Below are 53,886 nucleotides of genomic sequence, written 5' to 3' on the forward strand. Positions count from 1 at the left end.
TTCGGCCCGTCCGGGACCATGTTCTTCGCCAGGTTCGGGAAGATCGGCAGTTCGTGATCGCTATCGGTGGTGGCGACATAGCGCCGGCGCCGACGTGGCTGAAGACCATGCTCGCGCATCAGGCGTCGGATCTTCTTATGATTCACGACAAAGCCGCGGTGCCGCAGCGCTGCCTGCATCCGGCGGTAGCCATAGGCCTCGAAGCTGTCGGAGATCGTCGCCATCGTCTCGACCAGCGCCGTGTCGTCGATGCTGATGGTCGGGCTGTCGTAATAGGTCGAGCGCGCGATCCCCATCAGCCGGCATCCTTCTGCGACGGAGATGCCGCGGGGCCGGTGACGACGGATGTAGGCGCGTTTCTCGGCCGCAGTCCGTGCTTCAGAGCCCCCTTTAGGAAGTCGATCTCCAAGGCCTGCCGGCCGACCAGCCGCTCCAGCGCGGCGATGCGCGCCTCGTAGGCTTCGATCGTATCGGCGGCTGCTGCCTCGTCGTCGAAGGCGCCGGCTTCGAACTTCTGAAGCCAGATGCGGATCAGGTTGCGCGACAGATCATGTCGGCGGGCGAGACTGTGAAGCGTCTCGCCCGCCAGGTAGTCCTGTGCCACCTGGCGTTTGAACTCGATGCTGTGGGTGCGGTGTCGGGCCATGGGCTTCCATCCTTCGAAAGCCCGGCTCCCCGGTCAATTGCTCGCCGTCACGCTGTCTGCCTCAGGGGGCGCACTCCAGATCCCCCGCCTCACGGGGTCAAACTTGCACGCCGAAACACAGAAGCTCGGCGCTTCATCATATGTCGATGACGGGCTGGTGCTGGGAGGATTTTACGAATCCAACGAGGGGGCAGCGCTATACAACCCCAGCTTTCGACCGTTCAGATCACCAGTGCCGTTCATATTGGTGAGACGCGCGGTCGTTAGCGACTGGAAGTTCTTCTTGGATAAGGAGGAATGGATCAGCCATTGGGCGCGTCGCTACGGAGAGACCGCCGTCCTGGCTCTTGCCGAGGAATTGCGCCGCCTGCCATGGCGCGCGGCGGGATTAAGACGAAGGACGCGAATCGACAAGGAGGCTGGGATCTGTCTGAAAGCGGACGACGCCCGTAGAAGGCGGCCATAGGCACGCGGCTCAGCCCGGCTCGCGCCAGGTCCGGACATTGGGAGGTTGTCCAGAAGCGGACCTCCGCCGATCAAACGGTTCATTTGGATGCGAATAGGCAATTTGACTTGCGCGTGGTGATCGAACCTCGGGACGGCTCGACCATTGCGGTGCCGGAATACCGAGAAGCGATATATGCCTAAAAACTATAATAGTAGCTAGATTCCATATTTTTCATGACATCCGCCCGCTGCCAATCTCCCGCCAACAAAAATGCCTCGGGAGGACAGCATGGGAGCCATCGGCGAAGTCCGGCATGTCGGGATGTGGCTCGAAGCGAGCTCCGTATGAGCGGGATCGTCCATCTCGTCGGGGCGTTTCCCGACATAAGCGTTTCGGAGGCGCTTTGCCTCCAGGCCGAAATGCTCGGCTCGCGCCTGACCGCGTTCTCAGACGGTCGCGTGCACGCCTCCCTTGACTGGCAGGGCTGGCTGACATCCACGCCGACTGGCGGGCATGAGAATTCCGCAGCCTTGCCTTATGCCGAAGCAGCGCGGGCCGCCCGCGATGGCTTTCAAGCGCTGATTGCCACCGGCAAAATGCCCGCGGGCGCCAAACTGCAGAGCAGCCTTCCCATCGCAATCGCCAAGCGGTGGCCTGAGTCATTCGAGCGATCGGATGAGATCGACGCGAACTTCAACGCGTGCGTCGTTGCGCAGATTGAAAGCATTGTTGCGGCGAACTCAGCTTGCGATACGGCGATTCAGCTCGAATTGCCCTTCGCTGATCTAAGCGAGGCGACCAATCGGCTTGCAAGCGGCGATGCCGGCGGGAGGCGCGAGCATTTCGTCGCCACCGCGCTTGGCGTTATCGATGCGGTCCCCAAGAGTGCCGACCTCGCCCTCCATTTCGATTGCCGCGATGGCGCGGGCTTCACCATGGCGCCGGCCGATGCAGAGGCAATGGCCGAGATCGCACAAGACATCGTCGCTCGCGCTTCCCGGCCGATCCATCTCGTCCACCTACCGGTGCCCTTGCGCCATGAGGACGATGTGTTCTTCCGCGGGCTGGACGGCCTGCGCCTGCCATCCGCGACGCGGCTTTGTCTCGGGCTCGTCCATTTCTCGGACGGGCTGGACGGCGCCCGCAGGCGGATCGCGCTCGCACGAGCTCATCTCGACGATTTCACGATCGCCGCCCGCAGCGGCTTTGCGGCGCGCGCCGCGGACGCGATCCGGCCCTTCCTCGCACTCCACGCCGAGGTTGCCGACGACATGATACGGACCGCACGAAACCACGGAGCGAACGCGTGACCGAGAAGGTGAAGGTCAAGGCCTACAACTGGGACGAGATCCCGTCGCGCGAGCTGAAGCCCGGCATCATCCAGCGCGGCTTTCGCAGCGACGGCGTGCTCGTCACCTACAACTACCTCGAACCCGGCTGCAAAGGCTCCCCTCACAGCCACCCCTTCGATCAGATCTTCATGATCATCCAGGGGCGAGTGAAGCTGCATGTCGAGGATCAGGTCTTCGACTGCCGCCCCGGCACCGTCATCCGCATCCCGGCGCATCATGTACACCACGTCGAACCGCCCACGCCGGAGGACGGGACGGCCATCAACGTCGATATCTTCGGCCCCGTCCGCGAAGACTACCTGCCGATCGTCGCCTATCAGGGCGACGAGTTCTCGCGCTGAGCCCGACGGGAGGGTGTCGCGATGAGAACGACGATACAGGCGGTCCGAAGCCTCGAGCTGGAGCTGGCCGATCCCGAACGGGCCGCGCGCTTCTACGTCGACGTCTGGAAGCTCGCGGAAGTTGCCCGCGCAGGCGACGGCATCTATTTGCGCGGCACGGCGGGCTTCCATCATATCCTCGCGCTCTATCCCAGCCGCGGCCCGGCACGGGTGCGCCGCGTAGTCTACGAGGTCGCGACGACCGATCTTGTCGACGCGATCTATGGCCGCCTCGCCGACCTTGGTACGGAAGCGGACACGCCTGGCCTTCTCGACCGGATCGACGGAGGATACGGCTTTGGCTTCGCTGACCCGAGCGGACGCTGCCTCGCCGTAGTCGCCGGGGCGGCCCGGCACGGCGACGACGCGCGCGTGCCAGACCGGCCTTACAAGATCGCCCATGTCAACTTCAATGAAGCCCATGCCGAGCGGCTGACCGAGTTCTACGAGCAGGGCCTCGGCATGAAGGTCGTCGATCGGGCCGGCCGCCAGGCGTTCCTGAACGCCGACTCGCCCGATCACAGCTCGATCGTGATCTGCCAGGCCGAAGGAACGACCCTGAACCATCTCTCCTTCGAGATGGCGGATCTTGAATCGGTCATGCGCGGCGCCGGCCGGATGAGCGACGCCGGCTATCCGATTGAATGGGGCGTCGGACGGCACGGCTGTGCCGACAACGTCTTTGCCTATTTCGCCGGCCCCGAGGAACTCCCGCTCGAATACACCTCGGACGTCCTGCAGATCGACGACAGCTATCCCTACAACGGCCCGGAACACTGGGCCTGGCCACCGGGGCGTCTCGACCAGTGGGGGGTGACGCCGCCCCACACCAAGCGCTGGAAGCGCATCCAGCACCTCTTCGATTTCCGGAAGGACGGTCACCGACTGCGAAGCTGACCTGCAGGCGGACGTCAAATCTCAAGCAAGAACAAGAACTTCGAGGGAACCTCATGAGCAACCCAATATCCGTTTCAATTGACGCGATCCTCGACATCCCCAGGATCGGGACCTACCGGATCGCGGTTTTCGCGCTCGCGATCTTTCTGGCGATGCTGGACGGCATCGACAACGTCACGCTGGGACTTGCTGCGCCGGCGCTATCGGCCGAGCTCGGCATCGCGCGTTCTCAGCTTGCCTCGGTTTTCACCGCGACGCTGGTCGGGCTGACGTTGGGCGCCTTTGCCTTGGGCTATGCCGGCGACAAATGGGGCCGACGCCCGTGCACGATCGCATGCGTCGCGCTGTTCGGCGGCTTCACCCTGGCCATCCCCTTCGCCCGCGACCTCGAGCATCTCATCGTCTTCAGAGCGCTGGCGGGCATCGGCATCGGCGGACTGCTGCCGAATATCTGTGCGCTCGTTGCCGAATTCGCGCCGAGCCGCCACCGGCAGACCGCCGTCCTCGTCGTCAGCGGAGGTATCGCCGCGGGTGCGATGCTCGGCGGCTTCCTCAGCGCTGCGCTGGAGCCGGCCTTCGGCTGGCGCGCACTGTTCCTGGTTGCCGGCGGTGCGACGCTGGTCGCGTTGGCCGCCGCCTGGATCAGTCTCCCGGAATCCGCGCGCTTCTTGCTCATGCGGCGCGGTGACGAGGCACGTGTTGCCGGTCTCCTGCAGCGGGTCGCGCCCGAGGCGACATTGCCGGCGGGAGCCCGCTTCTTAATGGCGGATCAGGGCGATCGCGTATCCATGGCCCGGCTATTCAGCGATGGTCTCGCAGCGACGACTGTCCTGCTGTGGCTGACCTATGCGATCGTGCTCACGATCATGTATCTGCTGTTCCAGTGGTTGCCGACGCTCGCCCGTGACTTCGGCTTTTCGCAGCAGCAGGCGGTCTTTGCCGCGACCGTCTTCAATCTCGGCGGCATGCTCGGCTCGCTCGCGCTCGGTCCGATGGCGACGCGCTGGGGCACCTACCGAGTCGCCACCATCAATTTCGTCCTGATCGCGCCCTTCGTCTTTGCGATCGCGCATTCCCTCGGCAGCCCGGCGCTGTTGCTGGCAAGCGCCTTCGCTGCCGGCTGGACGGTGATGGGCGGGCTGGGGATGGTCAATGCGCTCGCCGCCGACAACTATCCAACTGCGGTTCGGGCAACAGGCATCGGCTGGGCGAGTGGCGTCGGCCGTCTCGGCTCAGCGCTGAGCCCCTCCATTATCGGCTGGCTGCTTGCGGCGGGCTGGGGCGCTCGCGACGTGCTCGAACTGCCAATCGTGCCGGCCGTCGTCATGGCACTCGCCGTCGTCGCGATCGGCTCCATCCGTCGCAGGCGGCTCCGTGCGCAGGCCACCGGCCTGGCGGCAACCTGACGGGGCGAGGCACGCCATGCGCCATATCGTCTCCACCTCTTGCTCTTCCGCCGAATCTGGACAGATGTCCCGACACGTCCTCGCCGGCGAAAAGCTCGGCATCGACAGCTGTGAGATCGCCCTGCTCCATTTAGGAGAGCGGGCCGCGGAGGAAGACAAACCGAGGCTGTCCGTGGAACGGCTCGTTTTCGTCCTGTCCGGCGCGGTCGAAGTCCTGTCGGACGCAGAGGCGGAAACGGTCGAAGCCGGCGGCTTCATCTTTCTGCCTAGGGGCCGGCCATACCGCCTCGGCAGCTTCGGCAGCGCCGGTGCGACTCTTCTCGACATTCGCGCGCCCGTGCCGGACGCAAGCCGGGATGCGCCGGCGCAGGGCAAGGCGTTGGCGCAGCTCGCCGGCCGGGTCGCGCCAGAGGCCTTTGCGGCGCACCGTGCCCATCTCGCGGAAGGCCTTGCCTTCGATACGCAAGCCCTGATCGACCGCAGGCTCGGAGCCGAAAGGCTCAAGGTCTTCGCGGCGGTGGTTCCGCCCGGCAGCGGCATGGGGCTGCACATCCACCCCTTCGACCAGTCCTATTTCATGATCGAGGGCACGCTAGACGTTCAGGTGGGCCTCGAGAGTGGCCGCGTCGCTGCGGGACAGCTCGTCGCGTTCCCCGCCGGCACCGTCCACCGCAACCGCAATGGCGGCGCGACTCCGGCATTGCAGATCACCATCAACGCGCCGGAGCCGGCGCAGGGCCAGGTCAGCGCCTTCGACGTGGCTCTTTCCGAGATCAAGCGCTGAGGCAGACCTATGGCATCCAACGACCTATCGAGCCTCACGGGGGCGTCACAGAACGACTATCAGGTCGTCGTCGTCGGCTTCGGCCCGTCCGGCGCACTTGCGGCCAACCTGCTAGGTCAGGCCGGCATACAGACTCTGTGCGTCGACCGCTCCACGACCGTCTACGACAAGCCACGTGCGATCGCGCTGGATCATGAAATTCTACGCATTCTCGACAATATCGGTCTGGCCGAGACGGTCGCACCCTTCATCGCGCCATTCGACCTGTCCGAGCATTTCGGCGCCGACGGCCGCCTGCTGCGCCGCATCGGCATGGTCGGCCAGCCTTATCCGCTCGGCTATACGCCCACGATGGTGTTCACTCAGCCGCCACTAGAAGCCGCCCTGCGGCAGCACGCGCGGAGCTGGCCGGGCGTCGAAACCTTGCTCGGCACCGAGGCCACCGGTCTTTCCGAGAGCGCCGACGGCGTTTCCCTCGACCTGCTGGACGCGGATGGCCGCGCGTACAGCGTCACGGCGGATTACGTGATCGCCTGCGATGGCGCGTCGAGCCGCCTGCGCGGCCTGCTCGGCCTTGAACTCGAGGATCTCGATTTCGACGAGCCATGGGTAGTTGTCGACCTGCAGCTCGATCCGGACAAGCTCGACCGGCTTCCGGCGAACTCGGCGCATTTCTGCGAGCCCGCGCGGCCGTCCGTCTACATTGTCGGTCCAGGCACCCATCGCCGCTGGGAGATCATGCTGATGGAGGGCGAGGACCCGCGCGAGATGGAGAAGCCGGAGCGTGTCTGGGAGCTTCTGCGGCGCTGGGTCGAGCCGGAGGACGCTACGCTTTGGCGGGCGGCGAGCTATCGCTTCCATGCGCTCGTGCTGCGCGACTGGAATCGCGGCCGTGTCTACTTCGCCGGCGATGCCGCCCACCAGCAGCCGCCCATCCTCGGCCAGGGCATGTGCCAAGGCATGCGCGACGTGACGAACCTGGCCTGGAAGCTTCAGGCGGTCCTGACGGGTGCGGCCGATCCGGCCCTGCTCGCGAGCTACGGCGAGGAGCGCCGGCGCCATGTCCGCGAGCTGATCGAGCAGATCAAGCTGATCGGCGGGGTTCTGTGCGAGCGCGATGCCGAGGCGGCGGCGCAGCGGGACGCGCGCGTCCTGTCCCAAAGCGGCGGCACGCCCGCGACGATCACGCGGCAATCGGTGATCCCGCCGCTGCGCTGCGGCCTGCTCTCCTCGCAACACTGCAGCGGCACTGGCACGCTCTTTCCACAACCGCAGGTCGAGACGGCGCTAGGCGACGGATTGCTGGACCGGATTTGCGGCACGGGCTGGCGGCTCGTCGTCGACGGGCGGTCGGGAAGCGGGGCGGACCCCGCCCTGGTAGCCGCTGCCGCAGCGCTCGGCATCCGCATGCTCGTCCTGTCGAGCGATGCGAGTCGAAAAGGCGGCGCGTCGGCTCCCGAGACATTCTCGGAACGGGATGGCGTGCTCGCGTCCTGGTTCGCGGAGAACCACGCCGCCGCCGCCCTGGTCAGGCCCGACCATTACGTCTTCGGCACGGCCGAGACGCTCGCCGCGTCCGTCGATCTCGTCGAGGAGCTGGCGCGATCACTGCGCGGGAACGAGCGCGTGGCCGGGCAGTCCGGCGAACGGAACGCAGCAGCCTGAGGCGCGACCGCCGACACCCGATCTTCCATTCCCACTTAAAAAAGAGACGAAAACCATGAGACTCGCTTCCTTCACCATCAATGGCCGGCCGAGCTGGGGCCTCGTCGAGGGCGCCGCCGTCGCCGATGTCGGTGCCGTCCTGCGCGACCGCTTTGCCGATCTGAAGGCACTGATCGCCGCGGATGCGCTGGGCGAGGCGGCGGCCGCCGCGGCAAAGGCCGAACGCCTCCCGATCGGCGAGATCGCCTGGCTGCCGGTGATCCCGAATCCGGACAAGATCCTCTGCGTCGGTCTCAACTACGAGATGCACCGGCAGGAGACCAGTCGTTCCGAGGTCGAGAATCCCACGATCTTCGGCCGTTTCGCCAACAGCCAGACCGGCCATCTCGCCGACATCCTTCGCCCGACGGTCTCGACCGACCTCGACTACGAGGGCGAGCTCGCGCTCGTCATCGGCAAACCTGGCCGCTACATCGACAAGGCCGACGCCTGGAGCCATATCGCCGGCTACGCCTGCTACAATGACGGCAGTCTGCGCGACTTTCAGCGCCATACCCATCAGTTCACGCCGGGCAAGAACTTCCCCGGCACCGGCGCCTTCGGCCCTTGGATGATGACGCCCGACGAATTCGGCGAGCTCTCGGAGCTGCGGCTGCAGACTCGCGTGAACGGCGAGATCGTGCAGGACGCGCTGCTCGGCCAGATGATCTTCGATATCCCGACCCAGATCGCCTACTGCTCGCGCTTTACCCGGCTGGAGCCAGGCGACGTGATGGTCACCGGCACGCCGGGGGGCGTCGGCGCCAAGCGCAATCCCCCACTCTGGCTGAAGCCGGGTGACATCGTCGAAGTCGAGATCGATCGCCTCGGCACGCTCCGCAACGGCGTGCGCGACGAGGTCTGACGGAAAGACCAATCCGGGACCGCCTGCGCCAGAACCAGGCGGCCCACCTTCAGGGAGGACAGCATGATGACCTTGAACAGGCGTTGCATCTTGGCGGCGCTGGCTGGAAGCATTGCCGCCATCCGGCCGGCGCGCGCACAATCCTGGCCGCAGCGGCCCGTCACCATCGTCGTGCCGCAAGCGGCCGGCAGCAGCCCGGATATCCTTTGCCGCATGGTGGGGGAACGGCTTTCGCGCCTTCTGGGTCAACAATTCGTGGTCGAGAACAAGCCCGGCGCCGCCAATGTGGTTGGCACGCAGACGGTCGTGCGCGCGGCGCCCGATGGCTATACGCTGCTGTTCACGACATCTGCCGGCCTGGTCACCAACCCGTTCACTTTCAAGAATCTCGCCTACGACCCGCTGCGCGACTTGGCCCCGGTTGCCTTCATCGCGCGTAGCAATCACGTCATCGTCGCCACGCCTTCGGTAAAGGCCGAGACCCTGGCGCAGTTGATCGCGCTCGAAAAGAAAAACCCGGGTTCGCTATCGATGGCCGTCGACGGCCCGCGCAACTTGTCCGGCATCCTGGCGCAGGCGATCAATAAGGCCGCCGGCACGAATTTCGTGCTCGTGCCTTACAACTCGATCACGAGCGCAATCCAGGACACCGTCACCGGGCGGACCGAGATCGCGATTCTGTCGACCTCGGTCGCCGAGGCTCATATCGAGCAGCGTACATTGCGACCCTTGGCGGTCGCCGGCAATCGGAGGATTTCCCTGCTGCCGGATATCCCGCCGATCTCGGAGACGCTTCCGGCCACCGATCTGCAGGGTTGGTTCATGCTGCTGGGGCCGGCCGGACTTCCGCAATCCGTTGGGGAAGCGCTTGGGGCTGCGGCATCGCGAGCGTTGGCCGACCCGGAAATAGGCCGCAGCGCGGCCAAGCTCGGCTTCGAGATCAACGGCGACCGGCCAACCTCGCCCAGCACCGCCGCAGCCTTCCTGAAGAAGGAATACGAGAGCTCGGGCAGGATCATCCGGGAGCTCGGGATCGAGCCGCAATAAACTTCCGCATGTCAGCTCGCTCAGGCGTGGTCGTATCGGGACGCCTTCTCGCGAGCGATCTGCATGAACCGCCGGGCGAGCGGGCCCTGCGAGCGTGCTTTGAGCGTGCGCAGGCCGAAGACGCGCCGCGCCGGCTGCTGCCGAAGCGGGATCGCGACGAGCGAACCATCCTCCAGCTCGCTGCGTACGATCTGATGGGAGAGGATGGTGATGCCCTCGGTCCGGCGCACGATCTCCTTGAGCACGCCAAAGGGTGCCGCCTGGATGGTGTTCGACGGAAACGATAGCCCGCAGACCGTAAAGAGGGCTTCGATCAGCGCGCGAAAGGTGCTGCCCTTAGGGGGCATCACCCAAAGCGCATTCGTCAGTTCGGGTAGCGAGAGCTCGGCTTCGCTCGAGAGCGCATGTCCCTTTCGAACGACGGTTGCAACGCCGGCGTTGAACAGCGGCTCGTTCACGACGTCGTCCCGCTCTCTGCCGCTAGAGCCATGACCGCTGATCGTGCTGATCACAACGTCGATCCGATGGGACAAAAGCCCGGCGAGAAGCTCATCGTCTGACGTTTCGACCACCTCGCAGGCCAGCGAGGGATAGTCCAGGCACAGGGTCGAGAGGACGTCCGGTATGATGCTGCTGGCGGAGAGCGGCGTTCCTCCGATCACCAGGGGGCCCTCGACCCCGACGCGGACATTCTGCATCTCCTGCGCGGCCGCTCCGAGAATGGCCTCGAGGCTTTCGCAATGCCGCAGAAGCGCAAGACCTGCCGAAGTCAACCGTGCCCCGTGCCGGCCGCGCTCGACGAGCGACTGGCCGGTTATGTCCTCCAGACGCGCAATACTGACCGACAGGGACGGCTGCGCGACATTCAACGCTTCAGCCGCGCGAAGCAGAGAGCCAGCTCGATGGATTGCGAGCAAATGCGTCAGATGGCGGGGTGAAATATCCATCGGCCGCAGCTTTAGTTGATGCGCGAGCGTTGAGCCAGCGCATCTCGCCAAACTTGATGGCCGGGTACCAATTCTTGCCGGTCGCTTTGGCAGTTGATGGGTTCTCGCAAGCGCCAGAAGCGGAACTCGGGCCGCTGCCCGGAAGCGGACATCCGAAAACGCCAGCGCTGCTGAGCCATTAGCCCGCTATCGTGAGGCCGAGCTTGGCGATCACGGCGTTCCATCGCCCGGCCTCGCTCGCTTGCAGCGCCGCCAATTCGGCAGGCGGCGTGCCGAGCATCTCGTTGCCCGCCTTGTCGAGACCGCCGCGCGCTGCAGGCTCGGCGCGAAGGACTTCGCGCATCACTTCGGACAGGCGCATCGCCGCATCATCGGGGAACCCTGCCGGCGCAACCATGCCGGCCCAGCCGAAGAAGGAAGCGTCGTGGATGCCGGCCTCGGCCAGGGTGGGAACGTCCGGCAGGCTCGCAAGGCGGCGGGCCCCCGTCTGGACGAGCGCCGCGAGCCGGCCGTCCACGATGAACTCCAGCGCCGTGCTGGGAACATTGAACATCGCCTGGACCCGTCCCGCCACCAAGTCGAGCGTTGCCGGGGGAAAGCCGCGATAGGGCACATGCACCAGGTCAATCCCGAGCCGCGCCTTCAGCTCCTCCATGGCAAGATGGGTGACCGTGCCAGGCCCGATCGAGGCATAGTTCAGCTTGCCCGGTTGCGCGCGGACGTGATCGAGCCAGGCCGCGAAGCCGGCGGCGGGCAAGGAGCCCGGATTGACCGTCAACACGAAGGGGACGCGCGTCAGTAGGCTGACGGCTTTGAAGTCGCGCTCGGGATCGTAGGAGATCATCGGGTTCAGCGTCTTTGCGGTCGTCGTCGGGCCGCCCTGGACGATCCCGAGCGTATGGCCGTCCCTGGCATGGGCCACGGCCGCTGCGGCGACGTTGCCGCCGGCCCCCGTCAGGTTCTCGACGATGAAGGGTTGGCCGAAGGCCGCCGCGAGATGCGGGGCCATGCCGCGCGCCAGCAGGTCGGTGCCGCCGCCGGCCGGCAGGCCGACGACGATCTTCACCGGCTGGCGCGGCCAGCGGGTCTCGGCGAAGGCCCTGGTTGCCAGCGCCGGCGCCGTGCAGATGGCTGCGATCGCGCTGCGCCGGGAGAGGTGGTGGCTCATCGTCGAAGCTGTGGTGTTCGGCGTCATGGTGTCAGGCTCCCGTGATGATCGTTGAAATCTGCCGGGCGGCAAGGGTGAAGAGGAGGACGGCGACGGCGAGGCGGATGGCCTGACCGACCGGCGCCGCGATGCGGCAATGCCGCGCCTGTGCGGCAAGGCCCGCGATCACGAGGGCGATGCAGAGCGAAACCAGGCCCGCGCCGATCGCCATCGCGGCCGGAAGCCAGGGTGTGACCGGCCCCTTCGCCAAGGCGAGTGTCGCCGCGAAGTAACCGAGCGTCATCGGGTTGAGCAGCGCGATCTGCAGCCCTGTGGCAAAACGCGGCTGTCGGCTCCGGCCGGCGCCGCTGACCGGAGCAGGGTTCGAAGCGAAACGCCAGGCGCAGCGCAGCATCAAAGCGGCCGAGCCGATGATGATGAGATGATGGCCGAGCGAACCCGGTTCCGGCATGCCGACCCCACGCGCGACGAGATAGGTCAGCGCGACGACGCCGGTGGCGGTTCCCAGGCAATGCGGGATGACGGAGCGAAAGCCCGACAGGGTCGAGAAGCTGGCGACGACCAGCATGTTGGGTCCGGGCACCGCCGCGATCATGGCATAGCCCATCAGGGCCGTGCCGACCATCGCGACCGGAGAGGAGTTGAAATCCGAGGCGACATGCCCGGCGACGATCCAGGGGGGCATCGAAAGAAGCACGACCGACCTCGCTCGTTGCAGACCGGTGGAGATCGGCCTGCGGCGACCATCGGCGATCGTGCCGCCCGGCGTCCTGACAGCGTGCTGAAGCTGTGTTGAAATAGCGCCGGAACGAAGCGAGCGGCCGTCGATGCGATCGGACAGGAACGAGACGCCGTCGGCGTACTACTTCGAGGGCTTCGCGCTCGATCTGGCCAAGGGGCGGTTGCTCGGGCCGGAGGGGAACGAGGTGCCGTTGCGGCCCAAGGCCTTCGACCTGCTCGGCATCCTCGCCGGAAATCCCGGCCGTACGCTGGCCAAGAGCGAGCTGCTCGATCTGGTCTGGGGCGAGATTCACGTCACCGAGGATAGTCTCTTCCAGGCCGTCAGGGAGGCGCGTCGCGCGTTGGATGACAAGGCGGGGCAACTGCTGCGCAGCGTGCCGCGCCGCGGCTACATCCTTGACTGCGCGGTTCAGATCGCCGGCGAGCCGGCGGCAGCGCAGCCGGGCCCGAGCGAAGCGCTGCAGCCGGCTTCGGACAGGACCTCCGTGGCGGTCCTGCCCTTCAGGACGCTGGGGGACGGGCAGGCGCGCGGCTACTTCACCGACGGCCTCGTCGAGGAGATCACCACGGCCTTGTCGCGCTTTCGCTGGCTCTTCGTCTCGGCCAGCCGCTCGGCCTTGCAGCTGCGCCATGCCGAGGGCGGCCTTGCCGAAACCGGGCGCCTGCTCGGCGTGCGCTATCTCGTCGACGGCAGCATCACCTACGCGGCCGAGCGGTTGCGGATCAACTGCCGGCTGATCGAGGTCGCGGGCGAGCGGACGGTCTGGAGCGATCGGTTTGCCGGGAACACCGCCGATATCTTCAGGCTCCAGGATGAAATCACCTCGGCCATCGCCGCCGCGCTGGAGCCGCGCATTCTGAGGGCCGAAATCGAGCGCGTGCTGCGGCAGGCGACCACCAGCCTCGATGCGTTCGACTGCTATCTGCGGGCCTTGCCGGGCTATCATTCCCGCACGCCGCGCGGGAACTCCGATGCCATGGCTTTGCTCGAAGCGGCACTCGCGCTCGACCCGCACTTCCAGCTGGCGCGCGCCCTGCTCGCGCGCTGCGCTGCGACCGCCATCTGGCTTGGCGCCGAGCCCGACCACGAAGCCGGCTCGCGGCGCGCCCTCCAGCTGGCGCGCGAGGCTTTGGCCGCTGACCGGACCGACGCGCATGTCCTCGCGCTGTGCGGCCACCTTCTCGCCGTCGTCGGTGGCGCGCACGACGAAGCCAGCGCACTGCTCGACCTTTCCCTGCGCATGAATCCGAACGGCGCCGAGGCATGGCGGCTCGGCGCCTGGGTGTCGGTCTGGTGCGGCGCTCTCGACCAGGCCTTGTCCCGCCTCGACGAGGCAGAGCACCTCGATCCGTTATCGCCATTGCAGGCGGATCTGCACGCGGTTCGCGCCGCGGCGCTCTTCTATTCCGGCCGCTACGGCGAAGCTGCCGCCGTGGCGCGGCGCTCACTCGCCAGCGTGCCGGAGGCGACGACGCCGAGGCGCTACCTCACTGCGGCGCTCGTCCAGATGGGCGCGCTATCCGAAGCGCGAGCCGAATTGGCGGAGTTGCTCAGGCGTCAGCCGAACAGCTCGATTCGCCGGACCCGAGCCATGCATCCGCTACGGGATGCGGCCATGCTAGAACTGTATCTCGATGCGTTGCGGCAGGCCGGCATGCCGGAGTAAGCCGCGCCTCGGCTTCTCCCTTTCGATGGCTACGTCCATCGCTAGGATGAGAAATCACTGCTGCTTCTCATCCTAGTGGATTGGCCGCGGGCCACAGCCTCGCTTCCACTCGCCGGTCTGGGTCGTGGCAGGAGCGGAAGTTGGCGGCTTACCAGGAACCAGACATTCCCGGCGGAACGAATAGCGTCAGGCGTCGGCCCGTTGCGGACGTCAGTTTTCGATGGAAATGGAGGGCCTGCTGGAAATCCTCAAAGCTCGGTGGCACGGACTCCGGCGCACAATCTTGCGGTCGCTGGGCTGATCGGTTCCCCCAGTTCATGCTGTCGACACACGCTGAGATTGCCCACACTTGCTCACGAAATGCCGCCGCCAACCGCTGCCCCATAGGATTGACGATCACGGCACACGCGCATGACCGTTGCATCCTCCGCTTTGATACCCGCCAGTCGTGACAGCTCTCAGTAGGCTTCTTCGTAAATCGCGAGAGCGTCTGCTTCGCTGATCTCGCGGGGGTTGTTGACGAGCAGGCGGGTCTGCTTCATCGCCTCGCGAGCCATCATCGGCAGTGCGTCACGCGGGATCTGGAGTTCATTCAGGCCTTGCGGGACCTTTAGGTCGCGGCCGAGCTCGACGAGCTTGTCCACGAAGACCGCGCCGCGAATGCTGAAGTCGACCGTCGCGAGTTCTGGAAACACGTCAGCGGCGATTTGCGCATAAATGTGCCCGGCTTTCGGAAGATTGAAGCGGAGAACCGGTGCCAGCACCAGCGCGTTGGACAATCCATGAGGTACGTGGAAATGCCCGCCGATCGGATAGGCGAGCGCGTGTACCGCCGCTACGGGTGAATTGCCGAAGGCCTGTCCGGCGAAGAGAGAACCGAGCAGCATCGCGGCGCGCGCGCTGCGATTGGTGCCGTTGAAGGTAGCCTCCCGGATATTGGCACCCAGCAGCCGCAGGGACTGGCGCGCAAGGCCTTGCGAAATCGGGTTGTTGTTCGGCGAGGTTGAGGCATAGGACTCGATGGCGTGGACCATGGCATCGATGCCGGTCGCGGCCGTTACCGCCGGCGGCAGGCCGATCGTGAGCTCGGCGTCCAGCACGGCGATGTCGGGCAGCAGCAGCGGTGAGACCACGCCGGCCTTCATCGCTTCGCCCGTGGTGATGATCGCGACCGGCGTCACCTCGGAGCCCGTGCCGGCGGTGGTCGGCACCAGGGCCAGCGGGAGGCGGGGACCGCGAGCCTTGTTGACGCCGTAGACCTCGGCGAGCTGTTCGCCGCCGCCGGCGATCAATGCGGCCACCTTGGCCACGTCCATGGGCGATCCGCCACCGATGGCGAGGACCCCGGTCGCCTTGTGTTCACGGAGGACGCTGACAAGCGCGAGCACGTTGGCCTCGGGGGGGTCGGCCACGACCTCGTCGAAAATCTCGACCGAGGCGCCCGCTTTCCCGAGCGATGCGAGAGCGGGCTCGAGCAGGCCCGCACGTCGCAGGCCGGCATCCGTGACAAGGACGATGCGCGATCCGAGAGCCGGGGTCACGATCTCCGCGATCCGTGCCGCGGCTCCGAGCTGCGAGATGATGGTCTTGGTCGTGTTGAAGATGAAGTCGTTCATGGCGATATCTGCGAATGCTGCCGGATCAGGATGTGTGCCTTGGCGTCGTCTCGGCGGCCAACCCGCGTTTGCCCAGAAGTGCGATGAGTTCGCCGACGATACCCCGGCGGAAGAGCAGCACGCAGAGCATGAACACGATGCCGATCACGATCGGGGCCTTGGTCGAGAAGTCGATGCTGAGGACGCCGAGACGGATCACGCCCAAGCTGGCGAGCTGGTTCTCCAGCAACACGACGACGATCGCGCCGACGATCGGACCCAGCGCGGTTCCCATGCCGCCGAGCAAGCACATCAGGATCACGTTGCCGGACTGCGTCCAGTGGACGTCCGGAAGCGTCGCCACGCCGAGGGCGAAGGCTTTGAGGGAGCCGGCCAGCCCGGCGATCGCCGCAGAAATCGTGAAGGCGACAAGCTTGTAGGAGCGCACATCGTAGCCGAGCGATATGGCGCGAGGCTCGTTGTCGCGGATGGCCTGAAGGGTCTCGCCGAAGGGCTTGGCGATGATGGCCTGGATGAAGAGATAGGCGAGGACGGTCAGGGCCAGCACGAAGTAGTAGAAGACGAGATCGCTGCCGAGTGGCAGCCCGAAAACCGTGCCGCGCGGGATGTTCTGCAGTCCGTCCTCGGCGCCCGTGAACGGCGCCTGACTGCAGAAGAAGTACACCATCTGCGCGAGGGCCAGTGTGATCATTGCGAAATAGATGCCGCGCCGACGGATCGCGATCGCGCCGAAGGCGGCTCCGAGAGCCGTCGCGACCGCGATGCCAGCCAGGAGGGCGACGGGAGTGGGCATGCCCCAGGCCTTCGCCGCGTAGCCCGCGATGTAGGCCCCCATGCCGAAGAAGGACGCGTGACCGATCGAGAGCAGGCCGACATAGCCGGTGAACAGGTTGAAGGCCATCGCGAACAGCGCGAAGGTCAGGCACTTCGTCAGGAACAGCGGATAGACGCCGACGAGCGGAAGGATGGCGGCAAGAGCCAGCAGAGCGAGCGGAGCGAGGCGGTTCATCGTCAGGCTTCCTTCCCGAAGAGGCCGGCGGGGCGCAGCAGCAGGACGATCACCATGATCATGAAGACGACCGTGGAGGAGGCCTGCGGGTAGAACACTTTGGCAAGCCCTTCGATAACGCCCAGCGCCAGGCCTGTCAGGATCGTGCCCATGGTCGAACCGAGACCGCCGATGACGACCACCGCGAAGATGATGATTAGCATGCTGGATCCCATCTGCGGCTGGACCTGGTAGATCGGGGCCGCAAGCACGCCGGCGAGGCCCGCCAGAGCGACGCCGAAGCCGTAGGTCAGCGTGACGAGCAGCGGCACGTTGATGCCGAGAGCCTGCACCAGCCGCGCATTTTCGGTGCCGGCGCGCAGGTAGGAGCCGATCCGCGTCTTCTCGATCAAAGCCCAGGTGCCGAAGCAGACGACGAGCGCCACCACCACGACCCAGATGCGGTAGGCCGGCAGGCGCATGAAGCCGAGGTCGACTGGTCCTCGCAGCGCGGCGGGCACCGGATAGGCGAGGCCCGATGTCCCGTAGATGTCGCGCACCGTACCTTCGATCGCCAGCGCGAGTCCGAAGGTAAACAGCAGGCTGTACAGGTGATCCAGGCCCTGCAATCGGCGCAGCAGCAGGCGCTCGACGATGATCCCGAAGAGGCCGGTGGCGAGCGGGGCGAGGACAAGCGCCCACCAGTAGTTCACCCCTCCGACGGTCAAGGCGAGCCACGCCGCCAGGGCGCCGAGCATGAAGAAGGCGCCGTGGGCGAAATTGATGACGTTGAGCAGGCCGAAAATGATCGCCAGGCCGAGGCTGAGCAGCGCGTAGAAGCTGCCGTTGATGAGCCCGATGGTGAGCTGTCCGAACAGAACCTGGATCGGCAGGCCTAGAATGGTCATGTCGTTCTCCCTCAGACGCCGAGCAGGCGGTCGATGGCCGCCGTGCTGGCCTCGAGATCCCTGGCCTCGACTTCGAGGGCGACCTTGCCGCGCTCGATGACGATGAAGCGGTCGGCCAGTGGCGCGGTGAAGTGGAGGTTCTGCTCGACGAGGAGGATGGTGAAGCCCAGCTCGCGCAACTTCAGGATCATGTCGAAGAGTGCGTCGACAATGACCGGCGCCAGCCCCTCCGATATCTCGTCGAGCAGAAGGGTTCGGGCACCGGTCCTCAGGATGCGAGCGATTGCAAGCATCTGCTGTTCACCGCCGGAGAGCTTCGTACCGGGGGCATCGCGCCGCCGACGAAGATTGGGGAACAGGGCGTAGATCTCGTCGTCCTGCATGGCCTCCTCGCGGATCCGCGGGGGCAGCAGCAGGTTCTCCTCACAGCTCAGGCTCGCGAAAATGCCACGTTCCTCCGGGCAATAGCCGATGCCGAGACGCGAGATGTGATGGGGTTGCAGTCTTGCCGTCTCTCGGCCCGCGACCAGAATCGATCCCTCCCGCCGCCCGACGAGGTTCATGATCGCTCGCAGGGTCGTCGTCCGGCCGCTGCCGTTACGGCCGAGCAGGGCCACGACCTCTCCGGGCGCCACGTCGAAGGAAATGCCGTGCAGGATATGGGAATGGCCGTACCAGGCGTGGAGATCACGAATGCTCAGGGCAGGGATCGTGGTCGGGACCATCGGCAGAGGTTGAGCGATCATGTCACTGCCTCGCCCTGCGTCGGCCGGAGCCGAGATAGGCCTCGACGACCTGGGGATCGCGCGACACGGTCGCATAGTCGCCATCGGCGATGATCGCTCCCGAACGCAGGACGGTGATGCGATCGGCGATGCGCGAGACCAGGCTCATGTTGTGCTCGACCATCAGCACTGTCCGGCTGGTCCCTATCGCTTTGATCAGATCAGCGACGCGTTCGACATCCTCGAAGCCGAGACCCTGCGTCGGCTCGTCGAGCAGCATGACCTGCGGATCGGTTGCCATGGTCGCCGCCAGTTCGAGCGCACGCTTGCGGCCATAGGGCAGATCGCCGGCACGCCAGCTCGCATAGGTCGTCAGGTCGAAACTCGTCAGTAGTTCGTCAATCCGGGCGTCGGTCTTGCCGCGAGCGGCGCCGTTACCGAAGAAGCGCCAGGCATCGACATGCGGCCGCTGCAGGGCGATCCGGATGTTCTGCGAGACCGTCAGCTTCTCGAAGGTCGCCGAGATCTGGAAGGAGCGAACCAGCCCTCGGCGGGCGACGAACTCCGGCGCGAGCATGGTGATGTCCTCGCCCATCAGCTTGATCTGACCAGCGGTCGGCTGAATGAAGCGCGTCAGGAGGTTGAAGACCGTCGTCTTGCCCGCGCCATTGGGACCGATCAGGGCATGCACGCCGCCGCGGTCGACCTCAAGGTTGAGATCTTGCACCGCGACAAAGCCGCCAAACGACTTGATGATGCCGCGGGCCTGAAGGACCGGCCCATTGCCGCTTGGAGAACTGACTCGCCGATCGTCCCGAGAGACGGAACTCGGCGTTGCTCCCCGATTTTCGACATGCGTCATCAAGCTCGCGACAGCAGGCATTTGATCCTCTCCCAAAGCGGCGGGCGTTGTCTCGCTCGCATCTGCGTCGGCTCGTTCTCGATCCGTCTTGACTGATCTCGGAATAGTTAGTCTAGTTATGAAAGTCAATCGGGCTCGCTAAACCCGCAAGACTGAAATCGCCCGAACGGGCGCTGCCGGACGCGACGATGCGGTTCCGGCGAGGAACTTCGAGGGAGGGAAGAAGCATGTTGAAAAATCATTTGGCCGCGCTGGCGGTAACAGCTGCGATTTCGGGTTTGGCGGTGTCGGCCGCGTGGTCGCAATCGTCGGGGATTTCCGATGAAGCCGTCCGCATCGGCGTTCTGACGGACATGTCCGGCCAGTTTTCAGATCAGGCCGGCCCCGGCGCAGTGGCGGCGGTCCGCATGGCGGTCGAGGACTTCGGCGGCAAGGTTCTCGGCAAGCCGGTAGAGGTCGTCGTCGCCGACCACCAGAACCGCAACGAGGTCGCCGTCGCCAAGGCGCGCGAGTGGTTCGACGTCCAAAAGGTCGACATGGTCGCCAACCTGATCAACTCGTCGATCGCGCTGTCCGTCGTCTCTATCGCCAAGGAAAAGGACAGGATCGCGATCGTAAATGGCTCTGGCACGTCCCGGCTGACGATGGACGCCTGCACGCCCAACAGCATCCACTATGCCTACGACACCTACGCGCTCGCCAAGGGCACCGGCCAGACCTTGATCGAGAAGGGCGGCACGAGCTGGTTCTTCCTGACCGCCGACTACGCTTTTGGCCATGCGCTGGAAGCCGATACCTCCGCGGCGGTGAAGGCTGCCAAGGGCAACATCGTCGGTTCGGTGCGCTATCCTATCGACACGATGGACCATTCCTCCTTCCTGCTGCAGGCGCAGGCTTCAAAGGCCAAGGTCGTCGCCATCGCGGGCTCCGGAACCGTTTTCGTGAACGCGGTGAAATCCGCCAAGGACTACGGCATCTCGGATGGGGGACAGACCATCGCCGGCCTCCTCGTCTGGCTGCCGGATACCCATGCCCTGGGACTGGAAACGGCGCAGGGCATGATCCTCACCGACGCCTTCTACTGGGATCGGGACGAGGCCACGCGCGCCTGGTCGAAGCGCTTTTATGACAGGATGGGACGGATGCCGCATATGGGCGACGCCGGAGACTACTCGTCCACGATGCACTATCTGAAAGCCGTCGAAGCCGCCGGGACCGACAATGCGAAGGCGGTCATGGCCAAGATGAAGTCGACGCCGGTCAACGATTTCTTCGCCAAGGACGGCATCATCCGCGAGGACGGCCGCTTCATCCACGACATGTATGTCTACCAGGTTAAGACCCCCAAGGAGTCGAAGGCGCCCTGGGACTACTACAAGCTGGTCAAGACCATCCCGCGGGACGAGGCTTTCCGCCCGCTTTCCGAGAGCACGTGTCCACTCGTCAAGAAGTGAGCGGGCATCCGGATCAGGGATCGTATTCCCTGATCCGGATTTCGCCGTCGTCGGTGACGTCGTAGTTGCGCTCGTAGGCCATTTCCCAGGCGTGGATGGGTTGCCTGCATTTGTCGCAGATGACCTGTGGGGTGAAATCCTGGCCACAGGTCTTGTGAGTCAGGATCATCGGCGGCGCGCCGTGTGCGAGCCAACGATCACCCCAGGCGAGGATGGCCACGAACGGCCCATAGAGATCCAGCCCCATAGGTGTGAGGCGATACTCGAACCTGTCGGGAAGGCGCTGATAAAGATGCCGCTCGAAGATGCCCTTCTCGACCAGACGGTTGAGCCGGTCGGTCAGGATGTTGGGCGCGATGTTCAGCCGCTCCTCGAACTCGTCGAAGCGGCGCGCTCCCAGAAACGCTTCCCGCGTGACCTTGAAGGTCCAGCGGTCGCCGATGATCTGCAAGGTACGGGAGACCGACGAGGGCCGGCCACGGTTGTAATGCTCGCTGTCGGAGGAGCGGCGGGATCGCCTGAACTCGATCGGCGCGCTTCGCCCTGCGCCTGGACCATCGCGATAGCTGACCTCCCGCGCCTTGAGTTCCTCACCGCAGGCCGAGCAGGCCACGATCGGTTCGCTGTGGCAGCCGCAGTTCTTGTGAATCAAGCGCAGCGGGATCCTGGGCACCCCGTCGAGCCATTTGTCGCCGAAGCGCAGCATCGCGATCATGCTGGGGTAAAGGTCGATCCCCATCTCGGTCAGGCGGTACTCATAGCGCAGAGGCCGCTCGAGATAGGCCAAGCGTTTGAGGATGCCTTGATCAGTCAAGCGCCTGAGGCGCTCCGTCAACGTCTGGCGCGGCACTTTCAGACGCGCTTGAAAATCGTCGAAGCGTCGCGCGCCGAACAGGCATTCGCGGATGACGAGGAACGCCCATGCGTCTGACAGGATCGCGATAGCCCGCCCGACCGAGCAATTGCGCTCAAGCGCAGGAGATGCGGTTCCAGCCTCATCATCATCCGCGGCGTGCACGGAATCCTTTCCCGCACTTTTTGTCGCTGCGGCATTTCTCACGCGGGCGCCTTTCGAGTGTCAGGCTTCATTGCGATACCGTTCTAGCCACATAGGGGCCGGTACGAAACCAAGCTGCTGCGGCCGCCCGCTCCGCCAGTGGCAAAGCCGCCTCAGCGCTCCGACAGCAGCTCTTTCAGTTTGAAGCGTTGCACCTTGCCGGACCCGGTTCTCGGGATCGCCGTGACGACGTGGACGGCCTGGGGTGTCTTGTAGCTCGACAGTCGCGTCCGGCAATGAGCCAGGATGGACTCCTCATCAAGCTGATGCCCCTCCCGCGGGATCACGAAGGCGACCGGGACCTCGCCAAGAAATTCATGGGGAATGCCGACGACTGCGCAGTCGAGGACGCTCTCATGGGCGAAAATAGCCTGCTCCACCTCGACCGGAGCGATATTTTGCCCACCGCGGATGATGATCTCCTTTAGACGCCCTGTGATCGAGAGGAAGCCGAAGCGGTCCGCGCGGGCAAGATCACCCGTACGGTACCAGCCGTCGCGCAGCGCTGCGGCTGTGGCCTCTGAATTGTTGTGGTAGCCGAGCATCACGTTCGGACCGCGCACGATCAGCTCGCCTTCTGCTCCAGGCGCAACGTCGCGATCGTCGAGATCGACGATGCGGGTGGCGAGCCCGGGCAACGGCAGGCCGCAGGAACCCATGAAGCGACCGCCGTGCGGTGTATTGATCGTCACCATCGTCGATGTCTCGGTGATTCCGTAGCCATCAAGTAGCTTGACGCCGAACCAGCTCTCGAATTCCTGGTTGAGAGGGCCGGGAAGGACGGCTCCGGCCGACAGGCAGATCCGTACCTTCGACAGGGTCCGGCGACCTTCCTCCTTTGCGCGTTCGAGCATGTAGTGGAAGACGGTCGGGACACCGGGCAGCAGCGTAATCGGCTCCTGCGCGAGCACTTCGGCCAGGCGCGTGGTGGAGAAGCTCTCCATCAGGTACTCGCTAGCGCCCGTGGCGACGATGCTCACAACGGCGAGATTCAGCGCATAGCTGTGATAGAGCGGTAGCGCGTTCAGCACGTAGTCGTCGGCATTCAACCCGGCTACCGGCGCCCAGCAGGCGGCGGTCACCCACAGCATGCTCTGCAGCGAGAGCACCACTCCCTTCGCTCGCCCGGTCGTGCCAGAGGTGTAAACGATGAAGGCCGGTCGTTCGATGTCGAGCGGGTCGAGCGGGGTGGGGCCGGCTGCGTCTTCCGCCACGGCCGCTCCCTTTCCGTTCTCCAAGGCCATGATCGCGACTGTGCCCGAAGCCTGACCTAGGACGTCGCGCTTCTGCTCGCGGGCGAAGGCCGCAACGCATTGCGCGTCGTCGATGCGATAGGCGATCTCGTCGACGGTCGCGTCGAAGCTGATCGGAACGGCTACCGCGCCCGCCCGGACGATGCCGAGGCAGGCCTCGACCCAGTCGACCGAATTCGGCAGATGAATCGCGACGCGATCGCCAGGGGCGACACCATTGGCCTGGAGATGGCTTGCAATCCGGGCTGTCCGCTCCGCCAGCCCACCATAGCTCACGGAACGATCCTTGTCCCGGAATGCCAGGGCCTGCGGGCGCGTCGACGCCTGCCGGCCCAACAGCTCGCCGATCGGGGCGATGAGGTCGGTGATGATCATGCGCGTCCTCCCCAGGACGTGTTTTCTGGCCAGGCGATGCGTCAGAGCATCGCGAAGCCGCCGTTGACGCTGATAGTCTGGCCGGTGATCCAGGCGGCATCGGCCGAAGCGAGGAACGCCACCATCGGCGCTACATCGGCTGGCTGGCCGATGCGCTTCAGCGGGTAGTTCTTGACCATCTTGGGCAGATTCTCGGCCAGCCAGGCCGGGTCCGAATGGGCGGACTGGATCATGCCCAGCGTCACTGCGTTGCAGGTCACGTCGTAGCGACCGAATTCGCGCGCGAGCGACTTGATCAGCGCGATCGTGCCGGCGCGCGAAGCTGCGGCCATCGAGAGGTTGGCCTCGCCGACACGGGAGGAGTCGCCGCCGAGCGAGATGATGCGACCGCCCTTGCCGGCCTGGACCATATGGGGCAAGGCGGCCTGCGAGGTGTTGACCGTGCCGAGCAAGCCGACATCGATATGGCGTTTCCACTGCTCCGGTGTGGTCTCGAGGAAGCGGGCGCGCTGGGCGATGCCGGCGTTGTTGACGACGATGTCGATGCTGCCGAAGTCGGTTACGACCCTATCGACCATCGCCTTGGTGTCGGCGAAGTCGGCGATATCGGCCTTGCAGGCGATCGCCTTGCCGCCGGCCGCGTTGATCTCGGCAGCGACCTTCTCGGCGGCCTCCGCGCTTGATTGGTAGTTGATGGCGACGGCGGCACCCTGCGCCGCGAGCTCGAGCGCGATCGCTTTGCCGACGTCTCGGCCAGCGCCGGTCACGAGCGCGGCCTTGCCGGCGAGAGAGAGGTTCATGTCGTGGTCCTTTCCTTGGAGTTCTTCGCCCGTGCAGCCTCGACCAGCCGGAAGATCCGGTCGGGCGTGACGGGCAGCGTGTCGATTTCGATACCGAGCGGGGACAAGGCATCGGAGACGGCGTTGGCGATGGCGGCTGGCGCACCGATGGTTCCGCCTTCGCCCATGCCGCGGAAACCGCCGATCGTGCCGGGCAGTTCGGCCTCGACATGGACGATGCCGATCGGCGGAATGACGGATGCGATGGGGACGAGGTAGTCGGCGAGGCTTGCGCTGATGCACTGCCCGTCGTCGTCATGGACGACCTCTTCGAGCAGCGCCGCGCCGATGCCCTGTGCGACGGCGCCTTGCACCTGCCCGTCGACGATCATCGGGTTGATGATCCGGCCGCAATCCTCGGCGACGACGAAGCGCTTGACCGTGACGCCGTAGGTCTCCGGGTCGACCTCGACCATGGCGAGGTGGGTCGAGGAGCAGGCGGTGCCGAAATAGGGGTCGTAGCTCTCCGTCGCGACGAGATCCTCGCGCTGATCATGCGGAATGCGGCCCATCTGGGCGTAAACAGCATGGGCGATCTCCTTGAAGGTAAGCGATCGGTTAGAAGAGCGGGACCTCACAATGCCCTGCGATGCCTCGAGGTCCTCGACGGAAACCTCCATCAGGTGCGCGGCTGCCTTGAGCACCTTCGCCTTGACGACATGCGAGGATTTCGTCGCGGCGCCGCCGGCGAGCACGGCCGAGCGGCTGGCATAGGTTCCCGTGCCCATCGGAACGAGTGCGGAATCGCCGTGGCGGACTTCGATATCCTCCATGCGGCAGCCGAGTTCGTCGGCAATGACCTGGGCCAGCGTCGTTTCGAGCCCTTGACCGTGGGAGGAGATGCCGAAATCGGCGGTGATTGCGCCTGTGGCGTCGATCGTGATCTTCGCCGTCTCGACACCGGTGTTGATCGGCATGCCGGGGGCGACGGCGATACGCGAGCCGATGCCGGTCAATTCCGCGTAGCTCGCGAGGCCGATGCCGACCCACCGTCCCTGATCGCGGGCCGCGTCGCGCTCGCGCAGCAATGCCTGGTAGTCGACGTGGTCGCAGGCCGCCTGCAGGCATTCCTGAAAGGCCGAGCGGTCCCAGATGATCCCGGAACCCGTGCGGTAGGGGAACTCCTCGGCATTGACGAGATTGCGCCGTCGTATCTCGGCCGGGTCGAGCCCCAGCTTGCGCGCAGCCATGTCGACCAGCCGCTCCATCGCAAAGGTCGAGGCCGGGCGGCCGACACCACGATAGGGTCCGGTCGGAGGCTTCGGGGTCAAGACGCCTCGGATACGCCCGCGATAGGCCGCCATGCGATAAGGCCCAGGCAGGAAGCTGACGACCTGGACCGGTTCGAGCGCGCCCGTCCACGGGTAGATCGAATAGGCGCCGATATCGCCGATCACGTCGGCTCGCAGCCCCAGCAGGCGACCTTCCTCGTCGACGGCGAGTTCGGCATCCATCAATTCGTCGAAGGCCTGGCTCGTCGCCGTCAGGTCTTCCAGCCGGTCGCTAACGAACTTGACCGGTCTGTCGAGCTTGCGCGCCAGAACGCAGACCAGAAGCTCCTCGTGATAGAGCGAGCCCTTGCCGCCGAAGCTGCCGCCGACGTCCGGAGCGACGACGCGCATGCGGTTGCCCGGCAGATCGAGGCAGCCTGACAGAACGTCCCGGATGATGCCCGGGATGTTGGTCGAAGAGTGCAGGGTCAGCGCGCTTTTGCGACGATCCCATTCGGCGAGATAGGAGCGCGTCTCCATCGCCATCGCGGTCTTTCGCGTCATCCGGAAGCGTGCGCGGACCGTGATGGGCGCCTGCGCAAAGACCTCGTCGACCTCGCCGCGCTGGAACTCGCGGGAGATGATGACGTTGGTCCCTGCTTCCTCGTGGAGCAGGGGCGCACCCGGCGCGACGGCGTCGACCTGCCGGATCGCGAAAGGCAAGGGATCGTAGTTGATCGCAATGCGTTCGAGAGCATCCTCCGCCGCATAACGGCTCTCCGCCACGACGGCGACGACAGGCTCCCCGACATAGCGAACCTTTCCACGCGCTAACGGCCAGATCGGCGTCGCGTAGTAGTTCTTCATCTTGGAGGCGGGGATCGCCGGCAACAGGTCGGCTTCAAGGTCAGTCGCGTCATAGACCGCGACGATGCCGGGGACGTCGAACACGGCGCTAAGATCGATCGACCGGATGGCGGCGTGGGGCTGGTCGCTGCGTCGCAGTGCAACATGCAGCGTGCCCTTGGGCGCGATGTCATCGACATAACGCCCGTTTCCGGACAGCAAGCGCGGGTCCTCGGTCCGCTTGACGCGTGCGCCTACGAGCTTGGGCCGCAGCTCGGAGGCGTCGACCTGGCTCATTCGTAGAAGTCCCCGCCTTTGCGCAGTGAAGCCCACTGTGCGTCGTCGTGACCGAAGATCACGGTGGCGCCTTCAGCTTCCAGACGCTTGATTTCGGCGATGGAGGCGGCCGCGAGCTCCTGGTTCCAATTGTTCCTCGGCAGGATCCCGTCGAGAGACGAGCGCATTGGCGCCGCATCCGCGGCCAAAAGGAAACGGCCGTCCCGGTCGAGCTGAACGAGGGCGCCCGTCATTCCCGGCGTGTGTCCGGGAAGAGGGATAAGGACGATCCGGCCGTCGCCAAACAGGTCATGCTGCTGATCGAAGGTGGTGTAGCCGTTCGGCTGATCCCATTCCCTCGGGAGATAGCCTTGGTTTGTCGCTCCCTCGGCTTTGGCCGTCTCAAGTTCGACGGCGTGGCACATAATCTTCGCGTGACGGAAGGCTTCGTTGCAGCCGCAGTGATCAGGGTGAAGGTGGGAGCACACGACGATGTCGATGTCGGCTGGCTGGAGCCCCAGGCCGGCGAGGTGCGGCACCACGGTGTCGTGCTGGCCGAAGATCGGGGTCATGACGCGGGCCAACCCGCCCCAGCGCCCGTCAGGGTCGGTCGCCGCATCTGGACTGCAGCCTGTGTCGAACAGCACGTTGCCCTTCGGATGACGGATCAGCGCACAGGACACCGGCAGTTCGATCGTCTCCTCCTTGGCGGCTCCCGGCTGATAGATCGAGCGGCGCATGCGCAGCCGCCCGCCTGAGAGAAAGTGCAGCTTCATGGCCTGGCCCTCTGTTCTCGGACGAGTTCGCGCACGGCATCGACGATGTGCTCGTAGCCGGTGCACCGGCAGATGTTTCCGGACAGCGCCTCACGGATCTCGTCGTCGCCGGACAGCTCGTGATTCCGCAGGATGTCAGTGATGGTCATGATGAAGCCCGGCGTGCAGAAGCCGCATTGCAGGCCATGATGATCGCGGAACGCCTGCTGGATCCGTCCGAGGGTCTCGGCCGTGCCTTGGCCCTCCACCGTCTCGATCTCGGCGCCGTCTGCCTGGATGGCGAGCGTCAGGCAGGAGCGCGCGCTGCGCCCGTTCAGCAGGACCGTGCAGGCACCGCAGACGCCATGCTCGCAGCCGACATGGGTTCCCGTCAGCCCGAGTTCGTGGCGAAGCATGTCGCTCAGAAGCAGGCGTGGCTCGACCGATACGGCATGCTGCAACCCGTTGACGGTAAGGGTGATCTCGCGCTTGGCGGTCGTCATGCGGGCACCGCCTCCCTGGCGCGCGACCAGGCATCTCGGATCGCGCGCGCGGCGAGGGCACCGGCCAGATGGCGTCGGTATTCGCCGGAAGCGTTTAGATCTGAGTTCGGTGATATCGAAGCACGCAAGCTCTCGACGGTGCGGGAAAGCGCGTGGTCGGAGAGTTCGTTGCCCTCCAGGACTTCTTCAGCAGCCGGAATGCGGCTTGGCATCTCGCCCACGCCCATCACCGCAATGCGGACGTCGCAGGCCTTTCCCGCTTCTCGCCTCATCAAGACAGACACGGCTGCCAGCGCATAATCGCCATGGCGCCTGGCGAATTCGTGGAATCCGTACCCCATGTCCCGAGGCGTGGTCGCAAGATCGATCGCTACAACGACCTCATCGGGTTCCAGTGACGTCACAAGCGAGCCGGCGAGGAACTCGTCAATCGGGATGATCCGCGTTCCTCGAGCCGAGACGGCATGGATTTGCCCGTCGAGCAGTACGGTCATCATCGGCATCTCGGCGGCCGGATCGGCATGGCAGACGCTGCCGCAGAACGTGCCTCGATTGCGGACCGTTAGATGCGCGACATGCTTCATCGCTTCCGTGACGATGGGGGCATGGTGCGCGATGACGGTGTCGCGCGCCGTCATGAAATGCCGGACAAGTGCTCCGATGCGAAGGCGGGCGCCATCCAGTTGCACCTGGTCGAGCCCGGCAATCGCGTTGATGTCCACGAGCACCGACGGCTTGACGAGCCGGAAGTTCATCATCGGCATCAGGCTCTGCCCACCGGCGATCACCTTGCCGTCACCGCCTGCGCCAGCAAGGACTTCGGCCGCATGCGCGACACTTTCGGCCCTGACATAGTCGAATGCGGCAGGCTTCATGTCAGCGCCCCTGGAAGCGCGGCGCGCGCTTCTGCGCAAAGGCCGCGCGCCCTTCCGCATAGTCGGCACTGTTCAGGGCCCTCAGGATGTGTGCGTCGGCGCCCCCAGCGTCGAACGACTGATCCGTCATGGCGAGGCCGTTCAGAATCGCCTTGGCGCCGGCGATCGAGAGAGGAGCCAAATCCGAGAAGCCATCGAGAAGCGTCTTTGCGCCTGCAAGCGGGTCCTCGGCGATACCTTGCGCAAAGCCGACCCGCAGGGCGTGCGCGGCGTTGAAGGGTTGCGCCGAGAAGAAGATGCGCTTTGCTTCCGCTAGACCGACCAACGCTAGCAGTCGACCCGTGCCCTTCACGCCATAGACGATCGAGAGCTTGGCGGCAGGGATCGCCATCCGAGCGTCGGCGGAAATGATGCGGAAATCGCACGCCATGGCGAGATTGCAGGCACCGCCATAGCAGTGGCCTTGAATGGAGGCGACGACCGGACGCCCGAGGGCGGCGATGGCGTCACAAGCTGCATCGACCGCGACTTCATAGGCAATTCCTTGCTCTGTCGAGGCCCGGGTCTGCTCGAAGTCGCCGATGTCGGCGCCGGCCGAGAAGGTCGAGCCTGCGCCGGTGAGGACAACGCCCCGCAGGGTCTCGTCTCGCCCGAACGCGGCGAAGAGGTCGGCGAGCGCCTGCCACATCGCGAAGGTGACGGCGTTCTTCCGAGCAGGGCGATTGAGTGTGACCGTCGCAATTGCGCCGTCACGGGTCACATCGATGCCGTCGATATCGGTCATGCGCGTTCAGTCCGGAGGGTTTCGAGGAAGCCGCGGAGCGACACGGGCAGTGCGGTCGGGCGTCGGGTTCGGCTGTCGACATAGACATGGACGAAATGCCCCTCGGCCGCGGCGAGATCCTCGTCTTGCCCAAAGAGTCCCACCTCGTAACGGACGCTGGAGCGGCCGAGATGGGCCACACGCAGCATCGCGGTGACCTCTTCCGGGAATGAGAGGGAGGCGTGATAGCGACATCCGGTCTCGACCACGAGGCCGATCACATCGCTCGAAGCGGGGTCCAGCAGGCCGCGCTCGATCAGCGCCGCGTTCACGGCGGTATCGAAGAACGCGTAGTAAACGACGTTGTTCACGTGACCATAGACGTCATTATCCATCCACCGTGTGGGGATAGGGCGCGACAGCAGATAGTCCTGGCGGCGCCCGCGGATGGGGCGATCGGCCGCCGGGCCGGGGGCAGTGGTTTCTTGGTCCACCATTGTTTCCTCCTAGTGACTTGCATTATTAGACTGTGTTAAGGCGTGTCAAGGCATCCGACGCTGAGGCGGCCAGAAAGCCAGGCTGAACGCAGCGCGACAGGAGGACGTACAATGAAGGTGACGCTAAGCAGAAATCTGCGGGAAACCCTCTCGGATCCCGGCCTATTCCTCGAGGCGAACCTCGTGGGTGGGGAATGGATCGGAACGGTAGGCCGAGACGTGATCGCGGTGACCAATCCCGCGACAGGGCAGGTCATCGGTTATGTACCGTCGCTCCGCCGGGTGGAGATCGCGAAGGCGATTGCGGCCGCGCACAAGGCCCAACCGGCCTGGCGCGCCAAGACCGGCAAGGAAAGAGCTGCGATCTTGCGCCGGCTGTTCGATCTCATGATGGAGAACCAGGACGATCTGGCGCGCATCATGACTGCGGAGCAGGGCAAGCCGTTCGCCGAGGCAAAAGGCGAAATCGCCTATGCCGCTTCATTCATCGAATGGTTCGGCGAGGAAGCGAAGCGGGTTTACGGCGATACGATACCCGCGCCCGTCAATGGGCGTCGCATCATCGTTCAAAAGGAGCCGATCGGCGTTTTCGCGGCGATCACGCCGTGGAATTTTCCGGCGGCAATGATCACCCGCAAAGCTGGCCCCGGGTGGGCTGCGGGTTGCGCTGGCGTCATCCGTCCGGCGAGCGAGACTCCTTTCTCGGCACTGGCTCTCGGTGTGCTGGCAGAGCGCGCCGGCCTGCCTCCCGGAGTCTGCAACATCGTGACCGGCCCGTCTTCCGAGTGTGGCAAGGAGCTCTGCGAGAACCCGCTCGTCCGGAAGCTCTCCTTTACCGGATCGACGCGGGTGGGCTCGCTCCTGCTGTCGCAATGCGCTCCGACGGTAAAGAAGACGAGCATGGAGCTGGGCGGCAATGCCCCGTTCATCGTCTTCGATGACGCCGATCTCGACGAGGCGGTGAAAGGCGCGATGGCCTCGAAATATCGCAACACCGGCCAGACATGCGTCTGCGCGAACCGTTTCCTGGTCCAGGCCGGGGTCTATGATCGCTTCGCGGAGAAGCTTGCAAAGGCCGTCGGACAGCTCAGGGTCGGCGACGGCATGAACGAAGGCGTGACCCAGGGGCCGCTCATCAACGCCGCCGCCGTCGACAAGGTCGAGGAGCATGTCTGCGACGCGTTGGCCAAGGGCGCGCGGGTCGTGGCCGGTGGGAAGCGCCATCAGCTCGGCGGAAACTTCTTCGAACCGACGGTGCTCGCCGACGTTCCCCGCTCTGCTCTTGCCTTCCAGGAGGAGACTTTCGGACCGCTCGCCCCCCTGATCCGGTTCGAGACCGAGGCGGAGGCGATCGCCATGGCGAATGACAGCGAGTTCGGCCTGGCCGCGTACTTCTACAGCCGCGACATCGGCCGCGTGATGCGTGTGGCGGATGCGCTGGAAGCTGGCATCGTCGGGGCCAACGAAGGCCTTATCTCCACCGAAGTCGCTCCCTTCGGCGGCGTCAAATCTTCGGGACTAGGTCGCGAGGGCTCGAAATACGGCATCGAGGACTATCTCGAGATCAAATACGTCTGCCTCGGCGGCATCGGCCAACCCAACTGAAACACTGGGAGTAAACGCGATGGACATGTCCGGTGAGCAGCGCATCGAAGCGTCGCGCGACGTGGTCTGGGCCGCACTGAACGACTCCGACATTCTTCGGAAATGCATTCCCGGGTGCCAGACACTCGAGAAGCACTCCGATACGGAGATGACCGCCGTGGCCGTCATCAAGGTCGGCCCGGTGTCGGCAAAGTTTCAGGGAGCGGTGACGTTGTCCGATCTCGATCCGCCGAACGGGTACCGCATCACCGGTGAAGGCCAGGGAGGAGTCGCGGGCTTTGCGAAGGGATCGGCCGAGGTTCACCTGACCGCCGATGGGGCAGCGACGATCCTGCGATATTCGGTGTCGGCGCAGATCGGTGGAAAGTTATCCCAGCTCGGCGGCCGCCTTATCGATTCGACAGCGCGGAAGCTGTCCGATGCCTTCTTCAAGCGCTTTGCCGAGGAGATCGCGGCGGGTGCCACTGAGGCAAGGCCCCGCGGGGAGGAGAGCGGACAAGCTGGTATTTCGTCCAGGTCACATACAGGGCAGAGGCTTAATCCCGGTACTTCACGCAGCATTTCGGCGGGAGCCCCCGCTGCCTCGCCAACTTGGATCTCTTGGCTCAACATGGTGGTGCTGACCGCAGCCACCATCGTCATCGCTGGGGGATTGCTGATGGGTGGGCGGTTGTCGTCTCCTCTTGCGGCGGAAGCTTCCATTATCGACCTTTCGTCAGGCATCTTACTTTTTTTGATGCTGGCTGTCGGATACCTGGCAGGAAGGCAGCATGAGTTATCTCGAGCGAACGTGTCAGACCGCCAATTGGTGCTTGCGCTATTGGCGCAGCGCGCTGAGGTGACGGGGAACTGAGGGATAGTGGCGGCGAGCGTTTGAACTAATCGAACGCGTTCGTCAGCCGGAGTTTCCGCTCGGCAGCGGACCCCGGACCTCGCACATCTCGGCGGGAGCTGGTGTCATGGACTCGGTGGGCCAGCCTAGCCGATACCTCGGCCGCGCTGGTGCTAGATCAAACGAATTGCGCAGCTGTTGGCGCTTGTTAGCGCCAGTTGCAGACATCGCTTCATTGCCCAGAATCAGACCTGCGATAGCGGGCAACCTGCCAGACGAGGACGCCTCGCGCCCAACGAATTCTTCCACCTCGACTCAATCGCGCTCGGGCTGCGTAGCTGGCCGCTCCTACTGCAGGAACTCGCGACCTTCGCACCGGCGGAGTTTCGCGCGAAAGGCTGACTGCTGGGGGCTGCGCGCCGATACTCGCGCACCGAGCGCCGGGTCCGGGCGAGATCGTCCCAGTCCACCGCCTCCGAGCCCTCGGTGGAACGCTGCTTGTTGGCGTCGGCCTTGATCAGGCTGGCATCGACCGCGAAGCCTTCCCCGCCCACGAGGCCTTCCGCGATACAGCGCCGGACGGTCGTCTCGAACAACTCCCGCAGGAGGTCGCTCTCGCGGAAGCGGCCATGCCGGTTCTTCGAGAAGGTCGAGTGATCCGGGACGTCGCCTTCCAGCCCGAGCCGGCAAAACCAGCGATATGCCAGGTTCAGATGCACTTCCTCGCACAGGCGGCGCTCGGAGCGGATGCCAAAGCAGTAGCCGATGAGCAGCATCCGGATCATCAGCTCCGGATCGATCGAGGGCCGCCCCATCTCGCTGTAGAACGGTCGCAGATGCACGCGGATATCCGAAAGATCAACGAAGCGATCGATGGCGCGCACCCAGTGACCGGCTGGCACATGCCGCTCAAGGCTGAACTCGTAGAACAGCGCCTCCTGCGCCACCTGCCGCTCGCCCATCATCGCGCCGCCCTCCGACCAAGGATAACTGAATCAGGACTTCATGCCCCCAGCAACAGCGACTTTTTCAACGACATCCGCCAGGAGCGGAAGTCGGCCGGCGCCGGAAAGCGGATCCACGCAGCGCAGTCGCGTCACGGCCGGCGTCGACCCTGGCTGTGTAAAAACGCGCGAGTCAGGTAGTGTTTTCCCAGCGCGATGCGGGGGGATCGGATGCCCCATTTCGTTGAACGAGCCGACCGCTCGCAGCTGAGTTTGCTGCCCGAGTGCCTGAACGACTGGGTCGATGAAGACAACACCGCCAGCATCGCGTCAGTTGTGGCCGACCTGCTACGAAAAGGAATTGGCTGACGCAGCCTTGGCGAGGGTCGGCGCAACCGCGAAGGGCGCCGCCGTCTTGGCCTTGACCTCGTCGAGCGTCACGCCGGGGGCGAGTTCGAGCAGGGTCAGGCCGCCCCTGGCCTTGTCGCAGGCCATGACGCAGAGATCGGAGACGATCAGGTCGACCACGCCGGCGCCGGTCAGCGGCAAGGTGCAGCGCTCCAGCACCTTGGACTCGCCCGCCTTGTTGGCGTGATCCATCACGACGATGATCTTCTTGACGCCGGCGACGAGATCCATCGCGCCGCCCATGCCCTTCACCATCTTGCCGGGGATCGTCCAGTTGGCGATGTCGCCGTTCGCCGCCACCTCCATGGCGCCAAGGATGGCCAGGTCGATATGGCCGCCGCGGATCATCGCGAACGAGTCGGCCGAGGAGAAGAAGCTCGAGCTCGGCAGGAGCGTGACCGTCTGCTTGCCGGCATTGATCAGGTCGGGATCGGCCTCGCCCTCATAGGGGAAAGGGCCGATGCCGAGCAGGCCGTTCTCCGACTGCAGCGTCACGTTCACGCCGTCGGGAATGTAGTTCGCCACCAGTGTCGGGATGCCGATGCCGAGATTGACGTAGAAGCCGTCCTTCAGCTCCTTGGCCGCGCGTGCGGCCATCTCTTCGCGGGTCCAGGCCATTATGCCGTCTCCCTTTTGCGCTCGGTCAGCTTCTCGATGCGCTTCTCGTTGATCGTGCTCTTGATGACGCGGTCGACATAGATGCCCGGCGTGTGGATCGCCTCGGGGTCGAGCGTGCCCGCCGGCACGATCTCCTCGACCTCGGCCACCGTCACCTTGCCGGCGGTCGCCATGTTCGGGTTGAAGTTCCGCGCGGTCTTTCGATAGACGAGATTGCCGGCGGTATCGGCCTTCCAGGCCTTGACGATGGCGAGGTCGGCCCGGAGCCAGGTCTCGCGGACGTAAGATTGGCCCTCGAATTCCTCGACCGGCTTGCCCTCGGCGACGACGGTGCCGACGCCGGTCTTCGTATAGAAGGCCGGGATGCCCGCTCCGCCGGCGCGGATGCGCTCGGCGAGCGTGCCCTGCGGATTGAGCTCGAGTTCCAGTTCGCCGGCGAGATATTGCTGTTCGAACAGCTTGTTCTCGCCCACGTAAGAAGCGATCATCTTTCTGATCTGCCTTGTCTGCAGCAGCATCCAAAGGCCGAAGCCGTCGGCCCCGGCATTGTTCGAGATCACCGTCAGGTCCTTCACCCCGGAATCGCGGATCTGCGGGATCAGGCTCTCGGGATTGCCCGAGAGGCCGAAGCCGCCGGACATGATCGTCATCCCGTCGAACAACAGCCCATCGAGGGCTGCCTTCGGGCCGTCATAGATCTTGTTCGTCATCCATCCCTCGCTTCTTGTATCCTTGAATTGCTTGGCGCTGTTCCGGATTCCGGCTGTTGCCTCAAACGCGTTCGAGAGCGATGGCGATGCCCTGGCCGACGCCGATGCACATGGTGGCGAGCGCACGGCGCTTGCCGCTCAGCGACAGCTCGAGCGCCGCGGTGCCGGCGATGCGGGCGCCCGACATGCCAAGAGGGTGGCCGAGCGCGATCGCGCCGCCGTTCGGGTTCACATGCGCGCCGTCCTCTGGGATGCCCAGCTCGCGCAGCACGGCGATGCCCTGGCTGGCGAAGGCCTCGTTCAGCTCGACCACGTCGAAAGCGCTCGGCTTCAGGCCGAGCCTCTCACAGAGCCGGCGGGTCGCAGGAACGGGGCCGAGCCCCATCACGCGCGGCGCGACGCCTGCGGCGGCACCGCCGAGGACGCGCGCCAGCGGCTTCAGCCCATATCGCGCCACCGCCTTCTCCGAAGCCACGACCAGGGCCGCGGCGCCGTCATTGACGCCCGACGCATTGCCGGCGGTGACGGTGCCACCCTCCTTGCGGAAGGGCGTCGGCAGCTTGGCGAGCTTGTCCAGCGTGGTGTCGCCGCGCGGATGCTCGTCGACTTCGACGCGGACGGGATCGCCCTTGCGCTGCGGGATCACGACCGGAACGATTTCCTGCGCCAGGCGGCCGTTCTGCTGGGCGGCGACGGCCTTGAGCTGCGAGCGCACTGCGAAAGCATCCTGATCGGCGCGGCTGATCCCGCAATCGGCCGCGACGTTCTCGCCAGTCTCCGGCATGGAATCGACGCCGTATTGCTGCTTCATCAGAGGGTTGATGAAGCGCCAGCCGATGGTGGTGTCGTGGATCTCGGCATGGCGCGAGAAGGCGCTGTCGGCTTTCGGCAGCACGAAGGGCGCGCGCGACATGCTCTCGACACCGCCGGCGAGCATCAACTCGGCTTCGCCCGCCCGGATCGCGCGGGCGGCAGTGATGACCGCATCCATCCCTGAGCCGCACAGGCGATTGATCGTCGTGCCGGGAACCTCCTTGGGCAGGCCGGCGAGCAAAAGCGACATGCGCGCGACGTTGCGGTTGTCCTCGCCGGCCTGGTTCGCGCAGCCGAAGATCACCTCTTCGATCGCCGCCGGGTCGAGCCGGGCATGCCGCTCCAGCAGCGCCTTCAGCGGCACCGCCCCGAGATCGTCCGCGCGCACCGACGACAGGGAGCCGCCGAAGCGGCCGATCGGCGTGCGGACATAAGCACAGATGAAAGCTTCGCTCATTTCCCTAACCCATTCCTGCGGGTTCTCGTCGGGCTACCGCATGCATGGCCGCGCGGCGTCCCGACGGGGCCGCGCGGCGATCGTTTTGTGACGTCGGCCGAAGCCGAGCAGGCCTAGCTCAGCCGCTCTCGCCAGTCGCGAAGCGCCTCCAGGAGCTGGCGCACGAAATCCCGCGTCGGCTCGTCGGTGAGGTGGCCGCTCTCGTCGAACTTGCTCGACGCCTGGCCGATCATGACTTCCGGCTTGTTAAGAGGGAACGCGTTGAGGAAGACGAGCATTTGCCGCAGCTGGTACTGCGCCCGCGCGGTACCGAGCACGCCCCCGCTCGCGCCCATGATGCCGACCGGCTTGCCGTCGAAGGGCTGGCTCGGCGGGCGCGAGGCCCAGTCGATGGCGTTCTTCAGGACGCCCGGGATGGAGTAGTTGTATTCGGGCGTCACGAACAGGATCGCGTCGGCCGCGGCGAGCTGGTCCCGAAACCGCTGCACCTGGCTAGGATAACCTGCGACGCGCACGTCGTCGTTATACAGAGGCAGGTCGCCGATCTCGGCCGTCTCGATCGCGACGCCCGACGGGGCGAGTTCGATCGCGGCACGCAGCGCGGAACTGTTATAGGAACCGGCGCGCAGGCTGCCGGAGATGCCGATGATCTTCAATGGTCCATCCTTCTCGATTTTGCAGCTTCGCGCTGCGTGCGTCGGCTCGTTCGGCACCCAAGGGTCTTAGCCCTGGCGGCGCAGGAATCCGGTTATCGCGGCCGGCTGCCAGATCCCGGCCTTGAAGAACGGGTCGGCCTCGTGGAAGCGTTCGGCCGCCGAGCGGTCCGGCGCCTCCACTAGGAAGAGGCTGCCAATCATCGTCGCGCCGTCGTCGCCCACCAAGGGACCCGACATCACGATCGAGACGCCGAAGCGGGACGTGTCCGCGAGGAAGGCCTTGTGGGCGTCGTAGTGGCCAAGCCGCGTTTGGAGGCCCCCCGGGCGGTCGAGGGCATGGATCGCGAACAGCATCGGTCTCCCCAGTGTTCAGGACAGTCGCGCGTGCGGCGTTCGGCGGCCGGCTTGTTGTCCGGCTGCCGCGCCCCGGTTCAGTTGGTCTTGGTCGCGAGAGCGGCGGCCTCGTCCCATTTCGGGCAGGCGCGACCTTCGAGCGGCGTGTCGTATGGCTGGTAGTTGCTCTTGTCGATGACGGTCGGCTTCAGCACGACTTCGCCGACGATCGGTTCCTTTCGAAGCGACCGGATGACGATCATGGTGCCGATGCAGCCTTGGAGGAAGCCGTTGTAGTCGCCGGACGCCAGGAGCTTGCCGGCCTTGATGGCGTCGATCGCCTCCTTCGTGCCGTTGATGCCGACGATCTGCGCCTTCCTGTTGGCGCCGTCGAGCGCCTCGATCACGCCGACGGCCATGGCGTCGTTGGCGGCGAGCACGCCATCGATCTTGGCGTGCGACTGCATCAGGTTCTCCATCACCTGGAGCGCCTGGAGACGCTGGTAGTTTGCCGGCTGGCTCGCCAGCAACTTGACGTCCTTGTTCTCCTTGATCGCGTCGTTGAAGCCCCGCACGCGATCGACGTTCGTGAGCGAGCCCTTCACGCCCTCGATGATGACGACGTTGCCCTTCCCGCCGATCGCCTTGAGCAGGTAGCGGCCGGTCTCCAGGCCGAGGCTGTAGTCGTCGGCGCCGACGAAGCCGAGGAACTTGCCGCCCACGCTCCGGTCGGTGACGTTCACGGCCGGGATCTTCGCCTCGTTGATCCGTTCGACGCCCGGCACCATCGCCTTGTAGTCGACGGGCACGAAGACGATGCCGTTGGGCTTCTTCACCGCGACGTCCTCGATCTGGCTCAGCTGCTCGGGGATCGAGTCCGGCTTGGTCGGGATGTAGTGGACCGTCTTGGCTCCCAGCGCCTTGGCGGCGGCGTCGGCCCCGACCCGCACCGTCTGGAAGAACGGGTTGGTGTGGTTCTTGGTGAACACGGCGATGGTCTCGCCGTCCGCGAATGCCCCGGTCGCGAGCATCGCGGCCGGCAACGCAAGGCCGAGCGTTTTCAGAATGGTCATGGCGTTCCTCCTTCAGGTTTCTTGATTGGCAGGTAACAAGTCAGGTTCGGCGGCGGCCGTACATGTCGAGCCAGACCGCCAGAACGACGATCACGCCCGTGACCAGCGGTTGCCAGTTCGCGTTCACAGCGAGCAGGTTCATGCCGTTCAGGACGAGCGTCAGGATGAGGGCGCCGACGAAGGTGCCGAACACCGTGCCGACACCGCCGAAGAGCGAGGTCCCGCCGATCAGCACCGCCGCGATCGCCGGCAGCGTCATGGCTTCGCCGATGTCGCCCTCCGCCGAATTGAGGCGGGCGAGAAAGATCAGCGAGGCGATGCCGGCCATGGCGCCCGACACGGTGTAGACGAGGATCAGGCGCCGATCGACCGGAATGCCGGAGAGCCGCGCCGCCACCGGATTGGCGCCGGTCGCGTAGATCTGCTGCCCCCAGACGGTGCGCTGGGCGAAGACCATGCCTGCCACGAGGAAGGCGATCATCAGGTAGACCGGGATCGGAATGCCGAGGAAATAGCCGCTGCCGATCTGGCGGAAGCCCGGCGGGAAGCCGTGGATGGTCTCGCCGGCCATGTAGTAATAGGTCACGCCATGCAGCACCCAGAGCATGCCATAGGTGGCGATGAAGGACGGTATGCGGAGCTTGGCGACCATCAGCCCGTTGGCGAAACCGATGAGGCTGCCCACGCCGAGGCCCGCCAGCATGCCGAGCGCCGGCGAATCCGTGCCCTTGATCACCGTCGCCGCCAGGCAGGCTGACAGCCCGATATTGGCGCCGACCGAGAGGTCGAGCCCGCCGGTCAGGATCACCAGGGTCAGCCCCGAGGCGAGGAAGAACAGTAGGCTCGCCTGGCGCAGGACATTCAGGCTGTTGCCCAGGTTGAGGAAGGACTCGGTCAGCAGCGACAGCGCCAGGCACATCAGCCCGGCCGCCAGCAGGCGGTAGAGCACCTGAACGACGTCCCCCGAGAGGTGAAGGCGGGCGGCGGGTGCCGCGACGTTCTGGGTCGAGCTCATGGCTTGCGGCTCCGCATTCCATCGATGAAGAGGGCGAAGATGACGAGCGCGCCGATGCAGGCGACCTGCACCGAGGACGGCACCGCCATCAGGTTGAGGCCGTTGCGCAGCACGCCGACCGTGACGACACCGAGCAACGTGCCGAAGACCCAGCCATTGCCCCGCTCGAAGGAGGTGCCGCCGAGCGCGACCGCCGCGATGGCGTCGAACTCCATGCCGATCGCCGCCGTCGGGTGGCCGGCATTCATGCGCGCCGTCATGAGCAGCGCGGCGAAGCCCGCCATCGCGCCGCCGAGCGCATAGACCGCGACCAGGATGCGCGGCCAGCGCACGCCGGCCAGCGTCAGCGCATCGCGATTGCCGCCGAGCGCGAAGACATAGACCCCGAAGCGCGTGTGGTAGAGCAAGCCGTGGAAGGCCAAATAGGCCGTCGCGCCGAGAAGGATTGGTATCGGAAGCCCCAGCACCTCGCCGGAGTAAATCTCGCGCACATGTCGCGGAATACCGACAACGCTCTGGCCGTCGCTGACGATCAACGCGAGGCCCTGGGCGGCGCCAAGCGTGCCGAGCGTGGCGACGAAAGGCGGGATTCCCAGGTTGGCGACGAGGGCGCCGTTGAGCACGCCGAAGGCCCCGCCCACCAGCAACGCGGCTCCCAATCCCAGCAGCAGCGAACCCGTCGACACCGTCGTCATGGCCAGGGCGATGGAGCAGAGGGTGAGCACCGCCCCCATCGAGAGGTCGATACCCTCGGTCATGATGATCAGGGTCATCGGCAGGGCAAGCAGCAGCAGGATCGTCGATTGCACGAGGACGTTCGACAGGTTCGCCCCGCTGGCGAAGCCCGAGGCAGCCACGGCGAAGAACGCGAGCATAGCCACGAGCGTGATCGCGACGCCGGGAACGCGCGCGAGCTGCGCGCGGCCGGGGGAAAGTGTCAGCTCAGCCATGATGCATCCCCATCCTGACGATGTTCTCTTCCGAGAGTTCGTTGCGCCCGAGTTCGCCGACGACGGTTCCGTCTCGCATCACGTAGGCCCGGTCGCAGACGTGGACGATCTCGGCCTGTTCGGAGGAGATCATCAGGACGGCCGCGCCTTGCGCGACGAGCTGGTCGATGAGCGCGAAGATCTCGGACTTGGCCCCGACGTCGATGCCGCGCGTCGGCTCGTCGAAGATGAACAGCCTAGCCTCGGCCGCCAGCCACTTGCCGATCACGACCTTTTGCTGGTTGCCGCCAGACAGCACGCCGACGGTCTGGTTCGGCGACGGGGTGGCGATGCGCAGGCGCTGGATAAGTTCCTCGGCGGAACGTTTGGCACGCCCCGGCGCGAACAGGCCTTTCGGGAACAGTCGGTCCAGCCCGGCCACCACGAGGTTGTCGCTGACTGTGCGGATCAGGGCGAGCCCCTCCGTCTTGCGGCTCTCGGGGATGAGCGCGATGCCCTCCTTTGCCGCGACGTCCGGCCCGCCCTTGCGGGCCTTCCCGCATACGCGGATCTCGCCGGCGGTGATCGCGTCTGCGCCGAAGATCGCGCGGGCGACCTCCGTACGGCCCGACCCGACGAGGCCGCACAGGCCCACGATCTCTCCCGCCCGGACGGTGAGGTTGACGTCCCTGATGCCGGCGACCGAGGAAAGGCCGGCGACCTCGAGCATCACCGGCCCGGGCGCCTGCGAGAAATTGCGCGGGTAGCTCATGTCGACGTTGCGGCCGACCATCATCCGAACGAGCTCGTCCGGCGTGGTCTCCCCGGGGATCGCATGGCCGACGTTGCGACCGTCGCGCAGGACGGTGATCCGGTCGCCGAGCGCGAAGACCTCGGCCATGCGATGCGAGATGTAGACGATCGCCACGCCCTGCGACTGGAGCTGGCGCATCATCGCGAACAGCCTCTCGGTCTCGCGGTCGGATAGGGCAGCGGTCGGCTCGTCCATGACCAGGATCCGCGCGTCCTGCGACAGCGCCTTGGCGATCTCGACCATCTGCTGCTGGGCGACGCCGAGGGTATGCACGGGCGTCTTCGGATCGATGTCGAAGCCGATCCAGTCCAAGACGCGCTTGGCCTCGCGGTAGGTCCGCGAGCGATCGATCAGCCCCGGCAGCCTTCCCTTGAACTCGCGTCCCAGGAAGATGTTCTGGGCGATGTCGAGGTAGGGGACGAGCGAGAACTCCTGGAAGATCACCGCGATGCCGAACTTCCGTGCATCGGCGGGCGACGCGATCGCGACCTCCCGGCCGTTATGGAAGTAGGAGCCCGCATCGGCCTGGTAGGCGCCGCACAGCACCTTCATCAGCGTCGATTTTCCGGCGCCGTTCTCGCCGAGCAGCATGTGGATCTCTCCGGACCGCACCGCGAACGACACGTCGTCGAGCGCCTTCACACCCGGGAATTGCTTGGAGACCCCTCGCAATTCCAACAGCGGAGGCGCGACGTTTTCCGTGGCCGGGGCCGATTCCGTCGCGACGGCGCGCAGGCCGACCTTCATTGCGACGCTCATCGGCCGCCCCCCAGCCGGAAGATCTTCCCCGGGTTCATGACGTTACGCGGGTCCACCGCCCGCTTGATCGCCCTCATGACCTCAATCGCGTCGCCGAGCTCCCGTTCGAGGAAATCCATCTTCCCCACGCCTACGCCATGCTCGCCGGTGCAGGTGCCATCGAATGCGATCGCACGCTCGACCAGTCTTGCGTGGAATGCCTTCGCACGGCCCAGCTCCTCCGGATTGGCGGGATCGATGAGGATCAGCAGGTGGAAGTTGCCGTCCCCGACATGGCCGACGACCGGCGCGACGAGGCCGCTCGCCGCGCCGTCCTCGGCGGTCAGCGTCAGGCACTCCGCGAGCCGCGAGATCGGCACGCAAACGTCCGTGACCATCGCCTTGGCGCCCGGGCGCAGGCCAAGCCCGGCATAGAGGGTGTTGTCGCGCGCCAGCCAGAGCCGCGAGCGCTCCTCCGGCGAGGTCGCCCAGGCGAAGTCGTGCCCGCCGAAATCCGCCGCGATCGCCTGCGCCGTCTCGGCCTGCTCCGCGACGCTGGCCTTGCTGCCGTGGAACTCGAAGAACAGCGTCGGCTCGTTGCGATAGGCGAGCTTCGCATAAGCGTTGACGCCCTGCATCATCACAGCGTCGAGCAGCTCGACGCGCGCCACCGGCTCGCCGGCCTGGATAACGCCGATCGCCGTATCGATCGCGGATTTGAGGTCGGGGAAGGCACATACGGCCGCCGAGATCGCCTCCGGCTGCGGATGCAGCTTCAGCGTCACCTCGGTGATCACGCCGAGCGTGCCCTCGGCGCCAACGAAGAGCCGTGTCAGATCGTAGCCGGCCGCCGATTTACGAGCGCGGCTGGCGGTGCGGATGATGCGCCCGTCGGCGAGCACGACTTCCAGCGACAGCACATTGTCCTTCATCGTGCCGTAGCGCACCGCCATGGTGCCGGACGCCCGCGTCGAGGCCATGCCGCCGATCGAGGCGTCCGCCCCGGGATCGATCGGGAAGAACAGGCCGGTGTCGCGAAGCTGCGCATTGAGCTGCTTGCGGGTGATGCCGGGCTGTACCCGGACATCCATATCGTCGGCATTGATGGCGACGATGCCGTTCATCCGCGCCATGTCGAGGCAGACGCCGCCCTTGACGGCCGCCGCATTGCCTTCGAGCGAGGTGCCGGCTCCAAAAGCGACGAGCGGCACGCCGGTCGCAGCACAGAGCTTGACGATCCGGCTGACCTCCTGGGCCGTCTCGGGGAAGACGACCACATCCGGCGGCAGCGCAGCGTGATAGGCCTCGCTGCGGCCGTGGCCTTCCAGCACGCCGGGCGCGCGCGTCGCACGCTCCCCGACCATGCCGGCGAGGCTCGCCATCAACCCGTCGACGCTCACATGAGCCGTCATCGCCTTGTCCTCCCAGAACTGATGATCCTCGGGCCGGTAAACCCGACCTCATGGGCCTTTTCGGCCGATTAGGTGGCTCAAGCCGCGCGCGACGCCTTGTCGGAGCCGGGCTTCAGGCCGAAGTCGTAGTGAAGCGACGCATAGGGTCGATCGATTTCCTTGCCGTCCGGCGCCGTGCCCGCAGGCTGCTGCGGGAAGTCGCGGATCAGCGAATCCTTGACGCCGAAGACCACATCGGAATCGAGATACGGGTCCCCGGCGACGAAGACGTGCGTGACGAGGCACTCGTGGTCGGGTGCATCGATCATGAAGTGCACATGCGCGGGCCGCCACGGGTGCCGCCCCTGCGCCTCGAGCATCTTCCCCACAGGGCCGTCATGCGGGATCGGGTACGCCGCCGGCCGGATCGTCCAGAAGTGGAACCTCCCCTCCGCGTCGGTGCGGAAGCGCGCCCGCATGGCGAGGCCGCCCAGGTCGTCCAATTGCTGGACGTCGTAGTAGCCGTCGTCGTCGGAATGCCAGACATCGACGACCGCCCCGACGAGGGGGTGGCCGTCCGCTCCACTGACCGAACCAGAGACGAACAGCGGCTCGCCCTTCATCCCCGGCGAGATGTCGGCGCCCAGCGGGCGTTCGGGCGTCTCCTGCACGTAGAAGGGGCCGAGCACGGTGGTCTCGGTGGCTCCGTCTGGCAAACGATGGTTGATCGCGTCGACCAGCATCGAGACGCCGAGCGTATCCGAGAGCAGGATGAACTCCTGACGCTTGTCGTCGCAGATATGGCCGGTGGCCGTCAGGAAGGCGATGCCTTGCTCCCACTCCTCCTGGGTCGGCTCGACCTCGCGGACGAAGGCGTGGAGATGCCGCACGAGCGCCTCGCTGATCTGCCGGATGCGGGCATCGGGCGCGTTGCGGACGCGATCAAGGACGGCGTCCGTGATCGTGAATTCGTTAAAGTTCCTCATCGCGTCCTCCCTCGTCGTTTTTTTCTTCTGGTTCATCCAGGCCGGCCAGCCATTCGCTGAGGCGCACCGTCGAGATGAAGTCGTCGTCGCCCATCCCACGTCCGATCAGCGCGCCATACGTCTCGCGCGTCAGCGCCGCGAGCGGCGTCGCGACGTTGGCGCCGTGCCCGGCGGCGAGGATGAGATCGAGGTCCTTGGCCATCTGGCGGCAGGAAAAGGTCGAGCTGAAATCGCGATCGGCCAGGTGCATAGCCTTGTACTTCACCATTGGCGAGGCGACGGCGCTGTCCGTCAGGACGTCGAGGATGTCCCTCCAGCCGATGTTGCCCTTGCGGGCGAGCACGATGCTCTCGCCCATCATCGCGGCGGACACCGCGATCATCAGGTTGACCGCGAGCTTCGCGTACCGCGCCTCCTCGCCCTCTCCCAGATATTTTTGGGCGCGCGTGAACGCCCGGACCACCGGCAACGCCGCTTCGTGCGCCGAGCGCGGGCCGGACACGAAGCAGGTGAGGTTCCCGGTATGCGCGATCGAGGCGTTGCCCGATACCGGCAGGCGCAGGTAGTCGATGCCGCGCGCTTCGGCCGCCGCCCCCACCTCGGAGGATACCTCCGGGCTCACGGTGCTCGTCTCGACGAGGATCGCGCCGGAGCGCATCCCCTCGAGCAGGCTCGCGGGGCCGAGGGCCACGGCGCGGAGGGCTCGGTCGTCCGGTAGCGAGACGAAGACGATATCGCGCCCGGCGACCGAGGCGAACCCCGACCCGGCCTTCACGCCCCCCGCGACCGCCTCCGAAATGCGGCCCTGATCCCGGTCGTAGCCGGCGATGTCGAAGCCCGCCGCGGCGATCCGGGCCGAAATCGGCAACCCCATCTTGCCGAGACCGATCCACCCGATTGACGCTGCCGGTTTCATCTCGTCCTCCTCACGCCGCCTGCCGGCGGATCTTGAGCTCCTCGACGATACGATGGCCGGACGCCGACAGCGCGGCGAGCTTCGCCTCGAGGCCGGTCGCGTCAAGGCGACCATCGCGCTTGCGGAAGCGCCCCGCGATCATCACCGCCTCGATGTCGCCGCGGCCGACCTGAAAGACCACCGTCGAGATCGGGTCGTGCACGGGCCTCAGATGCAGGGCGCGGGCGTCGATCAGGACCAGGTCAGCCTGCTTGCCCGGGGCGAGCGAGCCCACGCGGGCCTCCATGCCGAGCATCCGGGCGCCCTCGATGGTGACCCAAGCCAGGGCCTCGGCCACCGGGACCGTGGAGGTCGAGGGGATTGCCCCGGTCTCCGAGCGGCTGCGTGCGTTGTCGAGCGCGCGCTGCTGCCCGAGCGCGACGCGACCGGCGGTCAGCATGTCGCCGGCGACGACCGATTCCAGGTCGATCCCCAGCGACGGCGCGGCGCCGAGGGCGCGAAGCCGACCCGTGATCGGGTAGCCATGGCCCTGCGTCATCTCGTTCTCCGCGGCGACGGTGAACGAGGCGCCGAGGCCGACGAGCCTGGCGAGCAGATCATCCGGCAGGTCGTTGCCGTGGACGATGTTGACGCGCGGACCGACGAGTCCCTCCTCGATGAGGACCTCCCAGCCGCCGGGCGACCTGGCCGGCCCGCCGCCCTGATGCATGGAGGCGACCAGGCCGAGGTCGCGCGCCAGCCGGAAGTCGGCGAGCGCGACAGGCAGGGTCGAGTAGTGCGGGCCGAGAATGGCCAAGCCGAGCGTAAGCAGGCCGTCGTCGGAGCCGAAGCGACCGCGCCGAAGGCGCTCGACCTCGGCCACGGGATGCGGGACCTCGGAGAAATGGGGCTGGCCTGGCTTGGCGTCGGGTTTGGGCGAGCCATGGAAGAACGCCCCGCGGATGCCGCTCGCGGCCAGGGCCTCGACCGCGGCGTCGGTGTGGTCCGGCGTCGGGTTGTTGTGGCACCAGTCGACCAGGGTGGTCGTGCCGGCGTCGATCTGCCCGAGCGCACCGACCAGTGTCGCGATGCCCACGTCCTCGGGACGAAAGCAGGTCGCCAAGCCCGCATGGACCCAGCGGAAGTATTCAAGCAGCGTCCAGTCGGCGGCGAGCCCGCGCAAACCCGTCTGCCAGGTATGGAGGTGGGCGTTGACCAGGCCGGGTATCGCGATGCGGCCAGCTGCGTCGACCCGCTCGGCCTCCGGCGCGTCGATCCGCGGGGCGATCTCGGCGATCCTCTCGCCGACGACGAGGATGTCGCCCGTCGGCAGGACGCCCTGTCGATCCATCGTGACGACGGTCGCGCCCGCGATGAGGGTGTGCCGGGTCACGGTCAGGCCGCCTTCGCGGTCGGGGCGGCCACTGGCGGGTCGCCCGCATACGCCCGGGCCAACAGGTCGCGGACGGCGTCGCGCTCGATCGGGCGCGGGTTCCAATACGGCTTCTCGACCGCGATGTCGGCGGCGCGCTCGACGCCGTCGCCTGGCATCCCGATCTCCGACAGCGCCCGTGCCACGCCGAGCCGAGCGACGAGGTCGTAAAGGCCCTGCGCGGCGTCGCTCGCGCCCAGCGCCCGACGGATCGCCGACATGGCTTCCGGCGCCGCCTCCGCATTGTAGGCTAGCGCGTGCGGCAGCACGATCGTGTGGGTCTCCGCGTGGGGAAGGTCGAAGGAGCCGCCGAGCGTATGGCAAAGCTTGTGATGCAGCGCCATGCCGACCGAGCCGAGGCAGTAGCCGCAGAGCCAGGCACCGTAGAGCGCGGCACTCCGAGCCTCGACGTCCCGAGGGTTCGCCACGATCGCGGGCAGCGCCGTCGCGAGCGAACGGATGCCTTCCTCCGCCATCAGCGAGACGATCGGGTTCCTATCCTTTGCGTAGAGCGCCTCTGCGGCGTGGGCGATCGCGTTGACGCCGGACGTGGCGGAAAGCGCGGGCGGCAAGGTCAAGGTGAGGTCGACGTCGTAGATCACTGTCTCCGGAAGGACGTCGAGCGTACGCACCGTCGTCTTCGTGCCCCCCTGCGTCTCTCCGAGGATCGGGGTCATCTCCGAACCCGCATAGGTGGTCGGCACGCAAAGCTGCTTGACGCCGGTCCGAAGCGCCAGAGCCTTGCCAAGGCCGGTCGTGGACCCGCCGCCCAGCGACACCACGAGGTCGGCGCCGCTCGTGGTCAAGACCGCGAGCGCGTCCTCCGTGACATGGGTCGGGGTGTGCATAGTCGCGCCGGAGTAAACGCCGGCGAAGAGCCCACCCAGCATCTCGCCCACGCGTCGCCCCTCGGATTCTTGCTGCGGCGTCGTGAGGACGAGTGCACGCCGTGCGCCGAGCCGCTCGGCCTCGGCGACGAGCTGCGCCAGCGTCCCGCTTCCGAACACCACGCGGACGGGCAACGCATCGTAGACGAAGGAGCCGTTCATGGTTTCATCTCTCCAGTTCTTATAGCGGTCGCGGTCCGCCCTTAGGTCTCGCCGCTCCTGGCTGGCATCGGCGTCCTTGCCGGCCTCACTCCGCCGCGTCGGCGCGGACGGCCGTCGCGCGGGCCTCGTCGGCTTCCTCGACGGTATAGTCGACTTGGTGCCTCGCGATGCGAAGGTCGCCCAGTTCCTGGCGGACCCGGAGATGCTCCGGATGCGTCGCGTAGGATTTAAGATCGGCCATGTTCGCGAACTCCGTCACGAGGACGACGTCGCAGGCGTAGTCGACGTCGCTCTCGTCGACGCCGACCTCGACGTGGTTCAAGCCCTCGATCAGTCCCCGCAGGCCCTCGAAGGCGGTCTTCACCTTGCGGCGGGCCGCCGCGCGTTCTTCGGGGGTCTCTCCACGAAGACGCCACATGACGATGTGCTTGACCGGCCGCGACATGACGTTTCCTCGGAGCGAAGTTGTCTCGTTCTTGTAGAGATTTTTAACTTGCGCATTTCGGAATTGAACGCCTCATTTTGCAACTCTCTATCCCGAATATCGGAAAAATCATGGACCGCCTGACCCAGCTGGAAGTCTTTGTGCGGACGGCCGAAATGAACAGCCTCTCCAAGGCAGCCGAGGCGCTCGGCATGTCCAACACGGCCGCGAGCCGCCACCTTGCCGCGCTTGAGGACAGGCTCGCCGCGAGGCTGATCGAGCGCAATACGCGTCGGCTTTGGCTGACGGAGGCCGGGCAGGAGTTCCTCCAGCGCTGCGGAGCGATCCTGAACGAGCTTGGCGAGGCCGAAGACGCCGTGAGTGAACGCACCCTCTCTCCCAAGGGGCTCCTGCGGGTGACCAGTTCGCTCTCGTTCGCGACGACGTATATCGCGCCCATGCTGCCCGCCTTGCGGGCAGCATATCCGAAGCTCGACGTGCAGATCACGGCGGCAAACCGGTATCTCGACTTCATCGAGGCCGGCATCGACATCGCCATCAGGACTCGGGAGCAGGAGCCGGATTCCAACATCGTCGTCCGAAAGATCGGTCGCACGCGCCGCGTACTCGCCGCCTCGCCCGACTACTTCGCGAAACGCGGCGTCCCCGCTTCGCCGGCCGCGCTGAAGGATCACGACATGCTCGTCTACAACCTGGCCAACGAGCCCTTCTCGCTCCGCCTTCGGCGCGGGACCGTCACGCAAACCGTGCGGATCGGCGGCGCCCTCGACAGCAACGACGGGCAGGTCATCCGCCAGGCCGCCCTGGCGGGGCTCGGCATCCTCATCCAGCCGCTTTACATTGTTCATGGCGACATCCTCGGGGGACGTTTGGTGCCCGTGCTGCGGGACTGGGAACTCCCGGCGCTGACCATGAACATCGCGTTCCAGAACCGCGTGAGGCTGCCCGCCAAGATCCGCGTGTTCTCCGACTTTTTACTCGATTACGTCCGTCGCACGTCCCACCCGGAGATCTGGATCGACCGGGGCGACTGACGCGGGCAGCGCCGTGGCGGACTGGCGTCGAGGCCGAGGCCACGTCCAGTGAAAGCAACCCAGTATTTCCCTCAGGACGATAGACCGCCTCCGCTCGTCTCGATCGTCGCGAGGCGGACGCCTGCCTGCAGAAGCGCCATGTCGATGAAGCGAGCCAACGCTCGTCGGAGCCGCGGGTCAGGAGCGCCGCCGGGAGCAAGTGGCCCGCCGCCGTGGATACTGGGTGCTCGCCGTCCGATGGCCGCACGCGGACCGCGCTGAGATACTCGGTCGGACGCCCGCTTCGGCTCGCCCACACGCAGCTGCCGGTGACCTTCACGCGAAGCAGCCCCACCGTCGACTCCGAAGTTACGTTCGCTCCGTCGCGGTGATACATCAGACAGGCCGAAGGTCAGCGGGCCCCAGCTCCGGCTTCTCGCGGCACTGCCAGTCAGACCGCCCGAAACCAGACCTTGGCAGAGTCTGGAATGGGCCACAATACGTCCACTGCTCGTCAGGGCGAAACGCGCCATAAGCGGAACTTGAGCACCAGCCCGAAAGCGGACGTAGGCAATCGGGCTGGTGGGCTTCTGTCCGGGCACCGCGGTGCGAGCTCGCAAGGATCAACAAGGTACGCGGTTTGAGCTGATTTGATCAGAGAACTCGTGTCTTATGGCGATCGTTCGAGGTTGCCACGGCGGCGACGCTGCAATCATAAGAAGCGATGTTCAAGTTCTTCGATTCACTTGTTGATTCGACAGCATCCGCCCCGGGCGAGCCTCCCAACGGACTCTTATCGTTCTATTGGCACTTCGTGCGCCAGGCGAAGGGCCTGTTCGCTGCGCTGTTCCTGGTCGGCTTTACGCTCGCCGTGATCGAGGCGGTGGTGCCCTACCTGATCGGCCGCCTCGTCTCCGTGCTGTCATCGGTCGCGCGCGAGCAGGTTTTCGACGCTGCTGGCCAGTTGCTTCTGATCATGGCGGCGATTGTGCTCGTGGTCCGGCCGTTCGGCACCATCCTGTTCCGCCTGCTCGTGAACCACTCGATTGCAGTCTCTTTCACGACACTGATCCACTGGCAGAACTACCGGCACGTCGCCCGTCAGCCGCTCGCCTTCTTCCAGGACGACTTCGCCGGACGGCTCGCTAACCGGGTGATGCAGACAGCCCGGCCGCTGCGAGAAAGCATCGTCGCCTTCGTTCGAGCGGTCTGGCAGATACTCGTCTTCGGCGCGACCGCGATCGGCCTTCTCGGCACGCAGGACATTCGCCTGGCGACGCCGATGATCGTCTGGTTCCTGTTCTACGGCGGAATCCTCGCCTACACGCTACCGAAGGTGCGGGACAGATCCCGCGAGACCTCCGATACGCGCTCGGCGATCTCCGGGAAGATCGTCGACACGTTCACCAACATGATGACGATCAAGCTGTTCGGTCGCCGGACCGATGATGACGCCTATATCCGCGATGGTTTCCTTCGCTTCCAGGCCGCCTTCGCACGGCAGCAGCAGCTTAATACCGTCTATGTGTTTTGTCTGATCTGCCTCAACGCGATCTTGCTAGTCACGACGGGTGGCATCGGCGTCTGGCTATTCTCCGAGGGACGCATCGATGCGGGGACGCTGACGACCGCGCTTCTCCTCACCACCCAGATCATCGCCATGTCGGGCTGGGTGGCGTTCGAGATCGCCGGAATTTTCGAGAATGTCGGAATCGTGCAGGAGGGCATGAAAACGATCGCGCAGCCGCTCAGCCAGCTCGACAGGCCGGGTGCGCTTCCGCTCGCGGCCCCGCACGGCGAGATTCGGTTCGAGAATCTGCATTTCCACTACACCACCCCGCACCGCGTAGTGGACGGACTGTCTTTGACCGTTGGCGCTGGTGAAAAGGTCGGCCTCGTTGGGCGCTCGGGCGCGGGCAAGTCGACACTGATCAACTTGTTGCTGCGCTTCTATGAGCCACAATCGGGCCGCATCCTGATCGACGGGCGGGACATCGCTGATGTCACCGAGGAATCGCTTCGCGCCCAAATCTCAGTGGTGGCCCAAGATTCTTCGCTTCTCCATCGCTCAATCGGCGAGAACATCCTTTATGCCCGTCAGCAAGCCGACGAAGGCATGATGCGCGATGCCGCTCGGAAGGCGCAGGCAGATGCCTTCATCGATAAGCTCGTGGACGGTAAGGGACGCAAGGGCTTCGAAGCCTTCGTTGGCGAGCGTGGCGTCAAGCTATCTGGCGGGCAGCGCCAACGCATCGCGATCGCCCGGGTGATCCTGAAGGACGCCCCTATCCTCCTGCTCGACGAGGCGACCTCGTCCCTCGACTCGCAGGTCGAAGCCGCGATACAGGAAGCGCTCTCGGAACTGATGCGTGGCAAGACAGTCATCGCCATCGCCCATCGGCTTTCCACGCTTCAGCTAATGGATCGCCTGGTGGTGATGGACGCCGGCCGCATCGTCGAGCAAGGCACCCATGCGGACCTGCTCGCAATCGGCGGACTATATGCCGATCTCTGGGCGCACCAGTCTGGTGGCTTTATTGTGCCACAGCGCCCTCAGGGTTCCCGGAAGCTGTAAATGTCCCTGCGGCATCGCGTGCGCCAGAGCGGCGGGCTACCTTGGCGGATCGAGCGCCACGCCCGCCTGAGTTAGCCCGCTGGCGCCGTTGCCGATGGTTAAAAATGGCACGGCGGGTAGCCGCCGTGCCATGCGTCATAGGTCCGTTTGCTCCGAAAGGAGAAGCGCGTCGTCAACCTCGATGCCGAGGTAGCGGACAGTGCTTTCCAGCTTCGTATGGCCGAGAAGAAGCTGACAGGCGCGCAAGTTGCCGGTGCGCTTATAGATCAGCGCGACCTTCGTCCGGCGGAGGCTGTGAGTTCCATAGAGCGCAGGATCAAGCCCAATCAGAGCCACCCAACCATCGAGAAGGCGGCCGTACTGGCGGCACCGAGATGCGCCATGAGCTGCCGTTATCTCGGCTCCGGAAACAGGACATTCCGCTCCTAGGCAGAATTGCTCCTCTGGCCCACCATCTGAACATGCGCTCGCGGACATCTGGATCACGGCATTTTCGCGTGACTAGTTCGGCAAGAACGCTGTTTGAAGCGCGCGCCCGATTGCTGCGATCACTTCGTCGACGCCAAGCCGCTCCCAAGCGGCGAACATGCAGGAGACGCAACGTGACGACGCCGAGCGCAGCCATTGAAAAGCAAGCCGCCTATCTGGACGTTCCGTGGGAGGACGGCTACGGCTACGCCCAGGCGATCAAGGTCGGGAACACGATCCGGGTGTCAGGCCAGCTGAGCCACGACGAACAGGGCAAGCTGATCGCGCCTGCCTCGCTAGACGAAAACGGCCGCCCCTCCGACTTCTCGACGATGGAGGCGCAGATGCGCGCCACCTACGCCAATGCGGCCAAGCTGCTGGCGCAGTTCGGGGCCAGTCTCGACAACGTGGTCGAAGAAACCCTCTTCGTGCTGGACGTCGATGCGGCTTTCGCCGTCGCGTCAAAGGTTCGCGGCGAAGCCTACGACGTTGCTCGCCCGAAGGTCGCCAGCAACCTGATCGGCGTATCGCGCCTGGCTTTTCCGGAGCAGATCATCGAGATCACCTTCACCGCGATACTCCCGGAAACCTGAGCGAGCGCCAGAGATGGTCCGGCGCGGCGCCCTGGCCGGAGGCGGCGCCGAGCCGACCCTCGACGAGATCGCGGCTCTGACCGATGGCTTCGGCGCAATGGGTCATGAACGCGTAGACGCGCCCCGACCGGCGAATATCGGGATGGGTCAGGAGCCACAGGTCGTCGTTGAGCACCGGTTCGATCGGGCCAACGCGCTGGAGGTCGGGTGATAGGTCGCCCAGCATGCAAGGCAGGTAGCCCACACCCATGCCTGCGGCGATGGCCGCCGCGGCTCCAGCCACCGAGTCGGTGCGATAGCCGATGGCGTCTTGCGACACGCGCGCTGCGACCAGTTCGGCGGCCTTCAGGCCAGACAGCTTGCCTCCGTAGGACACCCATTGCCAGCCAGGCCCCATGCGACCGGCGGCGGGCTCGGAGCATGTCCCATAGGGCGCCCAGGCGATCATGGAGACCTTCCGCCCGAACAGGTTCTCGGGCGGTCGCTCGGTTGCGCGGATGGCGATGTCGGCCTCGCCGCGAGCTAGGTTCAAGGCGCCGTTGCCGACGTTGACTTCGACCCGGACTGCAGGGTTCCGCGCCTTGAACGAAGCGATCATCGGCGTCAGGAAATAGAGTAGGATCGAGTCGCTGGTCGTGATGCGCAAGTCACCGGCGTGACCCTGCGCGTGGCCGGACACCCGCCGGGCGACACCGACCACGTCCAATTCCACACGCTCGGCCAGGGCCGCCACCTCCTCGCCCTGCGCCGTGGCGATATAGCCAGCCCGGCGGCGGTCGAAGAGCGCGACTCCGAGAACTTCCTCGACCTTAGCCAGTCGACGCGTGATCGTCGTGACGTTGATGCCAAGCATCTGGGCCGCCGCCGCCAGCGCGCCCGTCCGAGCGACGGCTTGGACGACACGAAGGTCATCCCAGGAAAGCTTGCTAATCGGGTCGCTCATGCCGGTTTCGATTCAATTTCGACGTCTGAATGGGCATTGCCCAGGGCCGTATGGTCGAGATGCCTCGGGAAATCACGACCTATTTTGCGAGATCGGTCGGAATGCTCTTGAGAGGAGCGGCGGCGGGTCTTTCGGCATCTCAAAGTGCGGCCTGTACTTGAGCGCTCCCCAGTCTGCTTGATTGCATAGCGCCACAAGCTGACTCTCGGCACTTGCCCAAAAGATGACGTATCGCGGTGGCTGCGCGCGATCTGGGAGCGGGAGTGCGCGGCCCTTCACATACGGTGCCGGAGAGG

At 65.6% G+C, this 53,886-nt stretch carries 51 protein-coding genes and 2 pseudogenes; 16 read left to right on the top strand and 37 right to left on the bottom strand.

Annotated elements, in window-relative coordinates; genetic code table 11:
- Both AC1RMY_RS24885 and AC1RMY_RS24890 read right to left on the bottom strand, forming a co-directional pair.
- Window positions 1-296, bottom strand: a 296-nt coding sequence (locus AC1RMY_RS24885) for an IS3 family transposase (protein WP_492869194.1), incomplete at its 3' end; no start/stop codon positions are given.
- On the bottom strand, window positions 296-646 hold the full coding sequence (locus AC1RMY_RS24890) for a transposase (RefSeq protein WP_492869196.1): 351 nt from the start codon (window positions 644-646) through the stop codon (window positions 296-298). The genes AC1RMY_RS24890 and AC1RMY_RS24885, both read right to left, overlap by 1 nt.
- Here AC1RMY_RS24890 and AC1RMY_RS24895 point away from each other — a divergent pair.
- From AC1RMY_RS24895 to AC1RMY_RS24935, 9 genes are all read left to right on the top strand, one after another.
- On the top strand, window positions 645-1,112 hold the full coding sequence (locus tag AC1RMY_RS24895) for a DUF6875 domain-containing protein (RefSeq protein WP_492869198.1): 468 nt from the start codon (window positions 645-647) through the stop codon (window positions 1,110-1,112). The two genes, AC1RMY_RS24890 and AC1RMY_RS24895, sit on opposite strands and share 2 nt — an antisense overlap.
- Window positions 1,113-1,438: 326 nt before the next feature.
- A complete protein-coding gene (locus AC1RMY_RS24900) occupies window positions 1,439-2,404 on the top strand; it encodes a hypothetical protein (protein ID WP_492869199.1) in 966 nt (321 codons plus the stop codon).
- Window positions 2,401-2,787 (top strand): cupin domain-containing protein, encoded by a 387-nt coding sequence (locus tag AC1RMY_RS24905; RefSeq protein ID WP_492869201.1) that lies wholly within the window; start codon window positions 2,401-2,403, stop codon window positions 2,785-2,787. The genes AC1RMY_RS24900 and AC1RMY_RS24905 overlap by 4 nt, the downstream gene beginning before the upstream one ends.
- Before the next feature lie 21 nt (window positions 2,788-2,808).
- Entirely contained in the window at window positions 2,809-3,723 is a 915-nt protein-coding gene (locus tag AC1RMY_RS24910; protein WP_492869203.1) for a VOC family protein, read from the top strand.
- Between the two features lie 53 nt (window positions 3,724-3,776).
- A complete protein-coding gene (locus tag AC1RMY_RS24915; protein WP_492869204.1) occupies window positions 3,777-5,129 on the top strand; it encodes an MFS transporter in 1,353 nt (450 codons plus the stop codon).
- Window positions 5,130-5,301: 172 nt separating this feature from the next.
- Window positions 5,302-5,913, top strand: coding sequence for a cupin domain-containing protein (locus tag AC1RMY_RS24920; protein ID WP_492869205.1), 612 nt, complete (start codon window positions 5,302-5,304; stop codon window positions 5,911-5,913).
- A gap of 9 nt (window positions 5,914-5,922) precedes the next feature.
- A complete protein-coding gene (locus tag AC1RMY_RS24925; protein WP_492869207.1) occupies window positions 5,923-7,578 on the top strand; it encodes a bifunctional 3-(3-hydroxy-phenyl)propionate/3-hydroxycinnamic acid hydroxylase in 1,656 nt (551 codons plus the stop codon).
- Window positions 7,579-7,633: 55 nt separating this feature from the next.
- On the top strand, window positions 7,634-8,482 hold the full coding sequence (locus AC1RMY_RS24930) for a fumarylacetoacetate hydrolase family protein (protein WP_492869209.1): 849 nt from the start codon (window positions 7,634-7,636) through the stop codon (window positions 8,480-8,482).
- Between the two features lie 90 nt (window positions 8,483-8,572).
- Window positions 8,573-9,529 carry a Bug family tripartite tricarboxylate transporter substrate binding protein gene (locus AC1RMY_RS24935; protein WP_492869211.1) on the top strand — a complete coding sequence of 319 codons (957 nt, stop codon included), beginning with the start codon at window positions 8,573-8,575 and terminating at the stop codon, window positions 9,527-9,529.
- A 20-nt stretch (window positions 9,530-9,549) separates the two neighbouring features.
- On the opposite strand, the gene AC1RMY_RS24940 is transcribed toward AC1RMY_RS24935, so the two are convergent.
- From AC1RMY_RS24940 to AC1RMY_RS24950, 3 genes are all read right to left on the bottom strand, one after another.
- The gene (locus AC1RMY_RS24940) at window positions 9,550-10,476 is read right to left on the bottom strand and encodes a LysR family transcriptional regulator (RefSeq protein WP_492869267.1); all 927 of its coding nucleotides are present in this window, start codon (window positions 10,474-10,476) and stop codon (window positions 9,550-9,552) included.
- Between the two features lie 178 nt (window positions 10,477-10,654).
- Window positions 10,655-11,671: a Bug family tripartite tricarboxylate transporter substrate binding protein gene (locus tag AC1RMY_RS24945; RefSeq protein ID WP_492869213.1), complete on the bottom strand. Its 1,017-nt coding sequence runs from the start codon at window positions 11,669-11,671 to the stop codon at window positions 10,655-10,657.
- Between the two features lie 4 nt (window positions 11,672-11,675).
- On the bottom strand, window positions 11,676-12,341 hold the full coding sequence (locus AC1RMY_RS24950; RefSeq protein ID WP_492869215.1) for a LysE family translocator: 666 nt from the start codon (window positions 12,339-12,341) through the stop codon (window positions 11,676-11,678).
- 130 nt (window positions 12,342-12,471) lie between these two features.
- On the opposite strand from AC1RMY_RS24950, the gene AC1RMY_RS24955 reads away from it, so the two are divergent.
- A complete protein-coding gene (locus AC1RMY_RS24955; protein WP_492869216.1) occupies window positions 12,472-14,052 on the top strand; it encodes a tetratricopeptide repeat protein in 1,581 nt (526 codons plus the stop codon).
- Between the two features lie 458 nt (window positions 14,053-14,510).
- Here the strand turns inward: AC1RMY_RS24955 and AC1RMY_RS24960 are convergent, their stop codons facing one another.
- From AC1RMY_RS24960 to AC1RMY_RS24980, 5 genes are read right to left on the bottom strand one after another with little or no spacing between them, the layout of a single operon-like run.
- Window positions 14,511-15,668 (bottom strand): iron-containing alcohol dehydrogenase, encoded by a 1,158-nt coding sequence (locus tag AC1RMY_RS24960; protein ID WP_492869218.1) that lies wholly within the window; start codon window positions 15,666-15,668, stop codon window positions 14,511-14,513.
- A 25-nt stretch (window positions 15,669-15,693) separates the two neighbouring features.
- On the bottom strand, window positions 15,694-16,677 hold the full coding sequence (locus AC1RMY_RS24965; protein ID WP_492869220.1) for a branched-chain amino acid ABC transporter permease: 984 nt from the start codon (window positions 16,675-16,677) through the stop codon (window positions 15,694-15,696).
- A 2-nt stretch (window positions 16,678-16,679) separates the two neighbouring features.
- Window positions 16,680-17,564, bottom strand: a complete 885-nt coding sequence (locus AC1RMY_RS24970) for a branched-chain amino acid ABC transporter permease (RefSeq protein WP_492869221.1) — start codon at window positions 17,562-17,564, stop codon at window positions 16,680-16,682.
- An 11-nt stretch (window positions 17,565-17,575) separates the two neighbouring features.
- Entirely contained in the window at window positions 17,576-18,310 is a 735-nt protein-coding gene (locus AC1RMY_RS24975) for an ABC transporter ATP-binding protein (RefSeq protein WP_492869223.1), read from the bottom strand.
- Between the two features lies 1 nt (window position 18,311).
- Window positions 18,312-19,151 (bottom strand): ABC transporter ATP-binding protein, encoded by an 840-nt coding sequence (locus AC1RMY_RS24980; protein WP_492869268.1) that lies wholly within the window; start codon window positions 19,149-19,151, stop codon window positions 18,312-18,314.
- A 227-nt stretch (window positions 19,152-19,378) separates the two neighbouring features.
- On the opposite strand from AC1RMY_RS24980, the gene AC1RMY_RS24985 reads away from it, so the two are divergent.
- Window positions 19,379-20,605, top strand: a complete 1,227-nt coding sequence (locus AC1RMY_RS24985; RefSeq protein ID WP_492869225.1) for an ABC transporter substrate-binding protein — start codon at window positions 19,379-19,381, stop codon at window positions 20,603-20,605.
- 13 nt (window positions 20,606-20,618) lie between these two features.
- Here AC1RMY_RS24985 and AC1RMY_RS24990 read toward each other — a convergent pair whose 3' ends face one another.
- From AC1RMY_RS24990 to AC1RMY_RS25030, 9 genes are all read right to left on the bottom strand, one after another.
- The gene (locus AC1RMY_RS24990) at window positions 20,619-21,623 is read right to left on the bottom strand and encodes a winged helix-turn-helix transcriptional regulator (RefSeq protein ID WP_492869226.1); all 1,005 of its coding nucleotides are present in this window, start codon (window positions 21,621-21,623) and stop codon (window positions 20,619-20,621) included.
- 152 nt (window positions 21,624-21,775) lie between these two features.
- Window positions 21,776-23,290 (bottom strand): class I adenylate-forming enzyme family protein, encoded by a 1,515-nt coding sequence (locus AC1RMY_RS24995; RefSeq protein WP_492869228.1) that lies wholly within the window; start codon window positions 23,288-23,290, stop codon window positions 21,776-21,778.
- Window positions 23,291-23,331: 41 nt separating this feature from the next.
- Window positions 23,332-24,090 (bottom strand): SDR family oxidoreductase, encoded by a 759-nt coding sequence (locus tag AC1RMY_RS25000; RefSeq protein ID WP_492869229.1) that lies wholly within the window; start codon window positions 24,088-24,090, stop codon window positions 23,332-23,334.
- Entirely contained in the window at window positions 24,087-26,483 is a 2,397-nt protein-coding gene (locus tag AC1RMY_RS25005; RefSeq protein WP_492869230.1) for a xanthine dehydrogenase family protein molybdopterin-binding subunit, read from the bottom strand. Before AC1RMY_RS25005 ends, AC1RMY_RS25000 begins: the two co-directional genes overlap by 4 nt.
- Window positions 26,480-27,238, bottom strand: coding sequence for an N-acyl homoserine lactonase family protein (locus AC1RMY_RS25010; protein WP_492869231.1), 759 nt, complete (start codon window positions 27,236-27,238; stop codon window positions 26,480-26,482). Before AC1RMY_RS25010 ends, AC1RMY_RS25005 begins: the two co-directional genes overlap by 4 nt.
- Window positions 27,235-27,720, bottom strand: a complete 486-nt coding sequence (locus AC1RMY_RS25015) for a (2Fe-2S)-binding protein (RefSeq protein WP_492869232.1) — start codon at window positions 27,718-27,720, stop codon at window positions 27,235-27,237. Before AC1RMY_RS25015 ends, AC1RMY_RS25010 begins: the two co-directional genes overlap by 4 nt.
- Window positions 27,717-28,595 (bottom strand): FAD binding domain-containing protein, encoded by an 879-nt coding sequence (locus AC1RMY_RS25020; protein WP_492869233.1) that lies wholly within the window; start codon window positions 28,593-28,595, stop codon window positions 27,717-27,719. Before AC1RMY_RS25020 ends, AC1RMY_RS25015 begins: the two co-directional genes overlap by 4 nt.
- Window position 28,596: 1 nt before the next feature.
- On the bottom strand, window positions 28,597-29,379 hold the full coding sequence (locus AC1RMY_RS25025) for an enoyl-CoA hydratase-related protein (RefSeq protein WP_492869234.1): 783 nt from the start codon (window positions 29,377-29,379) through the stop codon (window positions 28,597-28,599).
- Window positions 29,376-29,855 (bottom strand): acyl-CoA thioesterase, encoded by a 480-nt coding sequence (locus AC1RMY_RS25030; protein ID WP_492869236.1) that lies wholly within the window; start codon window positions 29,853-29,855, stop codon window positions 29,376-29,378. Before AC1RMY_RS25030 ends, AC1RMY_RS25025 begins: the two co-directional genes overlap by 4 nt.
- Before the next feature lie 111 nt (window positions 29,856-29,966).
- On the opposite strand from AC1RMY_RS25030, the gene AC1RMY_RS25035 reads away from it, so the two are divergent.
- Together AC1RMY_RS25035 and AC1RMY_RS25040 are read left to right on the top strand one after the other, a co-directional pair.
- Entirely contained in the window at window positions 29,967-31,460 is a 1,494-nt protein-coding gene (locus AC1RMY_RS25035; protein WP_492869237.1) for an NAD-dependent succinate-semialdehyde dehydrogenase, read from the top strand.
- A gap of 19 nt (window positions 31,461-31,479) precedes the next feature.
- Window positions 31,480-32,313 (top strand): SRPBCC family protein, encoded by an 834-nt coding sequence (locus AC1RMY_RS25040; protein WP_492869238.1) that lies wholly within the window; start codon window positions 31,480-31,482, stop codon window positions 32,311-32,313.
- 401 nt (window positions 32,314-32,714) lie between these two features.
- Here the strand turns inward: AC1RMY_RS25040 and AC1RMY_RS25045 are convergent.
- The 16 genes and pseudogenes from AC1RMY_RS25045 to AC1RMY_RS25120 all read right to left on the bottom strand — a co-directional run.
- A pseudogene (locus AC1RMY_RS25045) lies at window positions 32,715-33,257 on the bottom strand (transposase); the annotation flags it as partial.
- Window positions 33,258-33,584: 327 nt separating this feature from the next.
- Window positions 33,585-34,262 carry a 3-oxoacid CoA-transferase subunit B gene (locus AC1RMY_RS25050; protein ID WP_492869240.1) on the bottom strand — a complete coding sequence of 226 codons (678 nt, stop codon included), beginning with the start codon at window positions 34,260-34,262 and terminating at the stop codon, window positions 33,585-33,587.
- A complete protein-coding gene (locus AC1RMY_RS25055; RefSeq protein WP_492869242.1) occupies window positions 34,262-34,972 on the bottom strand; it encodes a CoA transferase subunit A in 711 nt (236 codons plus the stop codon). Before AC1RMY_RS25055 ends, AC1RMY_RS25050 begins: the two co-directional genes overlap by 1 nt.
- Before the next feature lie 61 nt (window positions 34,973-35,033).
- Window positions 35,034-36,242, bottom strand: a complete 1,209-nt coding sequence (gene pcaF / locus AC1RMY_RS25060) for a 3-oxoadipyl-CoA thiolase (RefSeq protein ID WP_492869243.1) — start codon at window positions 36,240-36,242, stop codon at window positions 35,034-35,036.
- A 113-nt stretch (window positions 36,243-36,355) separates the two neighbouring features.
- A complete protein-coding gene (locus AC1RMY_RS25065) occupies window positions 36,356-36,898 on the bottom strand; it encodes an NADPH-dependent FMN reductase (RefSeq protein WP_492869244.1) in 543 nt (180 codons plus the stop codon).
- Between the two features lie 66 nt (window positions 36,899-36,964).
- Window positions 36,965-37,252 carry a YciI family protein gene (locus tag AC1RMY_RS25070; protein WP_492869246.1) on the bottom strand — a complete coding sequence of 96 codons (288 nt, stop codon included), beginning with the start codon at window positions 37,250-37,252 and terminating at the stop codon, window positions 36,965-36,967.
- Between the two features lie 77 nt (window positions 37,253-37,329).
- Window positions 37,330-38,304 (bottom strand): sugar ABC transporter substrate-binding protein, encoded by a 975-nt coding sequence (locus AC1RMY_RS25075; RefSeq protein ID WP_492869248.1) that lies wholly within the window; start codon window positions 38,302-38,304, stop codon window positions 37,330-37,332.
- A gap of 40 nt (window positions 38,305-38,344) precedes the next feature.
- On the bottom strand, window positions 38,345-39,319 hold the full coding sequence (locus AC1RMY_RS25080; RefSeq protein ID WP_492869249.1) for an ABC transporter permease: 975 nt from the start codon (window positions 39,317-39,319) through the stop codon (window positions 38,345-38,347).
- Entirely contained in the window at window positions 39,316-40,269 is a 954-nt protein-coding gene (locus AC1RMY_RS25085) for an ABC transporter permease (RefSeq protein ID WP_492869251.1), read from the bottom strand. Before AC1RMY_RS25085 ends, AC1RMY_RS25080 begins: the two co-directional genes overlap by 4 nt.
- Window positions 40,262-41,809 carry a sugar ABC transporter ATP-binding protein gene (locus AC1RMY_RS25090; protein ID WP_492869270.1) on the bottom strand — a complete coding sequence of 516 codons (1,548 nt, stop codon included), beginning with the start codon at window positions 41,807-41,809 and terminating at the stop codon, window positions 40,262-40,264. The genes AC1RMY_RS25085 and AC1RMY_RS25090 overlap by 8 nt, the downstream gene beginning before the upstream one ends.
- An 8-nt stretch (window positions 41,810-41,817) precedes the next feature.
- Window positions 41,818-43,212, bottom strand: a complete 1,395-nt coding sequence (locus AC1RMY_RS25095) for an FAD-linked oxidase C-terminal domain-containing protein (RefSeq protein WP_492869253.1) — start codon at window positions 43,210-43,212, stop codon at window positions 41,818-41,820.
- Window positions 43,213-43,289: 77 nt separating this feature from the next.
- Window positions 43,290-44,177 carry an intradiol ring-cleavage dioxygenase gene (locus AC1RMY_RS25100; protein WP_492869255.1) on the bottom strand — a complete coding sequence of 296 codons (888 nt, stop codon included), beginning with the start codon at window positions 44,175-44,177 and terminating at the stop codon, window positions 43,290-43,292.
- Window positions 44,164-45,093: an NAD(P)-dependent oxidoreductase gene (locus AC1RMY_RS25105; RefSeq protein ID WP_492869256.1), complete on the bottom strand. Its 930-nt coding sequence runs from the start codon at window positions 45,091-45,093 to the stop codon at window positions 44,164-44,166. Before AC1RMY_RS25105 ends, AC1RMY_RS25100 begins: the two co-directional genes overlap by 14 nt.
- A 10-nt stretch (window positions 45,094-45,103) precedes the next feature.
- Complete coding sequence (locus tag AC1RMY_RS25110) at window positions 45,104-46,471, bottom strand: amidohydrolase family protein (protein WP_492869271.1); 1,368 nt, start codon at window positions 46,469-46,471, stop codon at window positions 45,104-45,106.
- Window positions 46,468-47,553: a maleylacetate reductase gene (locus tag AC1RMY_RS25115; protein WP_492869258.1), complete on the bottom strand. Its 1,086-nt coding sequence runs from the start codon at window positions 47,551-47,553 to the stop codon at window positions 46,468-46,470. Before AC1RMY_RS25115 ends, AC1RMY_RS25110 begins: the two co-directional genes overlap by 4 nt.
- A gap of 85 nt (window positions 47,554-47,638) precedes the next feature.
- Window positions 47,639-47,998: a Dabb family protein gene (locus AC1RMY_RS25120; protein WP_492869259.1), complete on the bottom strand. Its 360-nt coding sequence runs from the start codon at window positions 47,996-47,998 to the stop codon at window positions 47,639-47,641.
- A 110-nt stretch (window positions 47,999-48,108) separates the two neighbouring features.
- Between AC1RMY_RS25120 and AC1RMY_RS25125 the strand changes: the two genes are divergently transcribed.
- Window positions 48,109-49,032, top strand: coding sequence for a LysR family transcriptional regulator (locus tag AC1RMY_RS25125; RefSeq protein WP_492869260.1), 924 nt, complete (start codon window positions 48,109-48,111; stop codon window positions 49,030-49,032).
- A 703-nt stretch (window positions 49,033-49,735) separates the two neighbouring features.
- On the top strand, window positions 49,736-51,586 hold the full coding sequence (locus AC1RMY_RS25130; protein WP_492869262.1) for an ABC transporter ATP-binding protein: 1,851 nt from the start codon (window positions 49,736-49,738) through the stop codon (window positions 51,584-51,586).
- A gap of 135 nt (window positions 51,587-51,721) precedes the next feature.
- On the opposite strand, the pseudogene AC1RMY_RS25135 reads toward AC1RMY_RS25130, so the two are convergent.
- A pseudogene (locus tag AC1RMY_RS25135) lies at window positions 51,722-51,952 on the bottom strand (site-specific integrase); the annotation flags it as partial.
- Window positions 51,953-52,188: 236 nt separating this feature from the next.
- Between AC1RMY_RS25135 and AC1RMY_RS25140 the strand changes: the two are divergent.
- Entirely contained in the window at window positions 52,189-52,647 is a 459-nt protein-coding gene (locus AC1RMY_RS25140) for a RidA family protein (RefSeq protein ID WP_492869264.1), read from the top strand.
- On the opposite strand, the gene AC1RMY_RS25145 is transcribed toward AC1RMY_RS25140, so the two are convergent.
- Complete coding sequence (locus AC1RMY_RS25145; protein ID WP_492869266.1) at window positions 52,622-53,590, bottom strand: LysR family transcriptional regulator; 969 nt, start codon at window positions 53,588-53,590, stop codon at window positions 52,622-52,624. The genes AC1RMY_RS25140 and AC1RMY_RS25145 overlap by 26 nt on opposite strands.
- Window positions 53,591-53,886 lie beyond the last annotated feature (296 nt).

The organism is Allobosea sp. GW822-FHT03F07, assembly GCF_058801345.1.

Coding starts and splice junctions, on each gene's coding strand:
- AC1RMY_RS25030 (WP_492869236.1), bottom strand. CDS start 29,855: ATGGTGGACCAAGAAACCACTGCCCCCGGCCCGGCGGCCGATCGCCCC.
- AC1RMY_RS25010 (WP_492869231.1), bottom strand. CDS start 27,238: ATGAAGCTGCACTTTCTCTCAGGCGGGCGGCTGCGCATGCGCCGCTCG.
- AC1RMY_RS24910 (WP_492869203.1), top strand. CDS start 2,809: ATGAGAACGACGATACAGGCGGTCCGAAGCCTCGAGCTGGAGCTGGCC.
- AC1RMY_RS25050 (WP_492869240.1), bottom strand. CDS start 34,262: ATGGCCTGGACCCGCGAAGAGATGGCCGCACGCGCGGCCAAGGAGCTG.
- AC1RMY_RS25015 (WP_492869232.1), bottom strand. CDS start 27,720: ATGACGACCGCCAAGCGCGAGATCACCCTTACCGTCAACGGGTTGCAG.
- AC1RMY_RS25055 (WP_492869242.1), bottom strand. CDS start 34,972: ATGACGAACAAGATCTATGACGGCCCGAAGGCAGCCCTCGATGGGCTG.
- AC1RMY_RS25125 (WP_492869260.1), top strand. CDS start 48,109: ATGGACCGCCTGACCCAGCTGGAAGTCTTTGTGCGGACGGCCGAAATG.
- AC1RMY_RS24975 (WP_492869223.1), bottom strand. CDS start 18,310: ATGATCGCTCAACCTCTGCCGATGGTCCCGACCACGATCCCTGCCCTG.
- AC1RMY_RS25115 (WP_492869258.1), bottom strand. CDS start 47,553: ATGAACGGCTCCTTCGTCTACGATGCGTTGCCCGTCCGCGTGGTGTTC.
- AC1RMY_RS24890 (WP_492869196.1), bottom strand. CDS start 646: ATGGCCCGACACCGCACCCACAGCATCGAGTTCAAACGCCAGGTGGCA.
- AC1RMY_RS25080 (WP_492869249.1), bottom strand. CDS start 39,319: ATGAGCTCGACCCAGAACGTCGCGGCACCCGCCGCCCGCCTTCACCTC.
- AC1RMY_RS24930 (WP_492869209.1), top strand. CDS start 7,634: ATGAGACTCGCTTCCTTCACCATCAATGGCCGGCCGAGCTGGGGCCTC.
- pcaF (WP_492869243.1), bottom strand. CDS start 36,242: ATGAGCGAAGCTTTCATCTGTGCTTATGTCCGCACGCCGATCGGCCGC.
- AC1RMY_RS25100 (WP_492869255.1), bottom strand. CDS start 44,177: ATGAGGAACTTTAACGAATTCACGATCACGGACGCCGTCCTTGATCGC.
- AC1RMY_RS24970 (WP_492869221.1), bottom strand. CDS start 17,564: ATGACCATTCTAGGCCTGCCGATCCAGGTTCTGTTCGGACAGCTCACC.
- AC1RMY_RS24900 (WP_492869199.1), top strand. CDS start 1,439: ATGAGCGGGATCGTCCATCTCGTCGGGGCGTTTCCCGACATAAGCGTT.
- AC1RMY_RS24960 (WP_492869218.1), bottom strand. CDS start 15,668: ATGAACGACTTCATCTTCAACACGACCAAGACCATCATCTCGCAGCTC.
- AC1RMY_RS25025 (WP_492869234.1), bottom strand. CDS start 29,379: ATGACCGATATCGACGGCATCGATGTGACCCGTGACGGCGCAATTGCG.
- AC1RMY_RS25005 (WP_492869230.1), bottom strand. CDS start 26,483: ATGAGCCAGGTCGACGCCTCCGAGCTGCGGCCCAAGCTCGTAGGCGCA.
- AC1RMY_RS24945 (WP_492869213.1), bottom strand. CDS start 11,671: ATGACGCCGAACACCACAGCTTCGACGATGAGCCACCACCTCTCCCGG.
- AC1RMY_RS25040 (WP_492869238.1), top strand. CDS start 31,480: ATGGACATGTCCGGTGAGCAGCGCATCGAAGCGTCGCGCGACGTGGTC.
- AC1RMY_RS25085 (WP_492869251.1), bottom strand. CDS start 40,269: ATGGCTGAGCTGACACTTTCCCCCGGCCGCGCGCAGCTCGCGCGCGTT.
- AC1RMY_RS24965 (WP_492869220.1), bottom strand. CDS start 16,677: ATGAACCGCCTCGCTCCGCTCGCTCTGCTGGCTCTTGCCGCCATCCTT.
- AC1RMY_RS25075 (WP_492869248.1), bottom strand. CDS start 38,304: ATGACCATTCTGAAAACGCTCGGCCTTGCGTTGCCGGCCGCGATGCTC.
- AC1RMY_RS25035 (WP_492869237.1), top strand. CDS start 29,967: ATGAAGGTGACGCTAAGCAGAAATCTGCGGGAAACCCTCTCGGATCCC.
- AC1RMY_RS25020 (WP_492869233.1), bottom strand. CDS start 28,595: ATGAAGCCTGCCGCATTCGACTATGTCAGGGCCGAAAGTGTCGCGCAT.
- AC1RMY_RS24925 (WP_492869207.1), top strand. CDS start 5,923: ATGGCATCCAACGACCTATCGAGCCTCACGGGGGCGTCACAGAACGAC.
- AC1RMY_RS25120 (WP_492869259.1), bottom strand. CDS start 47,998: ATGTCGCGGCCGGTCAAGCACATCGTCATGTGGCGTCTTCGTGGAGAG.
- AC1RMY_RS24955 (WP_492869216.1), top strand. CDS start 12,472: ATGCGATCGGACAGGAACGAGACGCCGTCGGCGTACTACTTCGAGGGC.
- AC1RMY_RS24995 (WP_492869228.1), bottom strand. CDS start 23,290: ATGATCATCACCGACCTCATCGCCCCGATCGGCGAGCTGTTGGGCCGG.
- AC1RMY_RS24980 (WP_492869268.1), bottom strand. CDS start 19,151: ATGACGCATGTCGAAAATCGGGGAGCAACGCCGAGTTCCGTCTCTCGG.
- AC1RMY_RS25105 (WP_492869256.1), bottom strand. CDS start 45,093: ATGAAACCGGCAGCGTCAATCGGGTGGATCGGTCTCGGCAAGATGGGG.
- AC1RMY_RS25000 (WP_492869229.1), bottom strand. CDS start 24,090: ATGAACCTCTCTCTCGCCGGCAAGGCCGCGCTCGTGACCGGCGCTGGC.
- AC1RMY_RS25090 (WP_492869270.1), bottom strand. CDS start 41,809: ATGAAGGTCGGCCTGCGCGCCGTCGCGACGGAATCGGCCCCGGCCACG.
- AC1RMY_RS24985 (WP_492869225.1), top strand. CDS start 19,379: ATGTTGAAAAATCATTTGGCCGCGCTGGCGGTAACAGCTGCGATTTCG.
- AC1RMY_RS25070 (WP_492869246.1), bottom strand. CDS start 37,252: ATGCTGTTCGCGATCCATGCCCTCGACCGCCCGGGGGGCCTCCAAACG.
- AC1RMY_RS24940 (WP_492869267.1), bottom strand. CDS start 10,476: ATGGATATTTCACCCCGCCATCTGACGCATTTGCTCGCAATCCATCGA.
- AC1RMY_RS25095 (WP_492869253.1), bottom strand. CDS start 43,212: ATGACGGCTCATGTGAGCGTCGACGGGTTGATGGCGAGCCTCGCCGGC.
- AC1RMY_RS24895 (WP_492869198.1), top strand. CDS start 645: ATGGGCTTCCATCCTTCGAAAGCCCGGCTCCCCGGTCAATTGCTCGCC.
- AC1RMY_RS24915 (WP_492869204.1), top strand. CDS start 3,777: ATGAGCAACCCAATATCCGTTTCAATTGACGCGATCCTCGACATCCCC.
- AC1RMY_RS25130 (WP_492869262.1), top strand. CDS start 49,736: ATGTTCAAGTTCTTCGATTCACTTGTTGATTCGACAGCATCCGCCCCG.
- AC1RMY_RS25145 (WP_492869266.1), bottom strand. CDS start 53,590: ATGAGCGACCCGATTAGCAAGCTTTCCTGGGATGACCTTCGTGTCGTC.